The sequence below is a fragment of the Undibacterium sp. Rencai35W genome (assembly GCF_049340185.1).
In the GTDB taxonomy this organism is placed as follows: Bacteria; Pseudomonadota; Gammaproteobacteria; order Burkholderiales; family Burkholderiaceae_D; genus Undibacterium.
Map to the genome: position 1 here is coordinate 1 of NZ_JBMPPC010000008.1, position 57,671 is coordinate 57,671.

The window sequence follows — 57,671 nt, forward strand, 5'->3', positions numbered from 1 at the left end:
TACTACGCGCACTTAACTCTTCACTTCTAAAACCTGCATTAACTGCTTCACTTTCTTTTCTTGCCTTCCCCGCCTCTCGACGGGAGCCGAACTATAGCAAATCTCCCCCTACCTTGCAAGAACTTTTATGATTAAACATGATTTTGTATAAGCTTGACTGCTTGCAGGCCGTTTAAGAAGTCGGTATGTTGTCCGCTTATTTACTACTTACTGCAAAGTCACCTATGTCTTCTCAATCTGACGGCTCTACTAAAGCAATTTTTTATGCCTTAGGTGCTAACGGCGGCATCGCCATCTCAAAATTTGCCGCCGCCGCCTTTACTGGCTCTGGTGCGATGCTTGCTGAAGCGATTCATTCTCTGGCAGACTGCGTCAATCAAGTATTTTTACTCGTTGGACTAAAAGAGGCTAAGCGCCCCGTAGACGCCTCTCATCCCATGGGTTACGGTCGGGTCGTCTATTTTTGGGCAATGATGGTAGCTCTTTTACTGTTTTTTATGGGTGGCGCTTTTTCCGTCATTGAAGGTATTAAGCATCTCGAACATCCTGAGCCAATAAAAAACCCCTTAGTAGCGATTGCCGTATTAGGAATTTCAGTCCTGCTCGAAGGCTTCTCTTTATATGGCGCAATGAAGGAAATTCGCAAAATTTCTGGCGACAAGTCGTTTTTCCAATGGTTTCGCGAAACACGCCAATCAGAGCTTATGGTGGTTGCAGGGGAAGATATCGCTGCGCTTGCCGGTTTGGCGATCGCATTTTTTGCTGTCGTGCTCACAGTTATAACGGGCAATCCTTTTTGGGATGCGGCGGGCTCTATCCTAGTGGGCATTCTCTTAATGGCGGTCGCCTTCTTTGTAACAAGAGAAGTGAAGGCAATGATCACGGGTGAGTCAGCAGCGCCTGAAGTTAATGCGGCGATCAAAACCCATATAAATAATCATCCTCAGGTCGACCATGTCATCAATCTCATTACCTTGCAATGGGGTGAACAATTAATGATCGCGGTGCAAGCAAAAATGCAGCCGCAAACATCTGACCGGGCGTTGATTGATGCCATTAACGAAGTGGAAGAAAGCCTGCAAGAAGAATGGCCGCAAGCGAGGTGGTGCTTTTTTGAACCGGATATCGACTCAAGCAAAGAATAAGCGAAACCTAGTCGAAAAATTATTCCCCAGCCAACAACGACTTTCGCTAGATAAAACGCCGAGAATTACACGCTCAGCGTTTTATCCATCTGATCTGCCGAGACCAGCAGCGATTGGACTGCCCGTTCGAACAAAGGCTCTTTTTCCATAAAGCGGACGCGCCCATGATTCATCATGCGTTGGAACATACGGATGCTAACCATTGACGGCTCATCCTGTCCTTCGAGACTTAAAACCAGATTACTTAAATTCGGATTAACCCAATTTAGCCGACCTTGGCTAGGCTTTCCACCGAGATTAATTTCTAAGGCAATGCCGCTGCGCAGCCGCTCCTGAATCAGCGCTGGGGTTAATTCAACCTGGTTCTCGCGCAACAAAATATCTTTACTCTCATGCGGCAGCTCCTGGTCAAACACTTGATCCAGCATCTGTACTTTGAGATCCAGGTCTTTAATCGCCTGATCCAAGTATTTCTGATTCTTCGCCAGATCTTTATATTCGTTAGTCTCCTGCTCCGTTGCCTCGGGATTATTTACAAAATTAGTAAAATGCTCGTGAATCGCTGACAAGGTTGGTACATGCGTCAACGTCTGCGAATGCGAAGCCCTCAACACACTGGTATGCGCATCGACTAGCCAGTTCAATAATTTTTGCTGCGCGACCGGATCCCACTTAACCAGAGCCAATCCCTCTCTCAAAGTATTGAGAATAATGGGCAGCAAAGCAAATAACTGCGTTTTATCATCTTCTTTCAGTTTCGGAATAATGCTCCATAGCAAATCCGGAACCAGTAAACGGTAGCGGCGCGCGCGTTTGACGTCCTTGCGCTCAGCCTGCTCAATCGCATGTACCCAGGTATTTTCCAAAAACTCCTTCAGATAACTGTCAATCGTCAGCCCAAGCAACGCCTCGGCCAGTTGCGCTGCAGTGTGTGCAAACCGCAATGTACGGTTTTGAACTTGCTCGACAGCATCAATCGTACGTTCGATATTTTTATCACTGGCGCGCAATTCTTTAGCGATAAAAGCATCGAATTCATCCAGCATTTTTGCGAACAGAACCACACTCTCGCTGTCATCCTGCAATAGCGCCTCAACGATACGGCAAATCTCTGCAGTAATATGTACGCCCGTAGGATCAAGCTGTTTTAAGCCTAAGGAAATAGAGCCTATACGGTTTACCAGCATCCGCGCCGGATGACCTTTTTGCGTGAGTAAAGAGGTATCTCGCAAGGCCACCTTCAATACCAGAAACTGCAAACGACCTAGCTGGGCGCGAATTTCTGCCGGAACCTGATTGTCCCTGAGAATAAATTCAAACAGCATTGCCACGATGTCGATCGTCATTTGCTCATCGACATCCTTAGTCATCTCGTTTAATGCGGATCTTTGCTCCAGGATTAGATTACGTACTTCACCATGTCCGTCCAGCATCTCTGTCGTTAAAGGTGTTTGCGCTCTTTGCATACCTTGTACGGACTGAGCAAGAGGTGATCCGTTTGCAGACATGACGCCATGTGTCTGCGAATGGCCGGCCTGACCATGCTGCGATACTCCCTGACCAGTCTGGATCTGATTTGCAGAATGCGCTGGATTACCTGCAGAGGCATAATCGCCAGCCTGCCCTGCGGTATTGGCATACACGGAAGCATCCGGCTCGTGTCCTCCCGACATATGCGGCATTCCCGACATACCGTTCATACCGCTATGACGAAATCCCGCGGCAGCGGCACGATCTTCAGGTGAGGCGACATCATTGGAAAAGAATTTTCTCAATACACTGCCAACCGCCTGCCCTCCGGATAGCCAGCCAAATTTACTCTGGGACATATCCTCTGGTGAAGATTCTTGCGAGGACGGATAAGCGGCAGACTGTTGAGCGGAAGTGATGGTTGCCATTTCTGAATTGCGCCTTGAAACACCAGATGCCATGCCACGTACGGAGGCAAATAGTTGCTCCATTCTGCGCTTCGGTGTATCCGTCGACACGGCTCTTGCATCAACATTGTAGGACTTGCCGCCAATATCATAATTGGCCGCATCCATTCTTGCGCGACTATTCTGAAAAACCTGTTCTTCACTTTCTTCTGCCAAAGCTTCTTCAGGCAGCGTGTCGCCAACAACAGAGGTCGGCGATTTTTTTATCTTGAATTGTAATTGTGCGGCAAGGCCGTGTTGTGCCAGATGCGTATTCACATCCTTATAAATACCTGCGACAAAACTCGCAAAGCTGGATGCTAATTGTTCCAGCAAAACGGCGGATAACTCAGCAGTCAGACCAAAATTTTCAAGCGCAGACGCAATACAGCGCGAAAACAGATAAGGGCGAAACGGGTTTTCGCGCTCCTTGATGGTGTCTTGCTCAAATAGCAGAGCGACACGGATATTCAGGTCACGCAGCTGCTCTTCGGCCTCGCTACGGAAGCGCTTGGTAATATCATTAATGCGCAATTCATCTTCAAATGCCGACGAGTCGATTAACGACAGGCTGTCAGCGTTGGCAGCTAATGCAGATGAGGGCCGGAATGTATTGTAGGTTGTCTGGAAGCTGCGGTTTAGCAGATGCTCCATACTATGAGCCATTTGCTGAACCAGGAATTCGCCTTTGTCCTGTAGCAAGGTGCGAGCGTTCAGATAACGACTTTGCTCAGATGACGAGTAGCTCGCATCTGCCTTGCTAAATAGCTCTTCTATACTACGCGGTAACGTTTTTTCAACGGCAGCAACAAAGGCGCGCATAAATTCTGCGCGCGTCGTCGCCAGTAAACCATTTGGATCCATATTCTTCCTTGAGTCTCAGCTAGGACAGCTTGCATGGAGAACAATCCAAACTATAAACCAGATACTTATATTATGTATATGGCAATACAGACGAACAACTAATAATTTTTGTTAAATATCGTCAAGCTGCTTTCTTCTTGGCGGCCGTCGTTTTTTTAGCTGGCTTGGCAGCCACCTTTGCAGTCGCTTTGACAGGTTTCGCGACAGTCTCATCAGAAGCCGCTGCCGCTTTTGGTTTGGCAGGGGCTTTCGCTTTGCGTTCTTCAAATTCGAAGCTGACTTTGCCATCTTTACCGCGCACCAAAAATGCCTTGAACGGGCGGCGCGTGCGTTGCGAAATAAAGCCCGGCAGCAAATCGGTTTTACCCCCCTTGAGTAACTTACTCATTTGTTCAGGCAAAATCTCTTGCTGCAAAATGATACGGCCGCTACGGAAATCACATGCCTTTGGCTTGGCTACGGTTTTTTCGCATACATAGGTCAATCCCATTTCGTACACACCGCTACCGCATTTAGGACAAGGGCCCAACGAGGTGTGTTCAGTAAAATCGACCGGCTCCGCATCCTCATCGTCCTGGTTCTGGCCAAAATCAAATTCCAGCTTGAAATTATTATGCTCTTCGTCGCGCACGATCTTCAGAATCGCCGCAAAAGGTCTGCCCATTTTTGAACGGAAACCTTGCAGCGGTCCGATCTCGCGCTTACTCAGAACCTCTTCAACCTCAGCTACCTCAAATTGACGGCTGCCAGGTGTCTTACTCATCGAGAATTCGCATTTAGTGCAGGCAAAACGGCGATAATTTTCTTTGACGACGCCACCACAATTCGGGCAAGGCGTATGTAAGGTCGCATAGTCACCTGGGATGGTATCGTTATCGTATTCCTTAGCGCGCTTCACGATGATCTGTGTCATCTGAGCGATTTCGCGCATGAATTCTTCGCGACTAATTTTGCCACGCTCCATTTGCGAGAGCTTGTATTCCCACTCACCTGTCAATTCGGGTGACGTCAACTCATCCACACCAAGTCCGCGTAACAGCGTCATCAACTGAAACGCCTTGGCAGTCGGCATTAACTCACGGCCTTCACGCAGCAGATATTTTTCATTGAGCAAACCCTCAATGATGGCCGCACGCGTCGCCGGTGTACCCAGGCCCTTACCGGCCATAGCTTCTCGTAAGCCTTCATCATCGACCAGCTTACCGGCGCCTTCCATTGCAGACAATAAGGTCGCTTCTGAATAGCGTGCAGGCGGTTTGGTCACCAGACCATTGGCAGTGACTTTTTCGGTTTTGACTTTCTCTCCCTTGGCGACTGCAACCAGATTACCTTTGTTTTCGGGATCATTATCGTCAAGGATTTCTTTGCCATAAATTGCCAACCAGCCAGGATTAGTCATGACCTTACCTTCGGTCTTGAACTGATGACCGGATACTTCGGTAATGCGGGTCGTGACCTGAAATTCCGCGGCAGGGAAAAATACCGACATAAAGCGGCGTGTCACCAAGTCATATAATTTTTGCTCTGGCTCAGACAAATTCTTTGGCGCCTGACCGGTCGGAATGATGGCAAAGTGATCACTGATCTTGGCGTTATCAAAAATCCGCTTATTCGGCTTGACCCAGTTGTTATTCAGAATCTGAGCAGCGAATTGATAATAATTATTATTTTCTGAGACCGTTTCCAGCGTCTGCTTCACCGTGTCCAGATAATCCTCCGGCAAATGACGGGAATCGGTACGTGGATAAGTCAGTACTTTGTGCTTTTCATACAAAGCCTGCGCCAGACCGAGGGTGTTTTTCGCGGAGAAACCAAAACGTGAGTTAGCCTCGCGCTGCAAACTCGTCAGATCAAACAAGGCTGGCGCCATTTGTGTCGCCGGTTTGGATTCTTCACTGACATTACCCTGCTTACCGCGACAAGCCGCCACAATCGATTCTGCGGCTGCTTTGCTCCACAGACGTTCGGCTTTTTTCTCGGTATCGTGTTCGTCTTTTTTAAACTGATGATCTAACCAGCGACCTTCATAAATACCGACTGCACAGACGAATTCGGCACGCACCTCCCAGAAATCGCGGGACACGAATTTTTTAATCTTTTCTTCACGCTCAACCACAATCGACAATGTTGGCGTCTGCACCCGGCCTACGGTGGTCAGGTAAAAGCCACCTTCTTTGGAGTTAAAAGCTGTCATGGCGCGGGTGCCATTGATACCAATCAGCCAGTCCGCCTCGGAGCGGCAACGGGCTGCATCGGCCAGCGGCAGCATCGATTCATCGCTGCGTAATTTAGTAAACCCCTCACGGATCGCAGCCGGTGTCATTGACTGCAACCACAGACGGCTAACCGGTTGCTTGGCCTTCGCATGCTGTGCAATCAGACGGAAAATCAGTTCCCCTTCGCGGCCCGCGTCACAGGCGTTGATAAGGGCGGTCACGTCTTTACGCTTGATCAGCTTGTTCAGCACTTTCAAGCGCGATTCTGTCTTGGCAATCGGGTTCAGCGCGAAATGCGGCGGGATCATCGGTAAATGCGTGAAGCTCCATTTGCCGCGTTTGACGTCGTACTCTTCCGGAACCGTGATTTCCAGCAAATGGCCAACCGCCGAGGACAATACATAGTCGTCAGACTCAAAGTAATCATCATGTTTAGTGAAGCCGCCCAGCGTTTTCGCTATGTCGTTGGCGACGGAAGGCTTCTCGGCAATGATGAGGGTTTTGGTCATGGTGTTATTTCTCAGTCGTTTCTGTATTGACTCTATATGGGGGCGGACTCGATCGGGGCGAATGAAGCCAAACCAAGCAAGACTTGCCTAAATCAGGACTGCGGCAGACGCACCAAGCATGTGCGTCAGCAGGTATATTAAAGGCGAATGATAAACGTGAACTACAAAAAACTGCAATGAGATGTTTTTTTAGCCACAAAACAGCGAATGGCGGTCATTTTGTCTCTAATGCAGCAAACGAGGCTCGCTTTCTTCGTCCGACAACAGGAGCTCGTCGAACATCAGCATGTCAGGTTCTTTGCCCTGACTCCACAACATCATCAGTACGATGACTTTGAGTTTATCCAGGGGAACCGGCGAATCATGAATGGCGACAGCGCGTTCAATGACAATCTCACGCTGTTGTGAATTAATCAATCCTGCCGATTCGAGAAAATGCAAAAATCCCATTGCAGGCGTGCCCAGGGCAGCAATTTCACGGGCAGCATAGACGCGGAAGCCTTTTGAGGCAAGCGCATCTTGCTCAGGCAACTTATCTAATTCATTGGTAGTGTCGGCCAGTACCGTGAGCCAATCCAGCGCCTCGGAGATTTCATCTTCTTCAAAGCCGACGGCGGAGAGTTTTTTAGCTAAAACCGCCGTATCCGGACAAGCATCTGGACGGTAATAGGTTTCGTAGAGGTATACAAGAATATCGAACATGTCGTTACTGTAGCCTCAAGGAGAATTCGAAACAAGCCCCGTTTGAACGGATTTCAGGCGGAACTTGCTTATTTAAAGATACTACATCCCAGTATTTTAACAGCACGCCGCAAACTGTGCGGCTCAAGCCTTGTTTTTACCTATACTCCCCCTGATACAAGGTATAGATGGCGAAATTATCTGTTTTCCAGAGTCGGGCATACGTGCTACTAACCGATGCGCTTTACCATTCCGCCTGGCAATTGTTCGATGTGGCCATCAAGCTCTAATGTCAATAATACACCGCTCAGCTCGGCAACATCTATCCCCACCCGCTCAACCAGATGATCAACATGAACCGGGTCATAGCCTATCGCATCCAGCAGACGCTGATCCGCGCTTGTGATTTCTGCTAAGGATGCCGATGTCATCTGCTTTGACGAGGCAGCGACCGGGCGCATCAAGGGTAAAAATCGTAATTCATCCAAAATATCTTGCGCCGTATCTACCAGCTTCGCGCCCTGCTTGATCAATTGATGACACCCTTTGGCAAGCGGCGAATGAATAGAGCCGGGAATGGCGAACACATCGCGCCCCTGCTCAGCAGCCATGCGTGCTGTAATCAGCGATCCCGACTGTGCCGCAGCCTCAATCACCAGCACCCCTTTTGCCAGACCGGAAATCAGGCGATTGCGGCGCGGGAAATTAGACGCAATTGCAGGCATGCCAAGCGGGTACTCACTGACAATACAACCGCCGTCAGCAATTAAGTGGGCAAGCGCCCTGTTGCGCGCCGGATAAACAATATCAGCACCGGTACCAATCACCGCGACGGTTGAACCTGCGCCGCGCAAGGCGCCGTGATGGGCTGCCGCATCGATCCCGGCAGCCATACCGGAGCTGATCGTCAAACCGGCTTTGCTCAAAGCTTCAGAAAATTGCTCTGCGTTACGGATTCCTTGCGCAGTTGCATTTCGGCTGCCCACAACCGCGATCGTCGGCGCATCCAGCAAAGCCAGGCGGCCTTTGACATAAATCAGTACAGGAGGATCAGGAATATCGAGCAAAGCACGCGGATAATTAGCATCTATCCAGGTCAGCACCTGATTACCGGGCTGACTGCACCAGGTCTGGATTAGCTCGATACGTTGCTGCAATTGCCCCGATTCGGGCTGCAAAAGAGCTTTAGCGACTTTGGCAGAGACAACTTTGCTGAGAGCGGTAAAGTCGGCAGCAAAAATTTGTGAAGGCAGACCAAAGGCTGCCAATAGCTGACGTGCCGTTTCGGGACCGACACCGGGTGTCTGTTCTAGCCGCAACCACTCCACCCAGTCGCTGGCAAGCGCATTGTGTGGAGTCACTGACGGCCCGGCTTCAGACGGTTTATTCTGGAGAAGTCGCCAGATCGCCAACGGCAACCGTGTCCGTCACCGTCATAATCAGACCATAAGAAATATTGTCGAAAACGCGGAAAATAAACAGACTACCGTAGTGCTCATCCGGCAGACGAATCGGTTTTTTCTCGTCAGTTTTGTCCTGAATGATTTTTCCGTAACGGGATAGTTCCAGTACGGTACCGATATTCAGCCCCGCACTCGCCCCCTTGTTGATACTGACCACCTGATTCTGTCCCGCCTGACTGACGCCACCGTAAATCGAGACGATACGCGCACGTACGTCACGCTCTGGTGGATGCGGCACATAATTCTGGATCGGCGTAGGCGGAATCGGCATCAGACGGTCACCGACTGCCATTTCTTCTTTGGCACTGGCGACGATAAAACTATCCACGCCATCAGGGGTTTTCGCCGTGCGTTCCAGCTTCAATGTGCCTAAATAGACCGCTTCATAGCCAATCACGGTATTGTTTTCAGGATCCTTGAGCGGAACGCCTGGACGGAACACCTGGAATGACGTACCGCCCTTCAGGTCGCCACGCACATAGGCTTTATCGCTCTTGGCAAGAATCACGCGCCCCTCCTGGGTTGCGACAATACGTGGCGCGGTCAGCAAGGTGTCTTTTTCTATGACCAGAGGCTGCGACAAAAATGGCTCGATCAGATTCGACGGTATTGCGGTAATCGCATTTTTTCCGGTGTCTTCGGTGCGAACCTGGGGTTGCAGTCTGCCGCCATCTTTAGCCGAACCATCGGCACCCGAGCCACCGACGGCCTGCCCCAACCGCAAGCGGCCATTAACGCGGTCAAAATACACGATCTGATTTGGATAGATCCAGTGCGGATTGCGGATTTCGTCACGGTTCATGCCCCAGACTTCAGGCCAGCACCATGGATTACTCAAAAATTTGGCCGAAATATCCCACAGAGTATCGCCCTTCACCACTACATGTTTGTCCGGTGCATCCGGTAAAAATGTGCATTTACCCGCCTTGGCTGCGTTGACAGCTTCTTGCGCGAAAGCCTGGGAACTTGCCATGACTGGGAAGGCGACAGCGATAAGCAGGGCGATTGTGCTAAACTTTTTCATGAATGTTGTCCGATGCATGCTGCAGGATGATGAAGCGAATAGGCAGGCACTAACTTGCCAAAGTGAATCAAATTTTGCCTATAAATCATTGAAGTAGCAAGAAAAACCGCATCGCAACGCCCTTTCGTTGTTGTGAAAAGCCTTATGTCTATACTAAATATCCTGCGTTATCCCGATCCACGTTTGCATAAAGTGGCCAAGCCCGTCAGCGTTTTTGACGACCGAATCAAGCAACTGGCCGCCGATATGGCCGAAACCATGTACGACGCACCGGGCGTCGGCCTGGCTGCCTCACAGGTCGATGTACATGAACAACTGGTGGTCATCGACACCTCAGAAACCAATACCGAATTGCAGGTATTCATCAACCCGGAAATCATCTGGGCCAGCGAAGAAAAGAAAGTTTACGACGAAGGCTGCCTGTCCGTTCCCGGCATTTACGACGGTGTAGAACGTCCTGCCGAAGTCAAAGTCCGTGCGTTTGATGTCGATGGCAAACCATTTGAACTCCACGCGGATGGTCTGCTAGCCGTATGTATCCAGCATGAAATGGATCATCTCAAAGGCAAAGTCTTTGTTGAGTATTTATCGCCTTTAAAGCGAAATCGCATCAAAACCAAGATGATCAAAGAAGAACGCGAAGAGCATCGCAGCAAAGCGAAGGGGCGCTGATGCGCGTCATCTTCGCTGGCACGCCTGAATTTGCCGCGGTTGCGTTGCAGGCTATCCATGCTGCGGGATTCACGGTGCCGCTGGTACTGACGCAGCCCGACCGGCCAGCTGGCCGGGGCATGCAATTACACGCCTCGGCGGTCAAACAATTTGCGTTACAACACGATATTCCGGTGGCGCAGCCGACATCGTTAAAGCTCGACGGAAAATATCCTGATGTAGCACAGGAAGCACATGAGTTGCTGCGCAATACACCGCATGACGTTATGGTGGTGGCGGCGTATGGGCTGATTCTGCCGCGCTCGGTGCTGGATATACCTCGCCTAGGCTGCATTAATATTCATGGCTCTTTGCTGCCACGCTGGCGCGGTGCCGCGCCCATCCATCGCGCCATCGAAAGTGGTGATGCGCAAACCGGCATCACGATTATGCACATGGAAGAAGGACTGGACACCGGTCCGATGCTGCACATGCAGAGTGTTGAGATTGCCGCAGATGACACTACCGGCAGCCTGCATGACAAGCTGGCGCAACTCGGCGGTGAAATGATCACAGAGACTTTACGTCAGCTACAACAAGGCGCGATACCCGCGACGGTACAACCGGAGCAAGGCGTCACCTACGCAGCCAAAATCAGCAAAGAAGAAGCTGGCCTGGATTTCAATTTATCCGCAGAACAACTCGCCAGAAAAATTCGTGCCTTTAATCCCTTTCCGGGAGCACACGCCACGATCGCTGGCACAACCGTCAAACTCTGGCATGCGCAAGCCGTCGATGTCACCTCAGGAAAACCACCTGGCAGCATCATCAGCGCCAACGCACAGGAGGGTGTCCTTGTCGCCTGCGGTGCTCAGAGCCTGCGTCTGACAGAGTTACAAAAGCCGGGAGGCAAACGACTGCCTGCCAGCGAATTCCTCAAGGGCTTCCCAATCGAGTCCAGTCAAAGTTTTAGCTAAAGGCTGTTACCTATGGCAATGGTGAATATACTCCCTATAAGTATATTCACTATCCCTAGATGAAATTTGCGGATTAAGGCATGTTTTATAACATACTCCCCCTATTACGCCTCAATATCACTATTCAATAGTAGCGTTCACAGTACATAAAGCAATCAACGTACATGAATCCACTGCCCTGATCATCGGCCAGCATTCCGCTCCCCTCGCAACAAATCCCGCGTACCAAGTAGTTCTACTGTATTGTCTTTGCCAGTTGCCAAATATAGTATCGAAAAGCACAAAACAAGCTAAGGAAATTCTGCGTCGCCTGATATTTTTAGTTGTTAGCAGAATAATCTTAAAGATAAGAGCAACAGGAGACCGGGGACACTCATCATCCCCCATAGACGCACAGCGATTAGCTTGCTGCGTCCCTCTGCAACGCATGAGCGCGGAGTCTCTATGTCGCCATCGACGGTGATCAATACAAAACAATAAAAATCATTACAACGGCTAACTACAGTTAATTAGAGCTGATTACAACTGATACCCAGACAGGAGACTTCATGAAACGTTTTGCCCTCAGCACGATTGCCTTGCTCACCTTGAGCACCTGCGGCCTCAATGCCTACGCCAAAGATATCAAAATTGCCCACGTCTACGACAAGACCGGGCCGCTTGAAGCCTATGCCAAGCAAACCCAGATCGGTCTGATGATGGGTCTGGATTACGCCACCAAAGGCACCATGATGGTCAATGGCAACAAGATCCTTGTGATTGAAAAAGACAGCCAGGGCAAACCCGACATGGGCAAATCATTACTCGCACAGGCTTACGGTGATGACAAAGTCGATCTGGCCATTGGTCCCACCTCGTCAGGTGTCGCTCTGGCGATGCTGCCTGTTGCAGAGGAATACAAAAAACTGCTGATCGTGGAACCTGCCGTAGCCGACTCGATCACCGGTGACAAATGGAACCGCTATATTTTTCGCACTGGTCGCAACTCATCCCAGGATGCGATTTCCAACGCCGTCGCGCTCGATAAACCGGGCATCGTGATTGCCACTCTGGCACAAGACTATGCATTCGGCCGCGACGGCGTAAAAGCATTTAAGCAATCGCTGTCGGGCAAAGGTGCCAAACTAATCCATGAAGAATATCTGCCGACCTCCACCACCGATTTCACCGCCGGTGCGCAGCGCTTGATCGACAAACTCAAAGACCAGCCAGGTCGCAAAGTCATTTTTGTACTGTGGGCAGGCGCAGGCAATCCATTCAAAATCGCCGATCTGGACCTAAAGCGTTACGGCATCGAGATCGCCACTGGCGGCAATATCCTGCCGGCGATGACAGCCTACAAACAATTCCCCGGTATGGAAGGCGCGACGTATTACTACTTCGGTATTCCCAAAAATCCGGTCAACGAATGGCTGGTGGCCAACCACTACAAACAGTACAAAACACCACCTGATTTTTTTACAGCAGGCGGTATGACAGCAGGGATTGCCGTAGTCGAGGCGCTGACCAGAGCAGGCAAAGATACCAGTACAGAAAATCTGATCAAGACGATGGAAGGTATGGAGTTTCAGACGCCAAAAGGCAAAATGATCTTCCGCAAAGAAGATCACCAGGCGCTGCAATCCATGTATCACTTCAAGATCAAAGTCGATCCCGCATTTGCCTGGGGTGTACCGGAACTGGTACGCGAACTGAAGATCGAAGAGATGGCGGTTCCGGTAAAAAACAAACGCTAATACAAACGTTAATACCAACATTAATAAACACGTTAATAGTAACGTTAAAGCAACAGCGAACCGCGTAACCGTATCAGCGCTGACGGATGGTCATCAATCAATATCAGCAGTCAGCGCATACGAACTACGTCTGTTTTCACCGGATACAGACTCCAAATATGTATCAGTCAACGGCTGACTTACATACCTGCATGAACGCTGCGGTATTCCATCAAAGGTCTCCATGAGCATTTCACTAGAAACCCGTGCGCTGACAGTCAATTTCGGCGGACATATCGCGGTTGATCGGGTGTCCTGTACATTTTCACCGGGCACACTGACGGCAATCGTCGGCCCTAATGGTGCAGGCAAAACCACTTATTTCAATCTGATCTCAGGTCAGTTACCGGTCACCAGCGGTCAGGTCCTGTTGCACGGTCAGGACATCAGTAATACTAATGCCGCTACGCGAGCTCAACATGGCTTGGGACGCGCCTTTCAATTAACGAATTTATTTCCTCGGTTAACGGTTATGGAAAACGTCAGGCTGGCGATACAGGCACGCGTGCAAAGCCGGGAAAAGCGTGGCCTGCAACTGCTCTCAACCTGGTTCTCTCATGCAAACTGGATCAATGAAGCAGACCAAATTTTGACCCGCATCGCATTGATCAAGCGGCGCGATATGCGTGCCGCTGAATTACCGCATGGCGATCAGCGCAAGCTGGAAGTCGGCCTGCTACTCGCGATGCAGCCCAGCGTATTTATGTTCGACGAACCGACCGCAGGAATGAGCCACGACGAAGCCCCGGTGATACTCGACTTAATCGCGGACATACAGCAGCAACGGGACAAAACTATCCTCTTAGTAGAACATAAAATGGATGTAGTAGAACGGCTGGCAGACCGCATCATCGTCCTGAACCAAGGACAATTAGTCGCCGACGGCAAACCTGCCGAAGTCATGCAATCGGCAGTGGTACAAGAGGCCTATCTCGGGGTTGCCGCAGAATCCGGGGAGGTCGCAGCATGAGCGATATTTTGTTGCAACTCAGCGGCGTGCACACGCATATCGGTCCGTATCACATCCTGCAAGGTGTCGACTTGTTCGTGCAGCGCGGACAGCTCACGATGCTATTGGGGCGCAACGGTGCAGGCAAGAGCACCACATTGCGCACGATCATGGGCTTGTGGCACGCCAGCGCTGGCTGCATCACGCTGGATCAGACGGCAATCACCCACATGAGCACAGCGGACATCGCGGTACAGGGCATCGCCTATGTGCCAGAGAACATGGGCATATTCAGTGATCTCAGCGTACGAGAAAACATGTTACTGGCAGCACGGTCGGGATCAATCGATCAGCGGCGCCTGGACTGGATTTTTTCATTGTTCCCGGCACTTCAGCAATTCTGGCAAAAACCGGCAGGCAAGCTCTCCGGTGGTCAAAAACAAATGGTCGCCATCAGCCGCGCCATCATCGAAAAACGCCGTCTCTACATGTTCGACGAACCATCAAAAGGACTGGCGCCTGTCATGGTCAATAGCATGATCAGCGCTTTACGTGAACTCAAAAAAGAAGGCGCAAGCATTTTACTGGTCGAACAAAATCTCGCGGTAGCACAAGCGCTCGGCGATCAGGTTGCGGTCATGGATTCCGGCAAAATCCTGCATCACGGTAGTATGCAGGCGCTGACCGGCAACCCGGAACTACAACAGCAATTACTGGGCTTGAACCTGGGATCTGCAACGGGAGCACACGCATGAAACTGATGACGAAAAATTTGCCCAAATTACTAATCCCCGCCGTCATGCTCGGCTCACTAGTCTTACTTCCCAGTCTGCCGACCTGGATCACCTTGACTGTCGCTGGTCTGGCGATGGGCATGATGATTTTTATCATGGCAAGCGGTTTGACGCTGGTATTTGGTCTGATGGATGTCATGAACTTTGGTCATGGCGTATTTATCGCGATCGGCGCCTTCGTTGCTACCAGCGTGATGTTGCCGCTGGCGGGCTGGATGCAGGCCGATAATGTAGCGCTCAACTTGCTGGCAATTGGCATGGCAATGGCTGCCGCAGCAATCGTTGCTGGCTTGCTCGGCTGGGGTTTTGAGCGTGTGATTATCCGCCCTGTGTATGGCATGCATCTGACACAGATCCTGATCACAACCGGCGGCCTGATCATTGCGGAACAATTGATTCATGTGATCTGGGGACCGGAGCAAATCCCGCTGACACGTCCAGCGAGCTTACGTGGCTCCTGGATTTTTGGCGATGTCGCGATTGAAAAATTTCGCGTGATCGCCGTTGTACTTGGCCTGCTGATTTTTATTGCCATGTGGCTGATACTCAACCGTACCAAACTCGGTTTATTGGTACGCGCCGGTGTAGAAAATCCAGAGATGGTCGAAACGCTGGGCTACAAAATACGCCGCCTGTTTGTCGGTGTGTTTGTCGCCGGTTCGGCACTGGCAGGTGTCGGCGGCGTGCTGTGGGGCCTGTATCAGGAAACGGTCACCGCCACAATGGGGGCGCAGCTCATGGTCTTAATCTTCATCGTGATCATTATTGGTGGCCTAGGCTCGGTTGGCGGCTGCTTTGCGGGTGCCTTGCTGGTCGGATTGCTGGCAAACTATGTCGGTTTCCTCGCACCCAAGGTGGCCTTGGGTGCGAATATCTTGCTAATGGTCTTGATCTTATTGTGGCGCCCTCAAGGCCTTTTTCCGGTGGCGTCACGATGAAATTGATTACCTCTACTCTTCTGTCCGGCGACACGCCGCGAAGCCGCGTGCTAGCGATCCTGATGCTGGCGTTGTTATTCGGATTATTGCTGACACCGGCGATTTTTCCGGGTACCAGAGCACTGAATGTCGCAGCTAAAATTTGCGTCTTTATTGTGCTCGCGAGCAGCTACGATCTCTTGCTTGGCTATACCGGGATTGTCTCGTTTGCGCATACGATGTTTTTTGGTATCGGTGTGTACGGTGTCGGGATTGCCATGTCGCGCTTCGAGGTCAGCTGGTTGGTGTTATTTGCGGGAGCTGCCAGCGCCTTAATGCTGACGCTGCTACTGGCACTGTTGCTAGGCATGTTATCGCTACGTGTGAGAACGATTTTTTTCGCCATGATGTCACTGGCACTGGCAAATTTCTTTGCGATTCTGGCCTCGCAGTTTTCGGATTTTACTGGTGGTGAAGATGGCTTGAATTTTAAATTACCCGAGCTGCTGTCACCAGGAACTCAGTTGCTTGAAAATCCGGTATTCGGTATTGATTGGACGGGTAAAACACTGAGCTATTACCTAGTTTATTTTTGTGCGCTGCTCCTGTTTTTATTTTGCCTGCGCATCGTGAACTCTCCGTTTGGCCGGGTATTACAGGCGGTACGTGAAAACGACTTCCGGGTTGCAGCGATCGGATTTAATCCGGTCAAATATCGTACTATCGGTAATTGTTTATCCGCGTTGCTGGCCTGCTGCGCGGGTATTTTATATGCGATCTGGTTGCGTTATGCCGGTCCGGATACCGCACTCAGTTTTGACATCATGATCGATATTCTCCTGATGGTCGTCATCGGCGGCATGGGATCGATGTATGGCGCGGCACTGGGTGCTGCCATTTTAGTCATCTCGCAAAATTATCTGCAAGACGGTATGAAACTCCTGCACGGGAATCTGGAGAGCGTGCCTTTCATTGCGAATTTTTTTCATCCTGATCGCTGGTTATTGTGGCTGGGCGTATTGTTTGTCTTATCAGTGTATTACCTGCCTCTGGGCATTGTGGGCAAGCTCAGAAAATCCTGATTTTTTTACCGTTTTTTTGACCGTTTTTTTGTTGCTATGTACGCCTGCATTCAACTGGCGTTAATCTTTATTAAATACCTATCTCATGACACCGATATCACGCTACCTCAGTTGTTGCGATCGCGAGCTGCACTTGATGGAATGGGGTTCAGCGGACAAACCTGCCGTGATCTTATGGCATGGACTGGCAAGAACCAGCCGCGATTTTGATGATCTGGCCATGGTACTCGCCGAAGAATATTACGTCATCGCTCCGGATACGATCGGCCGTGGCTTATCCCAATGGAGCCCTCTGCCGGCACAGGAATATTGCCTCGATTTTTACGCTCGGCTAGCAAACGACTTAGCAGACCAACTCAACATCCAGACCATGCGCTGGGTCGGTACCTCGATGGGAGGGGCGATCGGTACAGTCGCTGCAGCTGATTTATTAAAAAATCGTATTACTCATCTGGTATTGAATGACAATGGCCCACAATTGGCCGACCCGGCCATCCAGCGTATCCGCAGCTATGCGGGCTCCCCTGTAAGCTTTTCAAGCGTTACTGAATTTGAACACTATTTGCGCCAGATTTATGTACCCTATGGTTGGCTAAGCGATGTGCAATGGCGACGCATGGCAGAGAGCTCGGTGCGCCGTTTGCCTGACGGGCGAATTACGTCGCACTACGATCCGCAGATGGTCATGCAATTTACTGAACACGATAACGATTATTTGCGCTGGGACGAATACGACAGCCTCAGTTGTAAAACTCTGGTGCTGCGCGGTGAGCATTCCGATTTATTGCTAGAAGAGGTCGCACAAGCCATGACGAAGCGTGGTCCTAAGGCACAATTAATTACGGTGGCAGGCTGCGGCCATGCACCGGCTTTGAATGTCACTGAGCAGATCGAGATTGTCCGAAATTTTCTGAAATAACAGAAAATAATCCAATCAAAAAAATGCTCATCCCTCAGAGTTGTGGGGCGACGATCTGTTGCTAGCCACATTACCAAATAAATCCTGCTGTGCGGCACGGCTAATTGCCAGCACAGCGGGATGCGTCAGCTTTCTCTGAACCGAGATCGCATAAAACTGTTCTTCAATATCATCCGTCTGTCCAACTTGGATCAGGTCATACTGACGCATCACCATATCGGCAATCGCTGAAGGCGCAGCAAAAAATCCCGCTCCAGCCTGACCAAAAGCACTCATCAAGGCGCTATCGTCAAACTCACCCGCAATTCTCGGATGCAATTGCTGCGCGTCCAGCCAATGTAAGAGCTTGGAGCGTAAGGCAGCGTCCTCACCAGGCAAGAGCAGAGGTGCCGCCTCCAGACAAGCAGGAAAAGCGGCTGGATATTGCTGCCGTAAGGCGGCCGTGGCAAAAAAACTGATGCCGCACTGACCGAGCAAATGATTAAAACCGCGCACGTTCACTGTGGGCGGCATTGGACTATCAGACATGACAACGTCAATCTTGTGCATAGCCAGGTCTGCAAGCAATGATTCAAGCTTTCCTTCGCGGCAATTGATGCGCAAGGTTTGCGGCAGCTTAAGCGCCGGTTCTAACAAGCGATAAGCCAGGGCTTTGGGTAAGGCATCTGAGACGCCAACCCGCAATTGCACCGTACGCTCGGTTGGCCGATGGTGCAAAACTTCTTCAAGCTCCTGTCCCAGCGAAAAAATTTCTTCGGCATAACCCAGAACCAGACGACCGGCTTCGGTCAGCTCCAGATTGCGACCATGTTTTTTAAACAGCTGTTCTCCCTGAACTTCTTCAAACAAACTAATCTGGCCGCTGATTGTTTGCGGCGTCAGATGTAACTGCTCGCTGGCCCGCGCAATGCTGCCGGCTTTGGCGACAGTCCAGAAATAATGGAGATGTTTGTAATTAAGATTACTCATCAGAAAGGAAGTAGCTGGTAGCTATTTAGGGTAAAAATTTACCAAGACAGCAAACACATCGAATAAATCGAATAATTTATCAATTATATTCGACTTTTATTGTAGATTAACGCGAACTACACTGTTGCTACCTTCTGTTGGGAAGGTGAAGGTCTGATCGCTCTCTTTCAGATCATCAACATTTCAGGAGAAAAGCATGAAAATTCTAGATCGTTCCGCCTTGCGCAATGCGCAGACTGTCGATTACATCGACTCCAGCGCCGGTGCTGGCAATAAAGTATTGCGCAATACCTATATGTTATTGTCGATGACGCTGTTATTCAGCGCCCTGACCGCGGCGGCAAGTGTTGCCTTTGCGCTGCCGGGCCCAGGCATCATCATCACACTGGTCGGTTATTTTGGCTTGCTGTTTCTGACAACAAAATTCCGCAACAGCGGTCTCGGTCTGTTGTTCGTGTTTGCGCTGACTGGTTTCATGGGACTGACCATCGGGCCAGTCATCAGCCGCTATCTAGGTATGCCAGGCGGTAGCGCAATCGTCATGGGGGCAATGGGCTTGACTGGTTTGATCTTCCTGGGCTTGTCGGCGTATGTCTTGGTTAGCAAACGGGATTTCAGCTTTATGGGCGGCTTCCTGATGATCGGTATGCTAGTCGCTTTTGTCGCTAGTCTGGGTGCGATTTTCTTTCAGATCCCGGCACTCTCACTGACGATTTCGGCGGTAATGGTGTTGCTGATGTCCGGTATGATTTTGTTTGAAACCAGCAATATCATCCGTGGCGGAGAAACTAACTACATCATGGCAACCGTGAGTCTGTACATCACTATCTTTAACTTGTTCATGAGCCTGTTGCAATTACTAGGCTTCATCAACGAAGAATAAATCTAGCTAATTCATCAGTCGCCCAATTCCGCACCACTGCAGCATCCGGTGCGGAATTGCCATTGATTAGCAAAACAAGTCAAAGCGACACAACCACATAAATTTTCTTGCCGATAGAAGAACGCCCAAAGCAATCCAGCAATCTGATTACTGTAGACAGCTCTTTCGAATTTGATCTCAGGTTTTTATAAAAATAATAGGATTTACTATGTTACACAGCGTTGCCCAGCCCTGGATGTGGGGCGTATTTATTGCGTTTGTCCTTGGCATGCTTGCACTCGACGTGTTCGCCCTGGGCGGTTCACGCTCACATAAAGTCAGCATCAAAGAAGCCGCAATCTGGTCCTTGGTCTGGGTCAGTCTGGCCTTGCTGTTTGACTTGGGCCTCTGGATGTATCTGAGTGACACCGTAGGCCGCACCATCGCCGATGCCAAAGCGATGGAATTCCTGGCAGGCTATGTGATCGAAAAATCGCTGTCGGTCGACAATGTATTTGTCTTTTTAATGATCTTCGGTCACTTCTCGGTACCGTTGCAGTACCAGCGTAAAGTCTTGCTCTACGGCGTGCTCGGCGCCATCATCTTGCGTATTGCGATGATATTGGCAGGCACCTGGGTAGTGACGCAATTTGCCTGGGTTTTATACCTGTTCGGAATTTTTCTGCTGATCACTGGCTTTCGTATGTTGGTTGCTGTCGACAAGGAACCCAATCTCGATGCGAATCCGATATTACGCTTTGCAAAAAAATGGCTGCCCTTTAGCAAAGAATTACACGGTGAAAAATTTAGCTTCATTGAACAAGGCAAACGCGTCTACACGCCACTGTTATTGGTATTAATCCTGATCGAAATTTCCGACGTCATCTTTGCAGTGGATTCGATTCCGGCGATTTTTGCAGTGACAACCGATCCGTTTATTGTATTTACCTCCAACATCTTTGCCATCATGGGCTTGCGCGCGCTGTACTTCCTGTTGGCTGACATGGCAAACCGGTTTCATTTACTCAAATTCGGCCTCGCCTTTGTCCTGATGTTCGTCGGCATCAAGATGCTCATCGTCAAATGGATGCATATCCCGACCGCCATTTCACTGACCGTCATTGCCAGCATTCTAATTAGCTCCATCGTTGCCAGCCTGATTGCAACACGTAAAAAGAAATAAGTTTTACCCGGCAGTTCCCTTTTGGGCATGTTATCGATGTTGATGACATGCCCTTTTTTATTGGTTTTTCGATATTTATTTAATATGATGAAACCGAGCCGTAGCGGTGAATATCTCTACAAAAATTATCCGCCGGACATGATCATCGCCTCAGACCGGATGACGTTAGCTACCCGGCGCGGCGGAAACGGGTGGCTAACTGGTATAATCCACGCTCAACAGCGCCGATTTGAGATTCAGATTGCGGGCGCGTAATAAGTGCTGCTAAAAGGACGTCGCCCGATCCGCCAGCATGCATGAGCCGATCGGGTTTTTCGTTTTTGCGAGTAATCATCATGACCAAGACCCCTGCCGTTTCCGCCACCGAAACCCGTCTCCGCGAGCTGTTGCAAGAACGCATCCTGATTCTCGATGGCGCGATGGGCACCATGATCCAGCGCTATAAGCTGACTGAAGAAGATTATCGCGGTGAGCGCTTCAAAGACTTCACAGGTCCAGAGGGTGTGCGTGAACTTTTCGTCAAAGGTAATAACGAATTACTGTCCCTGACGCAACCGCATGTGATTCAAGAAATCCACGAGCAATATCTGGCCGCTGGTGCCGATCTGATCGAAACAAACACCTTCGGTGCTACCACTGTTGCGCAGGATGATTACCACATGGCGCATCTGGCGTATGAGATGAATGTCGCCTCCGCCAGAATTGCCCGTGCTGCTTGTGATAAATACTCAAGCGCTGATAAACCGCGTTATGTCGCAGGCGCACTCGGCCCTACGCCAAAGACAGCATCGATTTCCCCTGACGTAAATGATCCTGCTGCACGTAATGTGACTTTTGACCAGCTGGTCGCCGCTTATCACGAGCAAGTACGCGGTCTGGTCGAAGGCGGTGCTGACGTCCTGCTAGTTGAAACGATTTTTGATACGCTCAATTGCAAAGCTGCGCTGTTCGCGATTGATCAGTATTTTGAAGAAACCCAGACCCGCTTACCGATCATGATTTCCGGTACGGTGACGGACGCGTCCGGACGTATCCTGTCCGGTCAGACGGTACCGGCTTTCTGGAACTCTGTTCGTCATGCCAAGCCACTGACCATCGGCCTCAACTGTGCTCTCGGTGCTGCGTTAATGCGTCCGTATGCGGAAGAACTATCCAAGATTGCGGATACCTTCGTCTGTATTTATCCGAATGCCGGTTTGCCGAATCCGATGAGCGATACCGGCTTTGATGAATTACCGGCAGATACTTCGGCACTCCTCAAAGAATTTGCCGAAGCGGGTTTTATCAATATTGCCGGAGGCTGTTGCGGTACTACGCCACCGCACATCAAGGCGATTGCGGACATCCTGCAAACCCAGACACCACGCGCGATTCCAGCAATAGCACCGGCCATGCGCTTGTCTGGACTGGAACCATTTACGATTGACGACGAGTCCTTATTCGTGAACGTCGGTGAGCGTACCAACGTCACCGGTTCCAAAGCCTTTGCCCGCCTGATCCTGAATGAGCAATACGACGAAGCTCTAGCAGTAGCGCGTCAACAGGTCGAAAACGGTGCCCAGGTCATCGACATCAACATGGATGAAGCGATGCTGGATTCACTGGCCGCAATGACGCGCTTCCTGAATCTGATCGCGTCTGAACCTGATATTGCCCGCGTGCCCATCATGATTGACTCCTCCAAATGGAGTGTCATCGAAGCTGGCCTGAAATGCGTGCAAGGCAAGGCCATCGTCAACTCGATTTCGATGAAAGAAGGCGAAGAACAGTTCCTGCATCATGCAAGACTGTGTAAACGTTATGGCGCTGCCGTGATTGTCATGGCCTTCGACGAAAAGGGTCAGGCCGATACGTACGAACGTAAAATCGAAATCTGCAAACGTGCCTATGATTTATTAGTGAACGAATGCGCGTTCGATCCTTATGACATCATCTTCGACCCGAATATTTTCGCGGTCGCCACTGGTATCGAAGAACACAATAATTACGCGGTCGACTTTATTGAAGCGACACGCTGGATCCATCAAAACTTGCCTGGCGCAAAAATCAGCGGCGGCGTATCGAACGTGAGCTTCTCCTTCCGCGGCAATGATCCTGCACGTGAAGCGATTCATACGGTATTTCTTTACCATGCGATTCAGGCTGGTATGACCATGGGTATCGTCAACGCTGGTATGGTCGGCGTGTACAGCGAACTCAATGCTGAATTGCGTGAACGTGTCGAAGACGTTGTTCTCAATCGTCGAGAAGACGCGACCGAGCGCATGATCGAATTCGCAGCGACACTCAAAGCCGGTGGCAAGCGCGAAGAAGCGACGCTGGAATGGCGCAATGAATCGGTAGAAAAACGCCTTTCGCATGCGATGGTGCACGGCATCACCAACTGGATTGTCGAAGATACCGAAGAAGCACGCCTGAATGTGTTGAACAGCGGCGGTCGCCCTATCCATGTGATCGAAGGCCCGCTGATGGCAGGGATGAATATCGTCGGTGACTTGTTTGGTCAGGGTAAAATGTTTTTACCGCAGGTCGTCAAATCCGCCCGCGTCATGAAGCAAGCCGTTGCGCATCTGGTGCCCTATATCGAAGAAGAAAAACGTCTCAGCGGTGACAACAAACCCAAAGGTAAAATCGTCATCGCCACCGTCAAAGGCGACGTACATGACATTGGCAAAAACATCGTCACCGTAGTTTTGCAATGTAATAATTTCGAAGTCGTCAACATGGGCGTGATGGTGCCCTGCTCTGAAATTTTAGCCAAAGCTAAAGCCGAGAATGCCGACATCATCGGCCTCTCTGGCTTGATTACACCGTCGCTCGAAGAGATGGCCTATGTCGCCAAAGAGATGCAGCGCGATCCGCATTTCCGCATGCTAAAAATCCCGCTCCTGATTGGTGGCGCAACCACCAGCCGCGCGCATACCGCCGTCAAGATCGCACCGAATTACGAAGGGCCAGTCGTCTATGTTGCCGACGCCTCACGCTCGGTATCGGTCGCCCAATCACTGCTGACACCAGAAAGTCGCGAACAATACATCGACGAACTTGCGACCGACTACGACCGCATCCGTACCCAGCACGCCAATAAAAAAGCCGTGCCTATGGTCACACTGGCTCAAGCACGCGCTAACAAAATGCGTGTCGACTTCAGCGGAAAAAATACGCCAGTCAAACCCAAGTTCATCGGCCGTCGCCTTTTTAAAAACGTCGATCTGGCAACCATCGCCCACTACATCGACTGGGGCCCGTTCTTCCAGACCTGGGATCTGGCTGGACCTTTTCCCGCGATTTTGACTGATGAAGTTGTAGGCGAAGCAGCGAGCAAAGTATTTGAAGAAGGTCAGGCGATGCTGAAAAAAATCATCGAAGGCCGCTGGCTGACCGCGAACGGCGTGGTGTCTCTGTTACCAGCGAATACCGTCAATGATGACGACATCGAAATCTACACTGACGATACCCGCAGTGAAGTCGCACTCACCTACTACGGCACACGTCAGCAAACCGAGAAACCTGTCATCGACGGCGTGCAAAGACCAAACCAATGTCTGAGCGACTTCATCGCACCGAAAGACAGCGGCATCGCCGATTACATAGGCATGTTCGCCGTCACCGCAGGCCTGGGAATAGAGAAGTACGAAAAACGCTTCGAAGATGCGCACGATGACTACAGCAGCATCATGCTCAAATCCCTCGCCGACCGGCTCGCAGAAGCCTTCGCCGAATACCTGCATGAACGTATCCGCAAAGATCTTTGGGGCTACGCCGCAGACGAAGCACTCAGCAACGAAGACCTGATTAAAGAATCCTACAAAGGCATACGCCCGGCACCAGGCTATCCGGCCTGCCCGGAACACACGGTAAAAACCGAGATGTTCAGACAAATGCAATGCGAAGAAATCGATATGTTCATCACCGAATCATGGGCCATGATACCGGGCGCAGCAGTGTCAGGTTTCTATTTTGCGCATCCTGAATCCAAGTATTTTAGCGTTGGTAAGATTGCCGATGATCAGGTGGTGGATATGGCTGTGCGGCGAGGGGTGGCGAAGGAAGAAGTTGAGCGGTGGTTGGCGCCTAATTTGTGATGAGAAAAAGCAGCGCCGTGCTCGAATCGTATCGCGGGTTCACCCGTTCCATATGACTAAATTGCTTGTAATCACGCGAGCTGGATAAATATCTATGAAGCACTGCACAGAAAAAACATTGCTAATGTTTCTGAGTACCTATCAGCTATTAGAGAAAGAGGTCATGTTTCATTGTATCGAGGTCAAGCAAGCGTAGCGTGCGTATTCATAGTTTTGTAGGGTGCGCCGTGCGCACCGATTGCTAGCGCTCAATAAGCTCACCATTTTCCTTTGTTCAAAACGGTACGCAGGAGCGGGGGCAATCCAACACTGTTCTGACTGTATGCCTTAGGCTTCAGATCATCGGCCATACTCGGTTCCTCTCCCGTAAGTGGCTGCCGGGCTATCCCCAGCTTGTCAGCACGAAGCACAAACCATGCAGACTAGAACGTAAGCAAGCTCTCGGACATTATCTCCAACCCTGGCAATTCTAAGCGCTACAATTCAACAATCCTCTCAGCATCCACCCAACAACACATAAAACCCTATCAGGAGACCTCCATGAGCACCCATAGCAAACTATATCGCCGCTTAAGCCGTCATATCCTGCTCACCTTTATGTTAATGACCATCAGTTTTTTACTGTTTGGCATATTGACGCTGGATCTGGTGCGTGTGCTGACACTGAATGCCAGCTATATCGTGAGCAATGGTTGGTCAGGACTGATGGATGGCGGGTTGCAGCAGTTTCTGGAGCTAGGTGTGAGTGCGCTGGGAGCGATGGCTTTTTATGTACTGTTTAAATTATGCGAGCATGTCATGACTGACCGCCTGTCACATATCCGGCATGAATAAATGGGATGATGGCCCGTGTCTGTATGTCTCAGAACGAGATGACAGATAGCGCGACATCTCTGCTTATCAGGTTCCGAGAGACAGTTAAAAGAGAGCTTCTACAAACTCTTTAGTCCCTATTTTATTTAACCACTTAATCGCACTGCTCCTGTCTTTTCTCTATGTCTCCGTATTTCCGTGTCTCGGTGGCAAAAGGTCTTGGTGTTGGCGTCAGTCCTCTTGGTGTGATGATGTGATTTTTTAATTTGGAGGTTTTTAGAAGTTCCCAAAACTGATCCCGCAGTCTGTATGCGGCTTGCAGACTGAAATCACGCCACAACCCGCATCAGGCTTGCGGGTTCGATTTACACATGAAATGACATGCCGGTATTGCAGCACCTACAGCATGATTGTGGTTCTCCGTTTGGCGCATTGTTTGTTTCTCACTATTTCTGGGTCGACATGTTGAAAAAGATGGATTTTTCAGAAGTGTCGTGTTAATAGTACAACTTGTACAAAACAGCTCTTGAATCTAGGTATTCTGCGACGAGCTCTATGACTGATATTCACACACAATTTATCGACGTTTCGCAGCTCCGGATCGGGATGTTTGTTTATCTCGACATGGGTTGGATGGATCACCCTTTTCCGGTGAATAGCTTCGAAATTCGTAATCAAGATCAGATTACGACGATACGTTCGCTAGGTCTGGAGCGCATACGCTATGCACCCGATAAGAGCTCGCCAGACCCTGACGCTGTAACGAACTGTGTAACGACTGACGCAGCCAGCACGCCCCCTGCAGAATCACCAAAAGCCATTGAGGCGCGCAAGCGGCGTGAGATGCTGGCCGATCAGCAAGCTAGTCTGCTGGTGTGCGAACGTCAGTTCAGCCAGGCATCACAGACCTTCAAGCATGTGACCGAGATTGTGCATGCACAGCCACAAGTCGCCAGAGAACAAACCGAGAATCTGATACAAGGTTTTTTAGCCGGGATGCTGGGCGAGGATGAGGCGGCGATTCGCCTGTTGTCCGAAAAAGCTGGTGAACGTACCTCATTGCATTCGATCAATGTGACGATTATTTCGCTGCTGCTGGGTAAGGCGATGGAGCTGAGCAAAGTCGATATGCTGGAACTGGGCATCGGTGCTTTGCTGCATGATATCGGCAAGATGGAATTACCTGATCGTCTGCGCTGGCCCGAAGATCATTTCAGTCATGCGGAGCGTCAGTTGTATCAGAGCCATGTCATGCATGGCGTCAATCTGGCGCGCAAACTGGCGCTATCTGCGAATGCAACGCTGCTGGTCGCGCAGCATCATGAACATATCGACGGCTCGGGTTATCCGACCCGGATTCTGGCGGATAAATTGTCGCCGCTTGCCAAGATCGTGTCGCTGGTCAATCAATACGATAACTTGTGTAATCCCGGTAATCCGGCGCTGGCGATTACGCCACATGAGGCTTTGTCGCAATTATTCACCCAGCATAAATCGCAATTCCATGCGCCGACCATGACAGCGTTTATCCGCATGATGGGCATTTACCCGCCGGGTTCCGTGGTGCAACTGACCGATGAACGATATGCACTGGTGGTATCGGTGAATTCTTCACGTCCAATCAAGCCACGTGTCGTGATCCACAATCCCGAAATCCCTCGTGACGATGCCCTGGTGATCAATCTCGAATACGAACAAAGTCTCGGCATCCATCGCAGCCTGAAACCCTTGCAGTTACCCAAAGCCGCTTACGATTATTTGTCGCCGCGTAAGCGTTTGTGCTACTTTTTTGAGCGCGGCCGGGAGATCGAAGCTGTGGAAGCTAGCACATGAAAAACCAGCAATGGCAGGCGTTGATCGAAGGCATGCTGGAAGCCGTGTTACTGGTCGACCCTATCGAGTTGCTGGTGCTGGCGGCGAATCGCTCCGCGCACCACCTGTTGCAAGTACCGGGCGGTACGCTGATCGGTAAAGCCGTCATCGACCTCGCAGCGGCTCCCGAAGATGTATTTTTCTGGGAGGACGCGGCAGCAGGTCTGTCGGACAATATTTTTTCTGAAACCGTATTACAACGCGCCGATGGCGGCACGATTCAGGTCGAGCGTCGGGTCACGCTGGTACGCACCGGCATGGATAGCAATATGTATGTAGTTGCAATCCGCGATCACACCAACCAGCGCCATGTAGAAAATGAACTTGAAAAACTGATCGCGGAACTACGCGCAACACTGGAATCCACCGCCGATGGGATTCTGGTCACGGATCTCGAAGGAGGCATCCGTAGCTACAATCATCTGTTTGCAAAATTGTGGACGCTGCCAGACGAGTTGCTGACCCAGAGAGACGATCAGGCGATCTATGCGTGGATGGATAAATGCATGGTTGACGCCAGCCATTACAGTGAGCGTCTCGGTGCCATCAACCGCTCGCCGCTGATGGAGGCAACCGATGTGCTGGTACTGCGCTCAGGCAAAATCCTGGAGCGTGTGACCTTGCCGCAATACGCGCGTGGCCGTGCCATCGGCAGAGTGTACTCCTACCGCGATATCACGCAGCGGCTTGCCGATGAAGCGCGCTTACAGCTAGCCGCCAAGGTATTTGAATCAAGTACAGATGCAATCTTCATCACCGATGCAGAACAAAAAATCATCACCACTAATCCTAGTTTTGAGCAACTAACCAGCTACACAGAACAAGAGATGATCGGTAAATCGCCGAGTGATTTCTTTTCCGAAGAAAGCAATACGGTACTGGTAAAACAGTTACTCGAAGATCTGGAAACCAAGGGCTTCTGGGAAGGCGAGCTCTGGAACCGGCGCAAAAACGGGCACGCCTATCTTTGTATGATTTCTCTGGTCCGGGTGCAGGATGAAACTGGCAACACCATGCATTACATCGGTTTCTTCAAAGACCGGACCGAGACCCATACCGCAAAACAAAAAATCGAAGAGCTCGCGTTCTCCGATGTGCTGACCGGCCTGCCCAACCGCCTGTTACTCGCCGAACGTATCAAGCAATCGATCACGGCAGCAAGCCGCAACAACGGTAGCTTTGCGCTGTTATTCCTAGACCTTGATCACTTCAAGCAAATCAATGATTCGCTCGGCCATCCATTCGGCGACCGGGTACTGATTGATGTAACCGAACGGCTAAAAAAATGTATCCGTCAGGTGGATACAGCGTCACGCCTAGGCGGCGACGAGTTTGTCTTGCTCTTGCATCAGGCAGATGCCCACGGTGCCGAAATTTGCGCACGACGTGTGCTAGAAGAACTGAATGCACCATTCACCCTGGATGGCATGAGCTTCTCGGTCAGTTGCAGTATTGGGGTTGCGCTGTATCCGGCAGACGGCAATAACATGGACGACCTGATCAAAAACGCCGACAGCGCGATGTATCACGTTAAAGAGAGGGGTCGCTCGGATTTTCGCTTTTATCAGCGCCAGATGAATGTCGGTCTGCTGTCCCGCATGAAGCTCGATCATGCAATGCGTCAGGCGCTTGAGCATGACGGTTTCCGTCTGCATTATCAGCCGCTGGTCAATATTGATAATGGCGAAGTATTCGGTGCCGAGGCACTGATACGCTGGCACGACAAAGATCTGGGCGAAGTCAGTCCGGCACAATTTATCCCCATCGCCGAAGAAACCGGTGTGATTGTCGCCATCGGTAACTGGGTCATGCACACAGCCATCCGTCAGGCAGCCCTGTGGAATCTGGATAGAAAACTTCGCATCTCGGTCAACGTATCGGCGCTGCAATTCCAGCAAAGCGACTTTGTAGACAACGTCGCCAAAGCGCTCGCCGACGCAGGCCTGACACCCGATTGCCTGGAATTAGAATTGACCGAGTCGATACTGATCCGTGATGTAGAAGAAGCGATTATTAAACTTGAATCGCTTTCCGTACTAGGCATCAAACTCGCGATTGACGATTTTGGCACTGGCTATTCCAGCCTCAGTTATCTGAAGCGCTTCCCTATCAGCAAGCTCAAAATCGACCGTTCGTTTGTCATGCATCTGCCAGACGACGAGAGCGACGTCGCCATCGTCACGGCAATTATCAGCCTGGCGCATGCGCTCAAGCTCAGAGTCATTGCTGAAGGAGTAGAAACGGAAGAGCAACGCACCCAGCTCAAGACCCTGGGCTGCGACGAACTACAAGGCTATCTGTATTCACCAGCCTTATCAGTCCATGATTTTGAAGCCTGGTATCGCAAAGTGATGCCAGGACTGCCGCTACATCATTAGCACTGATCTGTGAGCCTGAATGGTCTGATGCCGGTCAAAACTGCGTCAGACAGCATCAGTCAAATATGGGATCGATAAAATAGCAACGGTGTTGTCTCGATATCACGAGAGAGCAATATTTTTTCCTTATAGGTCCTTGAGATTTCACATCAGGATTTGACCAATTCGACCCGACGATTCTTGGCGCGGCCGCTCTCTGTCGAATTGTCTGTCAGAGGATGCTCTGCTCCCATTCCGGCAGCCGTCAGGCGGGATTCTTCTATTTTCTGCGCCGTAATCGCCTTGATCACCGATTTCGCTCGTGCCAGTGACAAAGTCTTGTTATGGGCAGCATCACCCACGTTATCGGTGTGCCCTTGAACCTTCAGTTTCAACGTACCGTCTGTACGTAGCAACTTCACGATTTCATCAACAACTGGCGTACTTTCAGGACGGATTACGTCGCTGTCTGTATCAAAAGACAGGTACAAAGCGATATGGCCTTGTTGTTGCAAGCCCGAGGCCATCGTATCGGCCTTAATCAGACCGACATTTTGCTCCAGTGCTTTTTCTTCTATTACCAATAAACTCGTGTTGATGCCATCATCAAACGTCGCAACAGCAATCCAGATATTGGTTTTATCTGTGCGTATCAGGTAAACATCATACGAAGTAACACCGCCACCCTGAAAATTGGCGCCGGCATAGCCCAGGCGTAATTTTTTAAAGACTGCTTCAATATCACCTCCCTGCTGTTTCACAAACGATTCATCAGACGGCTGGGATTTATTGACCTTTACCCCACCAATCGATTTGATCACGTCTTCATAGTTGCGTTGCGATGCCAACGCCGACATGTTCAAGGTGTTGTGAGGAAACGTACGGTGAGAAATTCTACCTTCAACCGCTCGCAGCTCATTACCCGAAATGATGTACGCCTTATCGAATTGCGTATCGGTAACGATATGGTGATAACTCTCATCAAGCTTAGCCGGGTAATCCACATAAGGAAAAGCAGGTAAAACAGCCGTCGTGTGCGGAACGGATTCCGGATCAAAGGCATTGTTGGCTGGATTGGCGGCTGTCGCGTTGCCAGTGTTTGCCGCTACATCTTGGGAAGGCGTGTTGGCTTTGGCGGGCGCTTCTGGATTTTTCGCTTTGCAAGCATTGAGTATTAACACAACACACAAAAAAGTTCCATGCAGCAATTTCTTAGTAATGATCATAAATAAAATTTTGTAGTTAAAAACACGCGTAATAAGGCTTGTCTTGACAGATAAATAGAGAAGTCAATACAAGAAAACCGGAATCGTTTCCGTCCAATTTTATTACTGAAAAGAAAAATATTCCTATGTAAATTCAACAGCTTACCAATTTTAAAGAGAATTAAATTTACTTAATTAATAAAAATTATCCAGTAAAAAATAAGGTGTTGCCAAAAACAAATGTAAAAAAATAATTACATTGTAACAATATGTAATTATTTAAAAACAATTGTTTTTTATTCATTACTATCCGGATCGACGTAGCCTCATTATGTCGCTCAAGTTCAAACATTCCCATGGAGAAATTATGAAACATTTAAATCTGCGTAATCGTCAACTCGGCCAAGGTATGACTGAGTACATCATTATCGTTGCTTTGATCGCTATTGCAGCAATCGGCGTATATCAAGCATTCGGTGGTGTTATTCGTGGTCAAACTTCGGTAGCTGCATCAACACTGGCTGGTGGAGCAAGCACACAGGCACGTACATTGGTTACTACAGAAACAACTAATGCAAACAACGCTGCTAAAGCAAAAACACTCAAAGATTTCGAAAAATAATCGGCTTCCCCCTGTTTTCATAAGGGAAATGCACGTGAACCGGAGGATATTCCTCCGGCTTTTTTTGAGAACGAGAAATATGAAGGTCAAGTGATGCGACGCCGTACGTTAAAAGACAAAGGACAAGCACTAATCGTATTTTTGGGCTTTGCTGCTGCGATGGTTGGTCTACTGCTGGTCGCTTTTAACTCGGGTCAGGTAACCAATGCAAAAATGCGCGCCATGAATGCAGCCGACGCCGCAGCCTACAGTGGCGCAGTATGGGAAGCCCGTACACTCAATTTTCAGGCATACATGAATCGCGCCATGGTCGTCAATGAAGTCACTATCGCACAGTCGGTCAGCTTACGATCTTGGGTCGACTACATCGCCCGATTTGTCACTAACATCAATTACATCACCCGGTTTATTCCTTATGCCGGTACGGTAACCCAGGCGATTCAGCAAGTGCTGTCTCAGGTAAATACCCAAGTACAAAATTTCCTTCCGTTAGCAGAACAGGGATTGCGTTTGATAAACGTTGGAGAAAACGGTTTACAAGTTGCTTTTAACTACACGGGTCCCGTTGCCACTGATCTGGCAACTAAAGTCGCTAATTTAAACGGAGCAACAGTGAGTCACGGTGGCAACCTATTACTCGCGAAAAATGCCGTCGACTTTTTAAATTTCACCAAAGATTACAAAAAATCTAGCGGCAGGGTTGGAACAGATGGTCGCACCCGCTTACGCGAGGTCACACTGAATTCACGCGATAGATTTACCGCAGAACGCGATTGGAGCACGGGTCTTCCTTGGGTATTTGAAATCAGAAAGCAAGGCGGTACGGACCTGATCGATTTTGATGCCTGGAAAGGTCTGGACTCCGCTGAGCTACGCACAGTCTACAACCCTCTTAAAGGCGACTGGACAACCAAAGTGCCAGTAGGCTGGGGTGGCGCACAAGCATACAACCCAAACAAAGTCACCAAAATTGGCACCCACGGGCAGTTCAACCAATGGAATGACACTGATGGCCGCCTGGCAAGAAACGATGCAAATAATAATACTTATGCAAAAAAATTGAACAACCCATTCCCGAATTACCGCGATCTGGCAGATTTAAAAGGGACAACAAAGCCGTCATTCAAACTGGCCTACCCCATTGAAGTAGTCATCCCAAACAGTTCGATTCCATCAGCGAATAGTGCATTCAATGCAAAAGCCGTGCTGCCCAACGGTTCCACACTGGAACATGATCCCAACTTCCCTGGCAACGCTGGTGTTTATGCAATCGCTACAGGTTGTGTCAGTTTCGAGCGCCCGTATCGTTCAGATCGCGTAGACGGCAAAACAGAATTACCAAGTTTATTTAGTCCTTACTGGCGCGCCTCGCTTGCCACAGATAGCAGATTAACCCGCACCATTGTCGGCGCAGCAAAAGCTTTGCCACCTATCGGCGCACTCCTTGGAGGCGACAGCACGTGTTCCTGACAACCACTAACAAAACACGATTTGGCTCAGTCTTCAGTATCGTGTTTTTGACTGCTTGCGGCAGCGGCAGTAACTCACCAGCAGCCGCAAATATGCCACAAACACCGGTAGCTTCCGGTAGTTACGAAGTGGTCACAACGATTCGACCAGAAATAATCAGCAAATATCAGGCGATCGCCAAAGTGATCTACGATGGTTGCGTCAGCTCAGCGCAACTGAGCAAACTGTCTTACAAACCTTTTGTGACGATCCCCGCCTCTTTCATCAGACAAAAAGATACCTATATCAGCGATGGAAAAGCGTTTTATACAAAAACAGACACTTGGAGCATCGATATCAGCGACACCCAGCCGGATAAAGGCTGTGCCACCAGCATTGCACATACAGTGTCAACACAATCCGTTCATGACGGCTATATTTATGCAGTCGATATCGATAAGGATGGGCATAGTAATTCCTCATCGCCTGAGCAATACAACATGGCTGCTGCTGCAGCGGTAGACAAAAGCGCTTACAAACTTGCCAAAGCAATCAACAACGTTTCGCTGGGCTGTCTTGACACCAATGATCTGCTAGCAGGTCTGGCAACAGAATTCTGTATTGTCAAAGATGCGGCTGGTGTGGCGCTAACGACATTTGATCAACAACCTATTCCTGCGTATGTACGTAGCCTGGCAACCAACGATGCAGAAGGTGCGATGTTGACCGAGCCGGTCTCGGCAAAAATTGGCATTCAGGTTAACCCTTCCGTTTTTTCCATCGGCGTCGCAAAACAATGACTATCCTAACCATTAAACCGACGCAACGCGGGCAAGCCATGGTTGAAGTCGTCGTTATGACGGGCGTTATCATCGCTCTTTTCCTTGGCGTCTGGTATCTCGGGAAATTCCACGATATTCAGGCGAGTACGATTCAGGCAGCACGTTATGCTGCGTGGGAGCGTACAGTACATACGCCTGCTACCTTTAACAACACAACGCTGGAAAATCAAACCCGTGCCCGCATTTTTACGTGGAATCAGAATGCATTTTTAGCGGCCGACAGCAAATCGGGAACCCAAGCATGGGGCCAACAATCGAGAATGTGGAGAGACCATTCGGATTCAGCCTCTAAGCTACTCATCAAAGATCCCGCTGCTGTAACCATAACGACAACGGTAGGTGCGTTGCCGGGTAATGCGGCAGGTGCGATCACGAATATCGTTAGTAAAGTTGGTGGCGTCCTAGGCGCAATTACTGGTGGCCAAGCACTGCCGTCAGATGGTTTATATACCAGCGAAGTCAGCGTTGCATTGAACGCCGCCGCTTTGCCAACGACAAAGCCAGCCGACTTTAATTTTGCCCCTCTTGTTCTCAAAGAAAAATCTGCACTTGTCACAGATAGCTGGGACGCAGATGGAGCGCCGCAGACAGCGTTACGTACGCGTTCTTTTGCACCGGCATCTGCTTTCCAACGCGTCAATACAATTCTGGCACCCATCACTTGGGCTTTGTCATGGATAGAGCCAGCGTTTAATAATTTTAACCCAGGCCAAATTTGTCCAGATATTGTTCCAAACGACCGGGTTGGGAATGGCATTTTGCCCGTGTATCGAGGTCCAGCTCCAGGTGTATCACGATGCTATTAGCCTTGCGAAAACAAAATGGCAAACCGATTTCAAAGAACACATCGTTCGCCAAACTGTTGTTCTTCGTCACGGCCTCGTTTGCCGTGACATCCGTGTACGCTGGGTGGCAAGACACGCCAGATACTCTGAGCGTACAAGCTGTTGGGGAAGATATGCAGTTAAACGGCACGCCGATGAAAATACGTGCCTTCACTACAGATCTACCGATGGAAACCGTGCTTAAACAAGTTCAGGACAGCTGGGAGCGGGCGCGTGACCACAATGTTGTAACACGATCAAAAGTAGGAACCTGGACCGTACTAAACCAAACGGTTGGCAACGAACATCGCAGTTTCCAGATTAAAGAAACAGCGCCCTCAAGAACAGAGGGGTATGTCGCTCTCACTTCCCCACAATTAAAGCGAGAACCCAAACTTGCTGTGCGTTTACCGAATGACATGCAATCAATTTCTATTATTGATTCAATTGATCAAGGTCGAATTTCACAACAGGTAATAGCCGTGTCACCGCGTTCGGTTGACGCAACTGCCAACGCTCTGGAAGCAAGCTTGAAAGCAAGCGGATGGGAACGCCATGCGTTTAAAAAAAATGGAAATTCCATCCTGTTATCTGCAAACAAAGGTACCCAAGAATTTGACGCTACATTAAGTGGGCAAAAAGCAGGGTCATTGGTCATGATGAATACGATTATCCAAGGTAAATAATAGGCAAGGTGCATGATATGGTCGGCAAGGAAAACAAATTTAGTATCCTAAAAAATGTATTCCATCGCAACGAACGTGGACAGGCGATGATTGAATACATCGTTGTGACGGGTGTCATGGTGCTTGTGATGTTTACGCCGCACGCGATCACCAACAATCTGTCGCCAGCAGAGTATATCGCTCAAGCGGTACGCAGTTTTTTCCGTGGTTATAGTTTTCTCGTATCCGTTTTTTAAACTTCATTCATATATTCCCCTTGAAAATCTCGAAAAATACTCTGTTACTTGGCGGAGCCGTTACGTTGGGCATCTTATGTTTTGTGGGTGCACAATATTATTTTCGAACCTATTTATCGCAGGCAGAAGAGCGCTTGGCAGGTTCTTACAAGACAAAAAAAGTGGTCGTTGCTGCGGTAGAAATCCCTGCTGGCGGTGTGCTATCAGCTGACAATCTCGCCGTTCGTACAATTCCCGAACGCTATCTGGCCAGTACGGTAGTCGATCCGGAATCCTTAGATATGGTTGCTGGCCAGAAAATTATGGTGGCAGTCAAACCGGGTGATCCAATTGATCGTGGAGCGCTAGAACGTGCAGACCGTGCCGCCCTATCTACAACAGTTGGTGTGGGTGAGCGCGCGATTACCTTTCCTGTGGATGAAATTAGCTCTATCTCAGGAATGTTAGTTCCTGGTGACATGATTGACTTGCTCTACACCGGACCGGGTACTACTAAAAATTCGTATAACACTGGCGCGGCCCCCACAGGAGAAAGCACTAGTGCTGGCCCCAAAGACCTAATGCACGTGCGCCTGATCATGCAATCAGTTCCCGTCATGGCGACTGGTAAGACAACCCAAAAACGTATGGTTCGTACAGAAAACGGTGGTCAGCAAGAAGTCAATATGGACTTTACTACCGTCACCTTAAAGGTCAACCCGCAGCAGGCCCAACAAGTATTGATCGCACAAAAACTAGGACAACTTTCCGCAGTATTGCGTAATCCGGACGACAAGGGTGAGTTGGGCAAAATGGTGTTAGACGAAACAACGTTCAAGATGGTTGATGGACCACCGGCAGCGGGCGTAGGCAATTATGTGGAAATGATTATTGGTGGTACGGGTGCAGCTGGTGGCGTTAAATTGAAATCAGAAGTAGGTCAACGTTTGTTGGGCGATATGCTCGGTGCAGGTCGCTTACCAGCATCAAGCACTGAGAAGCCACAAGCTAGTGCGTTGGACGTGAAAAATCGCTTGGGAATCAATTCCCCACCGCGTGCTGAAAATTCCCCTTTTAAATTGAAGTAATGATCGGATGTGTGACGTGATAAAAGCATTTGTATTGGCATTGAGCATTTTGTTTACTTTGGATGTCAGCGCGGCAAACAACAACGCGCAAAACGAAATTGAAATGTTTAGTGGTCAGGCTCGGGTTTTTCCGTTAGCAGTGACTCGTGTGGCAATTGGTAGCGGCAAAGTGATTTCGGTATCAATCATTGCCAACAACCAGTTGCTGATTTTGGCAGAAGGTGTAGGTATATCTACACTGCATTTATGGCTCAAGGATGGTTCGCAAAAAGATCTGACTGTGTTTGTGCAAGAAGCCAATATGGAACGAACTTTGGCAGATATCAAACGTTTATTGAGCAATGTAGACAATGTCACAGCTCGGATCGCCGGTTCAAAAATTGTTCTTGAAGGTGAAATGGTCAGCGATATCAATCAGGAACGTGCGCAATCAATTTCCAAAATGTATCCCGAACAAGTAGTGAATTTCATCGGTAAGGTTGGTTGGGAAAAAATGATTTATCTCGATGTCAAAGTCGTTGAACTGAGTAGTAAAGGCTCCAGGGACTTGGGTATTCGCTGGGACTCATCGATCAATGGGCCTCACGCTGGGGTGCTGGCAGATATCTATAGCAATCCTTTATATCGGTATGTACCTAGTGTGCAATCAAGCGGTTTAGATTTCACTAATGTGCCTTTACCAGGGAACGTCTGGCCACCAAAAGGTTTCATCACGATGGCATCATTGATTACCTCCAAAATCAATTTGCTCGTTCAAGATGGTGAAGCACAGGTATTAGCTGCGCCTAGCCTGACAACACGCAGTGGTTCTAAAGCACGCTTTGTGTCTGGTGGTGAAATTCCGATTCCACAGGTAAGTAGCTTTGGACAAACGTCCGTTGAATATAAAGAATACGGGATCATCCTTGAAGTAACTCCGGTAACCGATAAATCTGGTGCGATTTACGCCAAGGTAGATGTGGAAGTTAGCAGTATTGATCGATCAGTGACAGTGTTGGGTGTCCCTGGCTTCCTAAAACGTAAATCGACGGCTGAATTCAATTCGCGCGAAGGTGAGACCGTAGTATTAAACGGATTGTATTCCTATGAAAAATCCAGTGACACACAGAAGGTACCCGGTGCTGGCGATGTGCCGCTGATAGGTGGCCTGTTCCGCAATAAGGGAAGCACGACATCAACACGGGAAGTCGCAATCATCATCACGCCGCGCTTAGTTCAACCTACCTTAAATATGGATAACCAGCCAAAAGACCTGAACTCTCAAAAACTATATGAGTTCGATAAGAGGGTACGTGATCGCGAATTGCTGCCGAATGCACCGTCTACTTTGACAATAACGGAATAAAACCATGGTAAGTTTGTTGACCTTTGAGTACAGGCGTGTAGATGGACAGTTAATCGACTATTCATTGGAACAAAGCACAATCCTTGGTAGCGAAAGTGACTCAAAAATTCCGCTGCCATCCAATGTAGGCAAGCGCGCTTTACGCGTGACTTTTGATGACGCAGGCATAGCAACAGTGACTGATCTCGGGTGTCCATCAGGCGTGTTTGTGAATGGTGAACGTATAGTGCGATATGGTCCCTTGCGAGTCGATGACAGCATCACGCTTGCTGGCCAGGTATTACGTGTAAAAACGCTGGGAGCACATCGCCAGCCAGAACAAGTAAAACCTACTATGGCACCTGCAACATCGGTCGCAGCAACAAAAGCCCCCGTAGTGCAATTGCCGCGCACGGCGGGTACAGCGCCGGTAATTGCAGAACCGGTCAAATTGGTAGCTACAGCACCGGTGACGCCTAAAGCAGAACAGCACATCACCATGCAGTTCAGTGATGAAGCGCGCGCGCATCAGCTCGCGTTATCGACAAATGCCGAAATTCTTCATAACGAACTCATCAAGACTTTAGACTTGCGCCGTCAGGACGTTACCCGTATGGGCGATGTAGAGTTACGTATGATGGCCAGTAAATTAATCGATGAACTAATTAGGAAAATACCGTTACCAGCAATAACGGATCCAGACGAATTAGCTAAATTCGTATTGGATGAAGCAGTCGGACTAGGTGTACTGGAAAGCCTGCTGGAAGATGAATCCGTTACAGAGATCATGGTCAACGGTGCGGAAGATATTTTTGTTGAACGTGCCGGTCAGACTCGTCGTTCTGATATCGCCTTCAGTAGTGAAAAAGCGATGATGGGCGTCATTGAACGTATTGTCTCGCCAATCGGTCGCCGCGTAGATGAGTCAACACCGCTATGCGACGCACGTCTGAAGGACGGCTCCCGCGTCAATATCGTGATTCGGCCAATTGCTTTAAAAGGCCCCTCCATTTCGATTCGTAAATTTGCTCAACGCCGTCTCGGAGTCGACGATCTGGTCAAGTACGATTCGGTAGACGAACAGATGGTACGTTTTCTGAAAATCTGTGTTGAGCAAAAAAAGAACATTATCATTTCTGGCGGTACCGGATCTGGTAAAACCACCCTGCTCAACATCATTTCTAATCTGATCCCCCCATTTGAACGGATTGTCACCATTGAGGATGCTGCTGAGCTGAAGCTGTATCACGATAATCTTGTTACCTTGGAAGCACGTCCCGCTAACGTGGAAGGTCGCGGTCAAGTATCGATTCGCGAACTAGTAAAAAATGCGTTACGGATGCGTCCTGATCGCATTGTAGTTGGTGAGTGTCGCGGCGGGGAGGCGTTAGACATGTTACAGGCGATGAATACTGGCCATGACGGCTCCTTAACAACAGCACATGCCAACTCCCCACGTGACATGTTATCTCGTCTGGAAGTCATGGTCTTAATGGCGGGTATGGATTTGCCGGTGACTGCAATTCGCGAACAGATCGCATCTGCGGTACAAATTATTGTGCAGCAAACCCGCTTTGCCTGCGGTACCCGAAAAGTCACTAGCATTACGGAGATTACCGGTATGGAGCGCGGCGTAATACAGATGCAAGAAATTTTCAAATTCCAGCGAACGGGATTTTACGATAACGGCAAGATCCGCGGACAGTTCATGCCTTGCGGTTATGTTCCGACCTTCTATGAAGAGTTGCGTGAATTTGGCGTAGATCTGGATCTCAGCATTTTTGGCGATGCGGATGAAGTAAAAAACCGTACTGCCAATGGACATGTCATCAATGGCTGAAGAATTTCTCCCTAGTGTACTTGCCTTTGGCTTTGCGCTGACGGCGGTGCTGTTGGTAATTGCGATCTGGGCAGTAGCTCGTCGCTTTGCCAGCCAATATCGAGACAATGTATTAGGTACAACCAGCGTCAAATTATCTGACATGTTCATCTTTTTGGATACTGCTTATCTGATGAAAGTCAGTATTACAGCGACCATCATCGTACCAATTTTGTTATTACTGCTGACCCGTAATCCGCTTGTTGCGATTGGTGGTGCGGTGATCTGCCTGTTTGGCCCCGGTTTTGTTCATAAAAGACTGAAAACCAATCGTCGCAAATCCTTGATTCGACAACTACCAGATACCCTCGACTCATTGGTCGGCGCATTACGCTCTGGTATGAGTTTGCAGCAAGCCTTGGGTTTGTTATCGGAACAGTTACCGAAGCCGTCTAATCAAGAATTTGGTTTGGTTGTGCGGAAATTACGTATGGGTGTCTCGCTGGATGACGTGCTGGAAGAGCTGGAAAAAAGGATTGAATCTCAGGAGTACACCATGTTCACGACAAGCATGCGTATTGCTCGTGAAGTGGGTGGTAATTTGACCGAATCTCTGGAACGGTTGGCCGATACCATGAGAAAAAAATTAGCCATGGAAGACAAGATCGATGCACTGACGTCACAAGGAAAACTACAGGGCATTATCGTTGGGTGCCTTCCGCTTTTTCTCATGTGGGTCTTGAATATCATGGAACCAGAATCAATGGCACCGCTATTTAATACCTTGATGGGGTATATGGTGTTGTTCGTTATTTTTTTACTGGAATTTATTGGTTTTATTTTGATCCGCAAAATAGTGAAGATTGATGTGTAGCCATGACAACCATAATTGAATTCCTTTTACCCGCCTTGTTTGCCTTGGCAGTGGTATCGATTATTTTGTTTGTATATCGTATCGTCAACGCAGTCAAAAGCGAAGACCGGACATACGCAGATAAGCCACCACCGTTACTAAATCGCATTTGGCCTTTGATTGAAATCGTCACCTTCTATGTTGGGCCTTATTTGTCCGTTGAGTACCGTGAAAAAACCATCCGGCGCTTACGTAAGGTTGAGTTGGATTATGCGCTGTCGCCACAGCAATGGTTTGCTGCAAAGATTGTTTTTGCTTTGCTCATAGGCGGATTTATGTTTCTGATGGGCTTGTGGGTCGGGGCGCGCAGTATGACAGTACCTTTAGTCGGCAGTTTGTTTGGATTTTTTTATCTGGAAATCTGGTTACGCGATCAGACCAAAACGGTAGAAATTCAAATCCTGAAAAATCTACCGAGCTTCCTGGATATGTTAACCCTGGCGGTCGAATCCGGATGCAATCTCACTGTCGGCATTGCGATCGGTGTTGAAAAAACGCCTGATAATCCTTTACGTCGTGCATTTGCTCGTTTGTTACGCGAGATACGTTCTGGGCGTACCCGGGTAGATGCCTTACGCACGCTGGAAGAGCGTTTAGATATCCCTGCGGTGACATCACTGACGAGTGCATTGGTGCAAGCAGAAAAAACCGGTGCCAGTCTAGGAACAGTATTACGTGCGCAATCCACCCAGCGTACCAACGAACGCTTCTCACGCGCTGAAAAATTAGCGATGGAAGCACCAGTAAAAATGTTAGGCCCTTTAATTTTATGTATTTTCCCCTGCACTTTCGTCGTAATCGGCTTCCCAATCGGGATGAAGATGATGAGTGCATTTCAATGAGTGAGACTGTATGTTGAAAGTAAAACGATTTATTTTGGCGGCAACGGTCGTCGCGACGTCTGGCTTGATCTCCGCATGTGTTACAGCGCCAACTGCATCAGTTGCGCCAAATGAAAGCATGTCGCGTATAGAGATGGATCAGTTAGTCGCCAATGCGGAACAAGCGATTACGATGAACAACTTGGTCAGTGCAATTGCGATATATAAGCGCGTGTTGACGGCACACCCAGACAATGCGCCAGCCTGGTTCCGTTTGGGGACGGTGTACATCCGCAGTAATCAAACCATTCTCGCGCAACAAGCGTTTGAGCAGGCGCTGCGCGCTGACCCGAATATGACTAAGGCGTTTGCGAACTTAGCGTTGGTACATATCACCCAATTTCGTGCAGCGGCGACTGCCGCAATCAATAGTGACCAAGTCAGTGAAGCCAATCGCGCCGCGCTCAAATCACTGTTGCGTGATGTTGACCATACAATGAGCCCCGTGGTCAGTACACCGGCAGCGGTGAGCAAATGAGAGCTGGCCGCTTTTGCTGGATGAGCACCGCTCGCCGTCAACTGGGAGCGGCCACAGTGGAGTTCTATGTTGTGTCATTTTTTGTTCTCATTCCCGTGATTATGGGAATGATGCAGATGGGCATGTTCATGGTCGCAAAAAATACGGTCAACCTAGCCGCACTGGCGACAGCGCGCGCTGGTGCGGCATCTAAAGGGCATAAAGGTGAAATGGCAACAGCCTTCGCTACGGCCTTGTCTCCTCTGTATGTGGCAAAAGGGATAGGCGCTTTAAATAATGCAGGGTTTACTGATGTCAGCAATGGTAATTATGCGCAAATCATGGGGGTTGCTTACTCACGTGCCAGAACGGATGTCTCTATGCCATATAACAGTATTACCAAGCTCAATCCTACGGCTAACTCATTTGCCGATTTCGGGGTCACCGATAGGAGCGGTAACCGCATTATCCCAACAACCAATATTCTGAACGATAACGCAGTGGGGGCGAAGTCAAAGCAAACCCGCGCCGATGCTCTGCTGCTGAAAGTGCAGGTGCGTTATTGCTATGAAATGGTGTTTCCTGTGATCGACGAGTTAATTTATAAGGCAATGACAATTAACCCGCTAACTCAGCTACCGGCAATTCTTTCGCCGGCCGAAATGGCATGTATGGCCAGAAAACCGCCAAATAATTTACGTGGAATTCCTATCATTTCCCAAGCAGTAGTCCGAATGACGACTCCGCCCTTACAAAGCAATTTCTGATGAGAGCCAATATTTGCATACAGGGCGTGAACATTATTCACGCACATCACTTCTGGCAACGATTGATTGGCTTGATGGGACGTCGCACTCTTCCAACGGATCAAGGACTATGGTTATCCCCCTGTTCTAGCGTACACACGGGGTTCATGCGGTTTGCTATTGACGTCGTATTTCTGGACAAAGCCGGAACTATCGTTTCTATCGTTCCCGGTTTACGTCCCTGGCGCGCTGCTATAGCACGCCGCGCGCATTCCTGCCTTGAATTGAGCAGTGGCAATGCCGAGCGCCTTGGTTTAGAGCCTGGGCAGCAGTTGATTAAGTGACATAACCATGAATATACAAAAAAAAAGTCGAGTTTCATTACACCATGTCGCAAGAATGTTTACAGCGGTGTTTTTTATATCGCCATTATTTTGTATCAGTGCAAACGCGGCGATTTATACCTACGTTGATGCCAGTTCTGGCGTCACTATTGTAAGCAACACACCAGCTCGTTCTGCTGCAGACAAGACGACAGACGCGCGGTTGTCACAGTATGCAATCCCGCCGGTGAGTCTTCGGACAGCGGGTAGCACAGTGAACAGTGCGGTGACAAACATGGCAGCAAATTTCCCCCGCATCAGTGCAGAAGTCCAGAAGGAACGTGATGTCGAACGTAAGGACATTCTACGCAAGGAATTGATGTCCGAGCAGCAAGCTCTGAGCACGGCCTTGGCGCAGAGGGCGATGGAAGATGTCGTGCATCGCCATCAGATAAACATCGCAGCCCTGAAGCGCGAGCTCGGGGGTATGCGATAAAGAAGCAAACGAGTTAGTCCTTGATCTGCCATCCGATTTTCGGCGGCAAGAAGAAAAAGTTAAACGAAAAAAAGCAAACGCTCTTTTACAAAAAAACAAGTAATGATTTTTTATTGGATAAGTGTATGAAATTGAATGCATTGAATAACAAGTTAGTCGTGATACGTAGTGTACTGGCCAGTATTACCGCATTAGCCCTGGTCGCTTGCGGCGGCGGCAGTGGCCCGGCGGGCACGGTTCCAGGAATCAATTCTGGTCAGGGAGTTCCGACAACAAGCTCACAGTCGCCTAAAGTCACACTCGCTCTGACAGATGTGAATGGTTTGCCTGCAAACAATATGACTGGTGCCAAGCCTTTGTCTGTATCAGCAACGGTAGTGGATGAGCGTGGTCAGCCGGTCTCCAATACATTGGTGGCATTTAATGTGGATGCATCATTAGCAGTGCTTTCTCCCTCTTCAGGTACGGTCGCCACCGATGCATCTGGTATCGCAAGAGTCAAAATAACTCCGGCATCAATGAGTGCTGCGGGAGGTGGTTTGCTCAAAGCGGTTGCGATGGTCGGTGACAAGACCGTATTACAGCAAGTTGTTTTCTCTGTTGGTGCAAGCAAAATCACCCTGAAACTGGTGACACCTACAACGAATACAATGGTTCTAAAAGCCTACGATTCAACCGTTGTGACGATGGATGTATATAGCGACGGCGTGCTACTAACCGATCCTGTTTCTCTTTCGATCACGTCTGTGTGCGGTTCTATTGGTAAAGCGATAGTGCCTACCGCTGTTACGACAATCAATGGTCGCGCCCAATTCGTTTATCGTGATCAAGGTTGCGCCCAGAACGATACACTGATAGCCTCAATGGCAGGTACCGACGCATCTATCACGACTAATTTTCAGATCGGCAGTCCTAACATTGCTTCGATTGAAGTTAGCAGCGTCGTGCCTGCCGACCGCTCAATCGTGATCAAAGGCGCGGGTGCCAGCGGACGTACAGAAACAGCGATCGTCAAATTTAAAGTATTGGATCAATTTGGTAATCCGTTGGCGAATCAACTAGTCACTTTCAACACGATTTCTACCAAAGCAGTTACCCTGAATAAAACGTCTGACACCACAGACGCATCCGGCCAAGTCGTGACCGTAGTCAATTCCGGTACTGAGCCAACAGCTGTGCGCGTACAGGCGACTTTACCAAACGGTTTGTCTACTATTTCCGACACCATTTCAGTCACGACAGGCATACCGACACAAGCCGCGTTTTCATTGAGCGCAAAAAGCTACAACATCGAAGGCTTCAATTACGATAATACGCAAACAGATGTGAACATCTTGCTAGCCGATCAATTTGGTAACCCTATTGCTGATGGAACTGCTGTTGTATTCCAAACTGACAGCGGTGCAATTGGCAGCTCTGATCGTGGCGGATGCACGACGGTCAACGGTGGTTGTACAGCAGTATTTCGTAGCCAAAACCCACGCTATGCGTCAGATGCAACCGCACCGCAAAAACGGGCAGGTTTAGCCTCTATTACCGTGTCTGCCTCTGACAATAGCAATGTACCGTTGACCGGAAAACTGGCGATTTTCCTGAGTGGTAGTTTTGCATCCAACATTACGCGGATTCTGGAAGACGGCTCGTCCTACCCAGTCAATGGCTCAATTGCCTTAACCAATAACGGTTGCAGCTCTATGCCAGTTCGTCTACGTCTAAGCGATAGCCGCCTGAATCCTTTACCTAGCGGGACAAATCTTTCATCAGGCGCGTTGGATAATCTGGACGTCAGCGATATTTTTCCGTCAGTCGTTCCAAGTATGAGTCCTCAATTTGTTGGCGGTATCGTGACAGGCGACCAAGGCAGTGTGCACTTTATTCCTGTGAAACCAAGTGCAGGCGTCTGCGTAGTTGGTGGCCCGAATCGCACCACAGGCAGTGCTGTGATTCAAGCAACGACGCCCAATGGAAATGTAACTCCACTGGTCATCACCATGACCTTCCCAAGCGCCTGATTCTCACTGACACAACTGGAAAATGTTAACGCAGAAGCAGGCGAGCGGTTCCGTCAGCGATTGCGTCCAGCCACGACATCTCGAGCTCGCCGTTATGGCGAGTCTTGACCAACGCTGGCTGTTGGCAGTCTACCTAATTGTTCCTGCTACAGTACTTACCATCGTGCTGGATCATTGGGTGTTTGGGCAAATACTACGTGTCGCTATATTGCCTGTTATGCCAGAGCAGTGGCCACTGTGGGTAATCCTCTTTGGCTTGCCTCACGTGGTGGCAGGCACGCTGACCATGGCAGATAGTGACTATTTGCGGCACTACCGAAAGCAATTTATCCTACCGCTAATTCTATATAGCACGGTTGCTCTGGCAGGCGTTTTGGGACCATCCCTAGTGCGTGTTCTGGTACCTGCATGGCTCGGCATCTATACGATCTACCATTTGCTGACGCAGCAGATTGGGTTAAGCTTCACGATGTTACGCCCGTCACGCCTGATGCTGTTCTGGAAGTGGATGATCTTACTCACTGGTTTTTTGCTCTATGCCGGAGTGTATGTAGGTGCGAATATTCCTGATGCCACCATCGGTGGTTATGATCCGTATGCGCTTTGCGTGATTTTTTCTGGTAGCAGTTTGTTGTTGTTGACAGGGTCTTCTTTTTTTCTGTTAAAGACCGTGACTGCGCCCGTCGGCGCACGCTATCTATGGGCGAATGTGGCAATGATAGGGAGTGTGTTTTTTGCGTTTGTTTTCGGATACACGATTTTTATCGTCATCATCCCACGCGTGATTCACGATCTGACAGCATTTTTAATTTACGCCAACCATGACCGCAACCGGAATGCGTGCACGCCGCACAACTACTTATACCGGCTTACACGATCCCTACCATTACCTTTTTTTCTGATCTTGCCTTCAATTTCTATCACACTCGCTTACCTATTACAGGCAAGTCATCATTGGCTGTTTGCAACAATCATCTATCTGCTTACCTTCATGCATTACCATACCGAGGCAATTGTATGGCGCCGCCCTAATTTGCACCGGCAGCACCTTAACTTTGCTTGAATTTTCCTTGCTTCCAGTTTGCATAAGCCTATGTACTCGTACTCAAAAAATTTGAATAACTGGTCCTGGCTGTCGGTAAAGATTCTACTAGCAGTCGTGTTTGGGACTGCACTGACGTTATCTTTTGCACCTTCGGACGCCTGGTGGTTTTCACCATTTTGTCTGATGGGTTTATTTCTTTTGCTAGCAGAGACATCCGTATGGCAAGCGAGTTTGATCGGATTTAGTTTTGGTTTAGGTTGGTTTGCCACGGGTTTTTGGTGGATGGTACCGGCACTGAATCACTATTCTGCAAGTGGTCTAGTATTTTCATTTTTCTTAACCAGCATTCTGGTTTTATACCTTAGTCTATTCCCGGCAATAGCCACAGCTCTGTCACGTTATTGCCGCTGGACTCAAACTAAGAACATTATCGACACCACGTTACATTGTACGGCGATCGCTATCGTATGGACATCTATGGAATGGTTGCGTGGCTGCCTGTTTGGCGGTATGCCGTGGCTTATAACAGGTTATGCGCAGGTAAGCGGCCCTTTTTCGGGTTTTGGGCCATTAATCGGCGTGTTTGGGTTGAGTTTTTTAAACGCGCTGATCGCTGCTTTACTGGCCAACATTCTGGGGGATCTAAAAAATTGGAAGAAAAAATGGGTGTTTTGTATCCTCGCGATTGTGAGTATTGGAATGGGGGGACAAGCTCTGCAATCAGTTAGCTGGACTAGCGATACGGGTCGTAGCTTATCGGTTCGCCTGCTACAGGGCAACCTGTCTCAGCACGAAAAGTTCACTCAAGAAGGCTTCAATCGCGCCTTGTCACTATACGGAAATTTAGCCAACAATAGCAATGCTCAATTAACTGTACTCCCTGAAACAGCGTTACCTTTTGAATGGTTTTCTTTGCCAGAAGGTGTAGTACCCACTTGGAAAAAAATCGCCCACGACCGCAACACGGCAATCGTGATTGGTACAGTCGTCGCCAAACCTGGCTCATCCGGCGAAACGGACACCACCAATAGTGCCGTCGTAGTCACACCAGAGAGTAGTGAAAATTCCTACAACTATCGATATGATAAATTTCATCTCGTGCCATTTGGTGAAACGATACCAAGCGGTGCCGAATGGATAGGCAAACGGTTGAGCTTAAATTTTGGAACGTTTGTTCCTGGAGAAGAAATGCAAAAACCATTGATTTTGCCAGGTGCCATTGTCGCCCTTAGTATCTGTTTTGAAAATTTATTTGACACAACAATAGCGCGCAAAGCGCAAGATGCAGAAGTAATATTAAATATCACGAATTTCGGCTGGTTCACCGAAACTTATGCACCAGCTCAACACTTGCAGGCAGCTAGGATGCGCGCATTGGAAACCGGGCGCTGGTTTATCCAAGGATCGAATACAGGAATGACCGCACTGATCGACACGCACGGTATCATTCACGATACATTGCCCGCGGATGTGACGGGCGTATTGGATGGCTCGGTAAAATTATTTACTGGGTCGACTCCATTTATGCGTTACGGTAATGTGCCTCTACTCATATTTTTTATGTCACTCATGGGGTATCTAGTTTTTCGACCAGTAAAATCAAAGAATGCAACGAAAAAAGTGTGACGTCAGTCTGAGTTTTTCACTAGTTTCTTAGTTAAAAGTTGAAGCCACAAAAGTAACGCTTATTTATCTCGATGTAGATCATCATCTGAGCGCGCCGCCCAGACAGCACGCGTCATGTCGTACACCGCCGTGTCCATCTCATACCATCGTTCGATACCGCGATATTGCATACCTAGTTTTTTCATGACATGGGCAGATCCCTTGTTATCCTGATGGCAGACAGCGCAGAGCAAGTCGCCTTTGAGGGTATCAAATGCAAAGCTTGCCATGACCTCTGCGGCTTCTGATGCGAAGCCCTGACCCCACTTATCCTGACGCAGGCGCCAGCCAATCTCCAGAGGATTGGCCGGATCTCTGCCGAGATGCTGGATGCAGCCAGCACCAATAATCTGCTCGCTCTCCAGTTCGACAAAGCTCCACCAGGAAAATCCGAACTCTAGCCAGCGTGCTTTGACGCGCTCTATCATGGCGAGCGTGTCATCGCGGGTATCTGCTTTGCCTGTGATGTAGCGCATCACCTCAGGATCACTATTCATCGCAAACAAGCCATCGGCATGCGCATCTGTCATCGGTTCCAGGCGTAATCGTTGCGTAGTGAGTATGGTCATGTGAGTTAGTTTTTGAGTAAAAAGGTAACCGGAATATTAATGGAGGTGATGCCGTCTATGAGAAAACCCGGGGTGAGGTGCGACATAAATTTACATAGGCTTGAAGCGCCATGCATAGGCCTGGCTGACTTTGAGTTTTTCGCTGCAACCGCGTAATTCAACGGTGTATTTACCCATTTCATCCCGATGCGCCTTGGCGATCGCATCTGCACGCACGACGATGCTGCGATGGATTTGCCAGAACGATTCCGGGTCGAGGCCGTCGACAATTTCTTTCAAAGGCTTGCGTACATGGGCTTCATCATCGGTGCTGACAACGCGTGTGTATTTTTCATCCGAGCTGAAGAAGAGAATTTTCTCTACCGGGAACATCTTGATCGTATCGCCGACACTGGCGCTGATCCAGCGTATCCGTTCCGCTGCGGGGGCACGCAGACGCTTGTCTAATTCCAGCATGAGCTGGCTGACATCGGGGGCGACCTGTTTGCTGGCAAAGCGTTCTTTCAGGCGGGCCACGGCCTCTTTCAAACGTGGGATAGAAACAGGTTTTAACAAATAATCGACAGCACCGGCGGCAAAGGCATCCAGCGCATGACTGTCATACGCCGTGGTAAATACCGCATGGCAGCGTCCTTTGATGGCGTGGGCGACATCGAGGCCCGACATGCCTGGCATACGGATATCGAGAAACGCGATATCCGGTGCATGTTGATGAATCGCCTCCAGCGCGTCAGCGCCGTGCTCACATTCAGCCAGAATCACTAACTCTGGCCAGAGCTCGGCTAGCATACGGCGCAGCTCTTTACGCGGAAGATCTTCGTCGTCAGCAATGATAGCGGTGGTCATAACCTGTCCTTATTTATTGAGTCAGAGGTAAGCGAATGATCGCAGCGACACCGCCGTCGGGACGTGCTTTCAGTACCAGTTCAGCACGCTTACTGTACATGGCGCTCAGTCTCTCATGGATATTGGCAAGACCAATACCGCTGCCCGAGGTCGAGCCGCCAAAACCAACACCGTCGTCGGCGACAACCAGTTCCAGCATCGCTTCGCCTTGCTGCACAATGCTGCGGGCTGTGACGGCGATATGGGCCGGGCCAATCTTCGGTTCAATACCATGTTTGATCGCATTCTCGACCAGCGAAATCAACATGAGCGGCGGCAAGGCGGCATCGCTCACATCGGACTCCACACTAAAACTCAGACGTGGGATCCTGGCTTGCATCAACGCCAGATACGCCCGTGCCGCCTCTAGCTGCTGTGCCAGCCGCGCCTGCTCAGAGCTGCCGTCGCTGCGCATCTGTGGAATCGTGGCGCGCAGGTAATCGACCAGATGATCCACAATCGCCGTTGCACGGGCAGGCTCGGTCAGAATCGCCGAGCGTACGCCCGCCAGAGTATTGAATAAAAAATGCGGCTCGACCTGCGCGACCAATACCGATAAACGCAATTCTGCCTCGCGCCTGGCACTTTGCTCCAGCTGTAGCTCTTGCAACTGCAAGGCCTCCAGCAGACGTTTACGCTGACGAAAAAATAGCCAGAAGTCGATGCCGCCACCGACATAGATCAAGACGCTCGCCATCAGGACAAAACTCACGAACTTACCGACCATCACACCGGCATCTGCGGGGTCTTCCTCCTTGTCTTCCACCTCGGCTTTGCTGTCTAAAGACACGGCTGGGCTACTGCTCGCTGATGCTGATGCTGATGCTGATGCTGATGCTGATGCTGATGCTGAATTCAGTTTATTGCCCGCATGTTTCGCTTTATTAGCAGGTCCTGACGATGTGCCGATGCTAATGATGATATTGCCGTCGCCATAAGAAATGTATTTAGCAAGATAACGTGTGCCGTCGAACATGCCGTAACTCACGGCAGCGCCAAGCAGCAAGGTGCAGATCAGCAGGATGGCTTCTTTGGTTTCTGCATAGGCTTTTTGCCTGACCCATACCGCGCCGGCAGTACCAAGCAAATGTAAGGTAGTAAAGCCCAAGGTCGTCGGAATCGCGACCGTCAGAAACTTTCGCATATCGGAACTCAGCACCAACGCGATGCCGGTGATCACCACCAGTGCCGGTGCGAGCACGCCAAACCATGCCAGAGAACGGTAACGATACCAGGTGCGGGAAAACACAGGATAGTTACGCGCACGGGTTAACCAGGTATCGCTTTGCAGCGAGACTTCTGAGGGCAAGGGCTGGTCTTGCAAGCGGCGTTCAGTATCAGTATTAGGCGAAATTGATGTCATGGCGATTCCTTACGTTGATGCTGCCAATGTAAGGCAATGAAAGAAGCTGGTGGAAGATTGCGATGAAATCTGTTCTGGCAGGATGAACCCGCACTAAGTCGGGACGGAAGCAGAGGACTTATTCTGCGGCGGGGCTTTCATCCAGCTTGTCGAGCTTGTCCGCTGTGACGGCTGGTTCGCCAGCGGGCTTGGCACTTTGCTGTTTGGCGAGGCGGATGATGGTATTGCGGATCGACGTCAGGACGGCGACTGAATTAAACGGTTTCACGATAAAACCCTGAACACCGCGCTGCTTGGCGGCCTCCAGCGTTTGTGCATCAATCTTTGCCGAGACCAAAAAAACCAGAGCCTTGGGTATCTCGGCGCGGATGGTATCGAGCACGGTTAATCCGTCCTGATCGGTTTCGCCGATATCGACACAAATTACCTGGGGCCTGAGCTTGACCATGCGCGCCAGGGATGCGGGGCTGATGTTGCCGTCACCGATCACTTCATGACCGCCGTTGGTCAATACCGAACTCAGCAAATTACGTGCGACCGCTTGATTATCTAGGATGACCGCTTTTAGCATGGCAGATAGGATTTGTGGTGTCAGAAACATCATAAATCAAAAGCATCGACTTGTGCCAATTTGTACCAGGTACATGGCGATTACCCATACTAGGGAAGAGTATGTCTAACAACACATCGGTTCCGCTTATAAACAGTGCGGAATTAAAGATGGCGTCAACATACTCCCCCTATTTATCACCATTCACCACTCTTATAGTAGCAAACTGAGCTAGTGACAGGACACCAGAGCGCTGCTCCAGCCCCGGTTTGGGACTTGGTTTGATGCTTATTTTGTTGTCTCAACTGGCGGCGGGGCATTTTTTACATGGTTGTCCAGCCAGCGATCCTGCTCCCACAGCATCTGCAAAATCGATTCACGCGCACGGTAGGCGTGGCTCTCGTTTGGCAGCATGACGAGCTTGGTGACTGCCCCCAGACCTTGCAGAGCCTGATACATGCGCTCGCTCTGGATAGGGAAGGTGCCGGAATTATTATCCTGCTCGCCATGGATAAACAAAATCGGATCCTTGATCTGATTCGCAAAATTGAATGGTGCCATGGCCTGATACACGTCTTTCGCTTCCCAAAAATTTCTGTCCTCCGATTGAAAACCAAAGGGCGTCAGGCTGCGGTTGTAGGCACCTGAGCGGGCAATCCCGGCACGGAACAATCGCGTATGCGCCAGCAGATTCGCGGTCATAAACGCACCGTAGCTATGACCGCCAATCGCGATCTTGTTACGGTCCGCCACGCCCAGCCGCACGACCTCGTTGACGGCAGCCTCAGCATCCATTTTGAGTTGCGGCAGATAGGTGTCATTCGGTTCTTGTTTGCCTTCCCCAACGATCGGCATTGCCGGATGATCAAGCACGGTGTAACCGCGTGCCAGCATAATTTGCGGCCCCCAGTAACTGATACGGTTAAATTTATAAGGCGAATCTTTGACCTGTCCTGCTGCTGAGGCAGATTTGAATTCTTCCGGATAAGCCCACATCAGCATGGGTCTTGGTCCGTCACGTTTGGGGTCGTAACCAGGCGGCAGATACAAGGTCGCCGACAGCGCAACGCCATCAGTGCGGGTGTAATTGATCTGCTGTTTTTGTACCCCTTTAAATTGCGGCGTCGGATGCGGAAATTGCGTCAATGCGCGCGGCTCAGCCTTACCCGTGAGATCGCGTAAGTAAAAATTAGGCCGCTCATCGCTGGCTTCCCGGCTGGTGATGACCTGCTTGCCAGCGTCATCCAGTACTGTCAATACATGCTCGTAATACGGTGCGGCAGAACGCCACAGGCGCGTGCTTTGTCGGGTCTTCATGTCAAAGCGATCGAGGAAAGGACGATCGCCCTCAGGACTGGCACCGGCACCGATCAGGAACAGACTGTGACCGTCCGCCGCCGTACGCAGCACAGCACGGCCAAACTCATTGATACGCTTGGACGGACTGCCGGGATCCGCATAACGGTCCTCAGATTTATACGAAAACATCAACTCGGGCGGCGCGGACTGTGCCTGTTGCGCTGGCGATCCGGGCGAGATCCGCCAGGTCTTGAGGTCACGGGTCTTCCACCAGTATTCCGTTATCAGAGCAAGATCATCCCGTCCCCAGTCCACATCTGCAAAACGTGTTGCCAGATCTTGTAATTTTTGTGGTGCGGCGTCGAACGGGGCGGCTTGCTGAAACAGACTGTCGCGGATTTTCGCCTCGACATTCGGATCGCCTCCGTCCTGCGCCTCGGCCCAATATAAGGTTGCAGGCTGATCGCTGCGCCAGCCGTAATTACGCGGACCGGTCTGTACCGCATCGTTGCCCGGCGGCAGGCGATCACGTAATGGGCGCTCGGTCATGGTTTTCAGTTTTTTCCCTTGCATATCCCACATCTCGATCAGTTGCGGAAAACGTGAAATCGGCAGCATGTTGGAATACGGACGACGCAGCTGTGTCGCCAGAATATATTGACCGTCCGGAGAAGATTGTGCCGCCAGCAAAACCGTAGCCTGACCGATACGTTGTACCTCGCCTTTAGTAGTGACGACGGCAAGCTGGCTTTGCAATTGCCAATCCAGCAGATCGGCGTCGGCAGGGGATTTCAGCATGTCGGGGTAGGTGCGGTTTTGGGTGACTTTGCCACCCAGACTTTCTTGCGTATTCGGACCGGCCGGTGCGATGGGCGCGACGGGGGCCGCAGCCTGTTTCAGCGGATTCAGGCGCACCAGCAATTTTTGTGGAGCCTCTGCTTTATCAGCATGGCTGAGGCCGTTCAGCCAGCTAAATCCGGCTCCCGCGACGGCATTCAACGGTTCTTTGATCAGGCGATAGGCACTGGCCTTGTCAACATCCAGCAACCATAACTCAACACCCGTGTCGCTCCAGCGACTAAAGGCAATCCAGCGTTCGTCTGCCGACCAGGCGGTATCGGCGATACGCGGATTGGCAGGCAGCCCGGTGACATTGCGTATCTTGCCGGAAGCCACATCCAGCAAAGACATGCCGTCACCAAACTCAAACCGACTGGCAGCGCGGAGTTTGCTGTTAATACGCAAACCTGCCAGCTTCAGCTCCGGTTGCGCGACATCGACAATCCCGGGCAAGCCAGGCAAATTCACCAGCAAGGCGAGTTTACGTTGCGGCCCCATCTGGAATGACGGGCCACGCGGTGCATCAACCACGGCTTGTAATTCGGCGGCAGGTAACTGATAAGTAGTATTCACGGCAGGACTTTCGGCGGCGCTTGCTGAGGCGGACAACACCAGACTGAGGCCTGTCAGCAGCGGTAAAAATAATTGAATCGGGGTGGAAACCATCATGATAATGCCTCGAAAAAGAAAAGACGGCAGTAAGCTGCCGCCGGTGCCTTTGTTAACGTCGCCTTGGGTCAGGATCAGGGTCGAATTAAATACAAATTAGGTTCTGCAAACAGATCAACCGAGCCTTGAAGCACGACGGATCAATGCGGAGAACGCTGTCAGACGCCTCGGCATTGACATGCCTTTATTTCGTCACAAGCGGTGCGAAACCATTCGCCGTAATATCCAGCTCAGTGACCTCGCCGTACTGAGCCGCAATACCACGTATCGCTTCTGCCTTGCCGATTAACAATAATTGCAGCTTATCTTTAGGGAAGTGCTTATCCACTAATTGCTTGGCTTTTTCTGGCGTCAGACTGTCGACGTCGCGCATGAAATTGTCGATCTGTTCGCGACCGACTCTGGCGACATACATTTCACTCAGCAAACCAGACAATTGCTGATTGGTTTCAAAGCGTGGCGGATATTGTCCTTTGACATAGGCCTTGGCAGAATCCAGCGTTGCTGCATCAATGCCCTTATTCCACAGACGCTGATAGGTTTTGTAGGCCAATGCCAGTGCGGCCTCGGTTTTTGGCGTGGCCGTAAAACTCGATACGGCAAAGGTTCCAGCCTGAGATAGCGGAGAAAACGCACTGTTTGCGCCATAAGTCAGGCCAGAATTAACGCGTAATTCGTCGTTTAACCAAGAGGTAAAGCGACCACCCAGAATCGTATTCAGTACTTGCAGCGGTACATAGTCAGGATCGTTGCGGGCGATCCCTGCGCCACCGAACAGGAAGGTGGTTTCAACCGCATCAGATTTATTCACCAGCCAGACCCGTGCTTTGTCAGCCTGCACTTTGCCATTGTCGGCAGGCTTGGGCAGAGTACCTGCTGATTGCCATTTGCCGAATAGATTTTCCAGTTGCGCACGCATTGCCGTGGCCTTGAAATCACCGACGATGACGAGTGCCGCATTATCGGGACGATAGAAGTTTTGATGAAATAGTTGTGCATCGACGGTTTGCAATGCGGTGACGCTGCTCACCGTTCCGCTACCGGCATTCGCATAGGCACCGCTGCCAAATAACATACTGCGGAAATAGTTCTGCGTGACGTTGCGCGGACTCTCTTTCATTTGCTTGAGACCATCGACCGTACGCGAACGTAGTTTGCCAAATTCTTCTGCGTCAAATTGTGGATGCTGAAGCACATCTGCAAAAATCGGCATCAGCACTGCGGCATCGTCTTTGGCAAAATCAGCGACCAGCGACGTTGATTCTGTTCCGGTTGCGCTGCTGATTCTTGCTCCGCGAAAATCGAAACTTTGATCGATCGTTTTTTTATCAAATCTGGCGCTACCAAGTAATAAAGCGTCTCCGGTCAGATTAGCGAGACCGTTCTGCTGTGCGTCACTGACCGCTCCGGCTTTGATTACGGCACGTACCGCAATTAAGGGAACATCATGGCGCTCCATCAAATAGATGGTCAGGCCGTTCGATAGTTTGCTGGTTTCAAATGCCGGTAAGCGAAAATCAGCCGCATTGGCCGATGTCATCACAGTCGCCGCGCTCAGCAAGACCACGGACGTCATGCCCGGCACCAGAATATTGAGTAATTTATTAGTCATTGTCTTATTCCTCACTTGCCGCTAATACACCGACGGTGCGTTGTGATTTTTTGAAATATGTTGCAGCGACATTTTTGATGTCGGCCACACTCAGTTTGCGATAGGCATCCGGCGCTTCAAAAGATTTTTTGAAGTCGCCGAAATACACTTCATATTCACCGAGCTGGGCGGCTTTTCCATTAATGGTTTCCTGTGCGCGGTAAAAATTCAGTAGCTTCTGATTTTTCACTTTTTGCAATTCGTCTTCACTGACACCGTCTTTAATCAGCTTGTCGAGCTCAGCTAACAGCGCCTGCTCTACTTTGCCAGCCGGCACTTTGTTCGCGGCGACGGCAAAGAAATTGAATAGACCAGGATCAAAAGCTTTGCCATGATCGGCACCGACACTGGTTGCCAGACGTGTATCTACCAGTGCCTTGTACAGGCGCGAGGTTTTACCATCGGTCAGGATGCTGGATAAAACGCTGAGTGCGTAGTAGTCAGGATGATTGGTCGCCGGCATCTTATAAGACACCATCAGATTCGCGCTGGTGGCAGACTCTTTGAGGACAAACACACGACGCTCGCCTTTTTGCTCAGGCTCGACGGTCCGTACTGCCGGAGGCAAGGCACGCTGCGGAATTTTGGCAAAATACTGTTCTGCCAGACGTTTGACTTCATCAACTTTAACATCGCCAACAATGACGGCGACCGCATTGTTCGGCGCGTAGTAGACATTGAAATAGCGTTGCAGGTCGTCTTGTGTCCAGGCTTTGATATCGGACTCATGACCGATGGTCGGAATCGCATAAGTATGTGCGGTAAAGGCAGCCGAATAGACCTCTCCCCACAAAGCGCGCAGATTCGAATTCTCCAGGCCGGTGCTGCGTTCGGATAAGACCACGCCGCGTTCACTCTCAACCATTTTTGGATCGATCGACAGATTCGCGATACGGTCGCTTTCCAGATCAAATATCGTCGGCAATGCCGCCGCCGGGAACCAGTCCTGATATACCGTCAGGTCGTTATTGGTATAGGCATTATTGGCACCGCCACTGGCCTCCATGACGCGATCAAACTGTTTGGGACCAAATTTTTTTGAACCATTGAACATCATGTGTTCAAAGAAGTGCGACAAGCCGGTGATGCCCGGTACTTCATTACGCGATCCGACTTTCCAGTAGGTGTACATATTCGCGTTCGGGATGGTACTGCTCTCCAACACCAGAAATTTCATACCATTCGGCAAAGTAAAGGTTTTGACCTGATC

Annotated in this window: 47 protein-coding genes (1 of these 47 running past the window's edge); 33 read left to right on the top strand and 14 right to left on the bottom strand. The window is 49.9% G+C overall.

Annotated elements, in window-relative coordinates; genetic code table 11:
* Positions 1-185 precede the first annotated feature (185 nt).
* Entirely contained in the window at positions 186-1,145 is a 960-nt protein-coding gene (locus tag ACO0K3_RS16345; RefSeq protein ID WP_422986406.1) for a cation diffusion facilitator family transporter, read from the top strand.
* A gap of 65 nt (positions 1,146-1,210) precedes the next feature.
* On the opposite strand, the gene ACO0K3_RS16350 is transcribed toward ACO0K3_RS16345, so the two are convergent.
* The 5 genes from ACO0K3_RS16350 to ACO0K3_RS16370 form a co-directional block, all read right to left on the bottom strand.
* Complete coding sequence (locus tag ACO0K3_RS16350) at positions 1,211-3,925, bottom strand: DUF1631 family protein (protein WP_422986408.1); 2,715 nt, start codon at positions 3,923-3,925, stop codon at positions 1,211-1,213.
* A 121-nt stretch (positions 3,926-4,046) separates the two neighbouring features.
* Positions 4,047-6,650 carry a DNA topoisomerase III gene (locus ACO0K3_RS16355; protein ID WP_422986410.1) on the bottom strand — a complete coding sequence of 868 codons (2,604 nt, stop codon included), beginning with the start codon at positions 6,648-6,650 and terminating at the stop codon, positions 4,047-4,049.
* 225 nt (positions 6,651-6,875) lie between these two features.
* On the bottom strand, positions 6,876-7,352 hold the full coding sequence (locus tag ACO0K3_RS16360; protein ID WP_422955397.1) for a DUF494 family protein: 477 nt from the start codon (positions 7,350-7,352) through the stop codon (positions 6,876-6,878).
* A gap of 209 nt (positions 7,353-7,561) precedes the next feature.
* Positions 7,562-8,692 (bottom strand): DNA-processing protein DprA, encoded by a 1,131-nt coding sequence (dprA, locus tag ACO0K3_RS16365; protein WP_422986412.1) that lies wholly within the window; start codon positions 8,690-8,692, stop codon positions 7,562-7,564.
* Positions 8,693-8,714: 22 nt separating this feature from the next.
* A complete protein-coding gene (locus ACO0K3_RS16370; RefSeq protein ID WP_422986414.1) occupies positions 8,715-9,818 on the bottom strand; it encodes a LysM peptidoglycan-binding domain-containing protein in 1,104 nt (367 codons plus the stop codon).
* Between the two features lie 144 nt (positions 9,819-9,962).
* Between ACO0K3_RS16370 and def the strand changes: the two genes are divergently transcribed.
* The 8 genes from def (at position 9,963) to ACO0K3_RS16410 (ending at position 17,882) form a co-directional block, all read left to right on the top strand.
* Positions 9,963-10,490: a peptide deformylase gene (gene def / locus ACO0K3_RS16375; RefSeq protein ID WP_422986416.1), complete on the top strand. Its 528-nt coding sequence runs from the start codon at positions 9,963-9,965 to the stop codon at positions 10,488-10,490.
* Positions 10,490-11,446: a methionyl-tRNA formyltransferase gene (gene fmt, locus ACO0K3_RS16380; RefSeq protein WP_422986418.1), complete on the top strand. Its 957-nt coding sequence runs from the start codon at positions 10,490-10,492 to the stop codon at positions 11,444-11,446. The genes def and fmt overlap by 1 nt, the downstream gene beginning before the upstream one ends.
* A gap of 548 nt (positions 11,447-11,994) precedes the next feature.
* A complete protein-coding gene (locus tag ACO0K3_RS16385; RefSeq protein ID WP_422986420.1) occupies positions 11,995-13,182 on the top strand; it encodes a substrate-binding domain-containing protein in 1,188 nt (395 codons plus the stop codon).
* 223 nt (positions 13,183-13,405) lie between these two features.
* Positions 13,406-14,191, top strand: a complete 786-nt coding sequence (locus ACO0K3_RS16390; protein ID WP_422986422.1) for an ABC transporter ATP-binding protein — start codon at positions 13,406-13,408, stop codon at positions 14,189-14,191.
* On the top strand, positions 14,188-14,925 hold the full coding sequence (locus tag ACO0K3_RS16395; protein ID WP_422986424.1) for an ABC transporter ATP-binding protein: 738 nt from the start codon (positions 14,188-14,190) through the stop codon (positions 14,923-14,925). Before ACO0K3_RS16390 ends, ACO0K3_RS16395 begins: the two co-directional genes overlap by 4 nt.
* Positions 14,922-15,902, top strand: a complete 981-nt coding sequence (locus ACO0K3_RS16400) for a branched-chain amino acid ABC transporter permease (protein ID WP_422986426.1) — start codon at positions 14,922-14,924, stop codon at positions 15,900-15,902. The genes ACO0K3_RS16395 and ACO0K3_RS16400 overlap by 4 nt, the downstream gene beginning before the upstream one ends.
* Positions 15,899-16,963, top strand: a complete 1,065-nt coding sequence (locus ACO0K3_RS16405) for a branched-chain amino acid ABC transporter permease (RefSeq protein ID WP_422986428.1) — start codon at positions 15,899-15,901, stop codon at positions 16,961-16,963. Before ACO0K3_RS16400 ends, ACO0K3_RS16405 begins: the two co-directional genes overlap by 4 nt.
* A gap of 85 nt (positions 16,964-17,048) precedes the next feature.
* Positions 17,049-17,882: an alpha/beta fold hydrolase gene (locus tag ACO0K3_RS16410; RefSeq protein WP_422986430.1), complete on the top strand. Its 834-nt coding sequence runs from the start codon at positions 17,049-17,051 to the stop codon at positions 17,880-17,882.
* A 27-nt stretch (positions 17,883-17,909) separates the two neighbouring features.
* Here the strand turns inward: ACO0K3_RS16410 and nhaR are convergent, their stop codons facing one another.
* Positions 17,910-18,851: a transcriptional activator NhaR gene (nhaR, locus tag ACO0K3_RS16415; protein WP_422986432.1), complete on the bottom strand. Its 942-nt coding sequence runs from the start codon at positions 18,849-18,851 to the stop codon at positions 17,910-17,912.
* 196 nt (positions 18,852-19,047) lie between these two features.
* On the opposite strand from nhaR, the gene ACO0K3_RS16420 reads away from it, so the two are divergent.
* The 6 genes from ACO0K3_RS16420 (at position 19,048) to ACO0K3_RS16445 (ending at position 30,044) form a co-directional block, all read left to right on the top strand.
* Positions 19,048-19,734 carry a Bax inhibitor-1/YccA family protein gene (locus tag ACO0K3_RS16420; protein ID WP_422986434.1) on the top strand — a complete coding sequence of 229 codons (687 nt, stop codon included), beginning with the start codon at positions 19,048-19,050 and terminating at the stop codon, positions 19,732-19,734.
* Between the two features lie 208 nt (positions 19,735-19,942).
* Complete coding sequence (locus ACO0K3_RS16425; protein ID WP_422986436.1) at positions 19,943-20,896, top strand: TerC family protein; 954 nt, start codon at positions 19,943-19,945, stop codon at positions 20,894-20,896.
* A gap of 335 nt (positions 20,897-21,231) precedes the next feature.
* Positions 21,232-24,981, top strand: coding sequence for a methionine synthase (metH, locus tag ACO0K3_RS16430; protein ID WP_422986438.1), 3,750 nt, complete (start codon positions 21,232-21,234; stop codon positions 24,979-24,981).
* Between the two features lie 540 nt (positions 24,982-25,521).
* The gene (locus ACO0K3_RS16435) at positions 25,522-25,815 is read left to right on the top strand and encodes a hypothetical protein (protein WP_422986440.1); all 294 of its coding nucleotides are present in this window, start codon (positions 25,522-25,524) and stop codon (positions 25,813-25,815) included.
* Between the two features lie 534 nt (positions 25,816-26,349).
* Positions 26,350-27,627, top strand: a complete 1,278-nt coding sequence (locus tag ACO0K3_RS16440; RefSeq protein WP_422986442.1) for an HD-GYP domain-containing protein — start codon at positions 26,350-26,352, stop codon at positions 27,625-27,627.
* On the top strand, positions 27,624-30,044 hold the full coding sequence (locus ACO0K3_RS16445; protein WP_422986444.1) for a sensor domain-containing protein: 2,421 nt from the start codon (positions 27,624-27,626) through the stop codon (positions 30,042-30,044). The genes ACO0K3_RS16440 and ACO0K3_RS16445 overlap by 4 nt, the downstream gene beginning before the upstream one ends.
* A gap of 149 nt (positions 30,045-30,193) precedes the next feature.
* Here ACO0K3_RS16445 and ACO0K3_RS16450 read toward each other — a convergent pair whose 3' ends face one another.
* Positions 30,194-31,249 (bottom strand): OmpA family protein, encoded by a 1,056-nt coding sequence (locus tag ACO0K3_RS16450; RefSeq protein ID WP_422986446.1) that lies wholly within the window; start codon positions 31,247-31,249, stop codon positions 30,194-30,196.
* Between the two features lie 346 nt (positions 31,250-31,595).
* Here ACO0K3_RS16450 and ACO0K3_RS16455 point away from each other — a divergent pair, with 346 nt between their 5' ends.
* The 18 genes from ACO0K3_RS16455 (at position 31,596) to lnt (ending at position 48,596) form a co-directional block, all read left to right on the top strand.
* Positions 31,596-31,850, top strand: a complete 255-nt coding sequence (locus ACO0K3_RS16455) for a hypothetical protein (protein ID WP_422955376.1) — start codon at positions 31,596-31,598, stop codon at positions 31,848-31,850.
* A gap of 93 nt (positions 31,851-31,943) precedes the next feature.
* Complete coding sequence (locus ACO0K3_RS16460; protein ID WP_422986448.1) at positions 31,944-33,320, top strand: pilus assembly protein TadG-related protein; 1,377 nt, start codon at positions 31,944-31,946, stop codon at positions 33,318-33,320.
* The gene (locus ACO0K3_RS16465) at positions 33,311-34,099 is read left to right on the top strand and encodes a hypothetical protein (protein ID WP_422986450.1); all 789 of its coding nucleotides are present in this window, start codon (positions 33,311-33,313) and stop codon (positions 34,097-34,099) included. The genes ACO0K3_RS16460 and ACO0K3_RS16465 overlap by 10 nt, the downstream gene beginning before the upstream one ends.
* Entirely contained in the window at positions 34,096-34,947 is an 852-nt protein-coding gene (locus ACO0K3_RS16470) for a hypothetical protein (protein ID WP_422986452.1), read from the top strand. Before ACO0K3_RS16465 ends, ACO0K3_RS16470 begins: the two co-directional genes overlap by 4 nt.
* Positions 34,938-35,651 carry a hypothetical protein gene (locus tag ACO0K3_RS16475; protein ID WP_422986454.1) on the top strand — a complete coding sequence of 238 codons (714 nt, stop codon included), beginning with the start codon at positions 34,938-34,940 and terminating at the stop codon, positions 35,649-35,651. The genes ACO0K3_RS16470 and ACO0K3_RS16475 overlap by 10 nt, the downstream gene beginning before the upstream one ends.
* Before the next feature lie 17 nt (positions 35,652-35,668).
* Positions 35,669-35,887, top strand: a complete 219-nt coding sequence (locus ACO0K3_RS16480) for a Flp family type IVb pilin (protein ID WP_422986456.1) — start codon at positions 35,669-35,671, stop codon at positions 35,885-35,887.
* Between the two features lie 20 nt (positions 35,888-35,907).
* Positions 35,908-36,954, top strand: a complete 1,047-nt coding sequence (gene cpaB, locus ACO0K3_RS16485; protein ID WP_422986458.1) for a Flp pilus assembly protein CpaB — start codon at positions 35,908-35,910, stop codon at positions 36,952-36,954.
* Between the two features lie 16 nt (positions 36,955-36,970).
* Complete coding sequence (locus ACO0K3_RS16490) at positions 36,971-38,299, top strand: type II and III secretion system protein family protein (RefSeq protein WP_422986460.1); 1,329 nt, start codon at positions 36,971-36,973, stop codon at positions 38,297-38,299.
* A 4-nt stretch (positions 38,300-38,303) separates the two neighbouring features.
* The gene (locus ACO0K3_RS16495) at positions 38,304-40,118 is read left to right on the top strand and encodes an ATPase, T2SS/T4P/T4SS family (RefSeq protein ID WP_422986462.1); all 1,815 of its coding nucleotides are present in this window, start codon (positions 38,304-38,306) and stop codon (positions 40,116-40,118) included.
* On the top strand, positions 40,111-40,971 hold the full coding sequence (locus tag ACO0K3_RS16500) for a type II secretion system F family protein (protein ID WP_422986464.1): 861 nt from the start codon (positions 40,111-40,113) through the stop codon (positions 40,969-40,971). The genes ACO0K3_RS16495 and ACO0K3_RS16500 overlap by 8 nt, the downstream gene beginning before the upstream one ends.
* A gap of 2 nt (positions 40,972-40,973) precedes the next feature.
* A complete protein-coding gene (locus ACO0K3_RS16505) occupies positions 40,974-41,852 on the top strand; it encodes a type II secretion system F family protein (RefSeq protein ID WP_422955366.1) in 879 nt (292 codons plus the stop codon).
* A gap of 10 nt (positions 41,853-41,862) precedes the next feature.
* On the top strand, positions 41,863-42,369 hold the full coding sequence (locus ACO0K3_RS16510) for a tetratricopeptide repeat protein (protein WP_422986466.1): 507 nt from the start codon (positions 41,863-41,865) through the stop codon (positions 42,367-42,369).
* A gap of 20 nt (positions 42,370-42,389) precedes the next feature.
* A complete protein-coding gene (locus ACO0K3_RS16515; protein ID WP_422986468.1) occupies positions 42,390-43,115 on the top strand; it encodes a TadE/TadG family type IV pilus assembly protein in 726 nt (241 codons plus the stop codon).
* Positions 43,115-43,438, top strand: a complete 324-nt coding sequence (locus ACO0K3_RS16520; RefSeq protein ID WP_422986470.1) for a DUF192 domain-containing protein — start codon at positions 43,115-43,117, stop codon at positions 43,436-43,438. The genes ACO0K3_RS16515 and ACO0K3_RS16520 overlap by 1 nt, the downstream gene beginning before the upstream one ends.
* Positions 43,439-43,445: 7 nt before the next feature.
* Entirely contained in the window at positions 43,446-43,913 is a 468-nt protein-coding gene (locus ACO0K3_RS16525) for a hypothetical protein (protein ID WP_422986472.1), read from the top strand.
* Between the two features lie 125 nt (positions 43,914-44,038).
* On the top strand, positions 44,039-45,925 hold the full coding sequence (locus ACO0K3_RS16530; RefSeq protein ID WP_422986474.1) for a hypothetical protein: 1,887 nt from the start codon (positions 44,039-44,041) through the stop codon (positions 45,923-45,925).
* 22 nt (positions 45,926-45,947) lie between these two features.
* Complete coding sequence (locus ACO0K3_RS16535; protein WP_422986476.1) at positions 45,948-46,988, top strand: hypothetical protein; 1,041 nt, start codon at positions 45,948-45,950, stop codon at positions 46,986-46,988.
* 51 nt (positions 46,989-47,039) lie between these two features.
* The gene (lnt, locus tag ACO0K3_RS16540; protein ID WP_422986478.1) at positions 47,040-48,596 is read left to right on the top strand and encodes an apolipoprotein N-acyltransferase; all 1,557 of its coding nucleotides are present in this window, start codon (positions 47,040-47,042) and stop codon (positions 48,594-48,596) included.
* 59 nt (positions 48,597-48,655) lie between these two features.
* On the opposite strand, the gene ACO0K3_RS16545 is transcribed toward lnt, so the two are convergent.
* The 7 genes from ACO0K3_RS16545 to ACO0K3_RS16575 form a co-directional block, all read right to left on the bottom strand.
* Positions 48,656-49,204, bottom strand: coding sequence for a GNAT family N-acetyltransferase (locus ACO0K3_RS16545; protein WP_422986480.1), 549 nt, complete (start codon positions 49,202-49,204; stop codon positions 48,656-48,658).
* 90 nt (positions 49,205-49,294) lie between these two features.
* Positions 49,295-50,050, bottom strand: a complete 756-nt coding sequence (locus tag ACO0K3_RS16550) for a LytR/AlgR family response regulator transcription factor (protein WP_422986482.1) — start codon at positions 50,048-50,050, stop codon at positions 49,295-49,297.
* Between the two features lie 13 nt (positions 50,051-50,063).
* Positions 50,064-51,452, bottom strand: coding sequence for a sensor histidine kinase (locus ACO0K3_RS16555; RefSeq protein ID WP_422986484.1), 1,389 nt, complete (start codon positions 51,450-51,452; stop codon positions 50,064-50,066).
* Between the two features lie 118 nt (positions 51,453-51,570).
* A complete protein-coding gene (locus tag ACO0K3_RS16560) occupies positions 51,571-52,056 on the bottom strand; it encodes an ANTAR domain-containing response regulator (RefSeq protein ID WP_422986486.1) in 486 nt (161 codons plus the stop codon).
* Between the two features lie 234 nt (positions 52,057-52,290).
* Positions 52,291-54,810, bottom strand: coding sequence for a prolyl oligopeptidase family serine peptidase (locus tag ACO0K3_RS16565; protein ID WP_422986488.1), 2,520 nt, complete (start codon positions 54,808-54,810; stop codon positions 52,291-52,293).
* A 184-nt stretch (positions 54,811-54,994) separates the two neighbouring features.
* Positions 54,995-56,422, bottom strand: coding sequence for a M16 family metallopeptidase (locus ACO0K3_RS16570; RefSeq protein ID WP_422986490.1), 1,428 nt, complete (start codon positions 56,420-56,422; stop codon positions 54,995-54,997).
* A 4-nt stretch (positions 56,423-56,426) separates the two neighbouring features.
* A protein-coding gene (locus tag ACO0K3_RS16575; protein WP_422986492.1) for a M16 family metallopeptidase crosses the window boundary here: on the bottom strand, positions 56,427-57,671 show its 3' portion. Its footprint extends 84 nt past the window's final position; only the last 1,245 of its 1,329 coding nucleotides appear in the window; the start codon falls outside the window, past its right edge; its stop codon occupies positions 56,427-56,429.

Coding starts and splice junctions, on each gene's coding strand:
- ACO0K3_RS16345 (WP_422986406.1), top strand. CDS start 186: ATGTTGTCCGCTTATTTACTACTTACTGCAAAGTCACCTATGTCTTCT.
- ACO0K3_RS16350 (WP_422986408.1), bottom strand. CDS start 3,925: ATGGATCCAAATGGTTTACTGGCGACGACGCGCGCAGAATTTATGCGC.
- ACO0K3_RS16355 (WP_422986410.1), bottom strand. CDS start 6,650: ATGACCAAAACCCTCATCATTGCCGAGAAGCCTTCCGTCGCCAACGAC.
- ACO0K3_RS16360 (WP_422955397.1), bottom strand. CDS start 7,352: ATGTTCGATATTCTTGTATACCTCTACGAAACCTATTACCGTCCAGAT.
- ACO0K3_RS16370 (WP_422986414.1), bottom strand. CDS start 9,818: ATGAAAAAGTTTAGCACAATCGCCCTGCTTATCGCTGTCGCCTTCCCA.
- def (WP_422986416.1), top strand. CDS start 9,963: ATGTCTATACTAAATATCCTGCGTTATCCCGATCCACGTTTGCATAAA.
- fmt (WP_422986418.1), top strand. CDS start 10,490: ATGCGCGTCATCTTCGCTGGCACGCCTGAATTTGCCGCGGTTGCGTTG.
- ACO0K3_RS16385 (WP_422986420.1), top strand. CDS start 11,995: ATGAAACGTTTTGCCCTCAGCACGATTGCCTTGCTCACCTTGAGCACC.
- ACO0K3_RS16390 (WP_422986422.1), top strand. CDS start 13,406: ATGAGCATTTCACTAGAAACCCGTGCGCTGACAGTCAATTTCGGCGGA.
- ACO0K3_RS16395 (WP_422986424.1), top strand. CDS start 14,188: ATGAGCGATATTTTGTTGCAACTCAGCGGCGTGCACACGCATATCGGT.
- ACO0K3_RS16400 (WP_422986426.1), top strand. CDS start 14,922: ATGAAACTGATGACGAAAAATTTGCCCAAATTACTAATCCCCGCCGTC.
- ACO0K3_RS16405 (WP_422986428.1), top strand. CDS start 15,899: ATGAAATTGATTACCTCTACTCTTCTGTCCGGCGACACGCCGCGAAGC.
- ACO0K3_RS16410 (WP_422986430.1), top strand. CDS start 17,049: ATGACACCGATATCACGCTACCTCAGTTGTTGCGATCGCGAGCTGCAC.
- nhaR (WP_422986432.1), bottom strand. CDS start 18,851: ATGAGTAATCTTAATTACAAACATCTCCATTATTTCTGGACTGTCGCC.
- ACO0K3_RS16420 (WP_422986434.1), top strand. CDS start 19,048: ATGAAAATTCTAGATCGTTCCGCCTTGCGCAATGCGCAGACTGTCGAT.
- ACO0K3_RS16425 (WP_422986436.1), top strand. CDS start 19,943: ATGTTACACAGCGTTGCCCAGCCCTGGATGTGGGGCGTATTTATTGCG.
- metH (WP_422986438.1), top strand. CDS start 21,232: ATGACCAAGACCCCTGCCGTTTCCGCCACCGAAACCCGTCTCCGCGAG.
- ACO0K3_RS16435 (WP_422986440.1), top strand. CDS start 25,522: ATGAGCACCCATAGCAAACTATATCGCCGCTTAAGCCGTCATATCCTG.
- ACO0K3_RS16440 (WP_422986442.1), top strand. CDS start 26,350: ATGACTGATATTCACACACAATTTATCGACGTTTCGCAGCTCCGGATC.
- ACO0K3_RS16445 (WP_422986444.1), top strand. CDS start 27,624: ATGAAAAACCAGCAATGGCAGGCGTTGATCGAAGGCATGCTGGAAGCC.
- ACO0K3_RS16450 (WP_422986446.1), bottom strand. CDS start 31,249: ATGATCATTACTAAGAAATTGCTGCATGGAACTTTTTTGTGTGTTGTG.
- ACO0K3_RS16455 (WP_422955376.1), top strand. CDS start 31,596: ATGAAACATTTAAATCTGCGTAATCGTCAACTCGGCCAAGGTATGACT.
- ACO0K3_RS16460 (WP_422986448.1), top strand. CDS start 31,944: ATGCGACGCCGTACGTTAAAAGACAAAGGACAAGCACTAATCGTATTT.
- ACO0K3_RS16470 (WP_422986452.1), top strand. CDS start 34,096: ATGACTATCCTAACCATTAAACCGACGCAACGCGGGCAAGCCATGGTT.
- ACO0K3_RS16475 (WP_422986454.1), top strand. CDS start 34,938: ATGCTATTAGCCTTGCGAAAACAAAATGGCAAACCGATTTCAAAGAAC.
- ACO0K3_RS16480 (WP_422986456.1), top strand. CDS start 35,669: ATGGTCGGCAAGGAAAACAAATTTAGTATCCTAAAAAATGTATTCCAT.
- ACO0K3_RS16495 (WP_422986462.1), top strand. CDS start 38,304: ATGGTAAGTTTGTTGACCTTTGAGTACAGGCGTGTAGATGGACAGTTA.
- ACO0K3_RS16500 (WP_422986464.1), top strand. CDS start 40,111: ATGGCTGAAGAATTTCTCCCTAGTGTACTTGCCTTTGGCTTTGCGCTG.
- ACO0K3_RS16505 (WP_422955366.1), top strand. CDS start 40,974: ATGACAACCATAATTGAATTCCTTTTACCCGCCTTGTTTGCCTTGGCA.
- ACO0K3_RS16510 (WP_422986466.1), top strand. CDS start 41,863: ATGTTGAAAGTAAAACGATTTATTTTGGCGGCAACGGTCGTCGCGACG.
- ACO0K3_RS16515 (WP_422986468.1), top strand. CDS start 42,390: ATGAGCACCGCTCGCCGTCAACTGGGAGCGGCCACAGTGGAGTTCTAT.
- ACO0K3_RS16520 (WP_422986470.1), top strand. CDS start 43,115: ATGAGAGCCAATATTTGCATACAGGGCGTGAACATTATTCACGCACAT.
- ACO0K3_RS16525 (WP_422986472.1), top strand. CDS start 43,446: ATGAATATACAAAAAAAAAGTCGAGTTTCATTACACCATGTCGCAAGA.
- ACO0K3_RS16530 (WP_422986474.1), top strand. CDS start 44,039: ATGAAATTGAATGCATTGAATAACAAGTTAGTCGTGATACGTAGTGTA.
- ACO0K3_RS16535 (WP_422986476.1), top strand. CDS start 45,948: ATGTTAACGCAGAAGCAGGCGAGCGGTTCCGTCAGCGATTGCGTCCAG.
- ACO0K3_RS16545 (WP_422986480.1), bottom strand. CDS start 49,204: ATGACCATACTCACTACGCAACGATTACGCCTGGAACCGATGACAGAT.
- ACO0K3_RS16550 (WP_422986482.1), bottom strand. CDS start 50,050: ATGACCACCGCTATCATTGCTGACGACGAAGATCTTCCGCGTAAAGAG.
- ACO0K3_RS16555 (WP_422986484.1), bottom strand. CDS start 51,452: ATGACATCAATTTCGCCTAATACTGATACTGAACGCCGCTTGCAAGAC.
- ACO0K3_RS16560 (WP_422986486.1), bottom strand. CDS start 52,056: ATGATGTTTCTGACACCACAAATCCTATCTGCCATGCTAAAAGCGGTC.
- ACO0K3_RS16565 (WP_422986488.1), bottom strand. CDS start 54,810: ATGATGGTTTCCACCCCGATTCAATTATTTTTACCGCTGCTGACAGGC.
- ACO0K3_RS16570 (WP_422986490.1), bottom strand. CDS start 56,422: ATGACTAATAAATTACTCAATATTCTGGTGCCGGGCATGACGTCCGTG.